60 protein-coding genes, 2 tRNA genes and 1 pseudogene (2 of these 63 only partly in view) are annotated in these 55313 nt (G+C 58.2%); 32 read left to right on the top strand and 31 right to left on the bottom strand.

From position 1 onward, the window contains the following. The 3 genes from AC0V6K_RS00865 to AC0V6K_RS00855 form a co-directional block, all read right to left on the bottom strand. Positions 1 to 402, bottom strand: the 5' portion of a protein-coding gene (locus tag AC0V6K_RS00865) for an NADP-dependent isocitrate dehydrogenase (RefSeq protein WP_472623852.1). Its footprint begins 819 nt before the window's first position; 402 of the gene's 1221 nt are visible here — the first part of the coding sequence; it begins with the start codon at positions 400 to 402; the stop codon falls past the left edge of the window. A 229-nt stretch (positions 403 to 631) separates the two neighbouring features. Beyond that, positions 632 to 706: transfer RNA gene (locus AC0V6K_RS00860), tRNA-Val, on the bottom strand. A 91-nt stretch (positions 707 to 797) separates the two neighbouring features. Continuing rightward, positions 798 to 1136: a response regulator gene (locus tag AC0V6K_RS00855; RefSeq protein WP_472623850.1), complete on the bottom strand. Its 339-nt coding sequence runs from the start codon at positions 1134 to 1136 to the stop codon at positions 798 to 800. Positions 1137 to 1435: 299 nt separating this feature from the next. Between AC0V6K_RS00855 and AC0V6K_RS00850 the strand changes: the two genes are divergently transcribed. Continuing rightward, entirely contained in the window at positions 1436 to 2347 is a 912-nt protein-coding gene (locus AC0V6K_RS00850; protein ID WP_472623848.1) for an N-formylglutamate amidohydrolase, read from the top strand. 89 nt (positions 2348 to 2436) lie between these two features. On the opposite strand, the gene AC0V6K_RS00845 is transcribed toward AC0V6K_RS00850, so the two are convergent. Both AC0V6K_RS00845 and AC0V6K_RS00840 read right to left on the bottom strand, forming a co-directional pair. Beyond that, positions 2437 to 3231 carry a SapC family protein gene (locus AC0V6K_RS00845; protein ID WP_472623846.1) on the bottom strand — a complete coding sequence of 265 codons (795 nt, stop codon included), beginning with the start codon at positions 3229 to 3231 and terminating at the stop codon, positions 2437 to 2439. Positions 3232 to 3365: 134 nt separating this feature from the next. After that, positions 3366 to 4805: an FAD-binding oxidoreductase gene (locus AC0V6K_RS00840; RefSeq protein ID WP_472623844.1), complete on the bottom strand. Its 1440-nt coding sequence runs from the start codon at positions 4803 to 4805 to the stop codon at positions 3366 to 3368. 174 nt (positions 4806 to 4979) lie between these two features. Here AC0V6K_RS00840 and AC0V6K_RS00835 point away from each other — a divergent pair, with 174 nt between their 5' ends. From AC0V6K_RS00835 to trhA, 3 genes are all read left to right on the top strand, one after another. Beyond that, the gene (locus tag AC0V6K_RS00835; protein ID WP_486172527.1) at positions 4980 to 5594 is read left to right on the top strand and encodes a hypothetical protein; all 615 of its coding nucleotides are present in this window, start codon (positions 4980 to 4982) and stop codon (positions 5592 to 5594) included. A 151-nt stretch (positions 5595 to 5745) separates the two neighbouring features. Next, a complete protein-coding gene (locus tag AC0V6K_RS00830) occupies positions 5746 to 7113 on the top strand; it encodes a DEAD/DEAH box helicase (protein ID WP_472623840.1) in 1368 nt (455 codons plus the stop codon). Positions 7114 to 7139: 26 nt separating this feature from the next. After that, positions 7140 to 7772 carry a PAQR family membrane homeostasis protein TrhA gene (trhA, locus tag AC0V6K_RS00825; protein WP_472623838.1) on the top strand — a complete coding sequence of 211 codons (633 nt, stop codon included), beginning with the start codon at positions 7140 to 7142 and terminating at the stop codon, positions 7770 to 7772. A gap of 3 nt (positions 7773 to 7775) precedes the next feature. Here the strand turns inward: trhA and AC0V6K_RS00820 are convergent, their stop codons facing one another. Then, the gene (locus AC0V6K_RS00820) at positions 7776 to 10091 is read right to left on the bottom strand and encodes an ATP-dependent helicase (RefSeq protein WP_472623836.1); all 2316 of its coding nucleotides are present in this window, start codon (positions 10089 to 10091) and stop codon (positions 7776 to 7778) included. A gap of 266 nt (positions 10092 to 10357) precedes the next feature. Between AC0V6K_RS00820 and AC0V6K_RS00815 the strand changes: the two genes are divergently transcribed. Next, the gene (locus tag AC0V6K_RS00815) at positions 10358 to 10720 is read left to right on the top strand and encodes a hypothetical protein (RefSeq protein ID WP_472623834.1); all 363 of its coding nucleotides are present in this window, start codon (positions 10358 to 10360) and stop codon (positions 10718 to 10720) included. Between the two features lie 22 nt (positions 10721 to 10742). Here the strand turns inward: AC0V6K_RS00815 and rsmD are convergent. The 3 genes and pseudogenes from rsmD to AC0V6K_RS00800 form a co-directional block, all read right to left on the bottom strand. Further along, positions 10743 to 11287 (bottom strand): annotated as a pseudogene (gene rsmD / locus AC0V6K_RS00810) (16S rRNA (guanine(966)-N(2))-methyltransferase RsmD). After that, positions 11284 to 12048, bottom strand: coding sequence for a pseudouridine synthase (locus AC0V6K_RS00805; protein WP_472623832.1), 765 nt, complete (start codon positions 12046 to 12048; stop codon positions 11284 to 11286). Before AC0V6K_RS00805 ends, rsmD begins: the two are co-directional and overlap by 4 nt. A gap of 17 nt (positions 12049 to 12065) precedes the next feature. Further along, on the bottom strand, positions 12066 to 13238 hold the full coding sequence (locus AC0V6K_RS00800) for an aromatic ring-hydroxylating oxygenase subunit alpha (RefSeq protein WP_472623830.1): 1173 nt from the start codon (positions 13236 to 13238) through the stop codon (positions 12066 to 12068). A 128-nt stretch (positions 13239 to 13366) separates the two neighbouring features. Between AC0V6K_RS00800 and AC0V6K_RS00795 the strand changes: the two genes are divergently transcribed. Beyond that, a complete protein-coding gene (locus AC0V6K_RS00795) occupies positions 13367 to 15043 on the top strand; it encodes an AmpG family muropeptide MFS transporter (protein WP_472626193.1) in 1677 nt (558 codons plus the stop codon). 3 nt (positions 15044 to 15046) lie between these two features. Here the strand turns inward: AC0V6K_RS00795 and AC0V6K_RS00790 are convergent, their stop codons facing one another. The 6 genes from AC0V6K_RS00790 to AC0V6K_RS00765 form a co-directional block, all read right to left on the bottom strand. Then, positions 15047 to 16366 carry a bifunctional folylpolyglutamate synthase/dihydrofolate synthase gene (locus tag AC0V6K_RS00790; RefSeq protein ID WP_472623828.1) on the bottom strand — a complete coding sequence of 440 codons (1320 nt, stop codon included), beginning with the start codon at positions 16364 to 16366 and terminating at the stop codon, positions 15047 to 15049. 5 nt (positions 16367 to 16371) lie between these two features. After that, a complete protein-coding gene (accD, locus tag AC0V6K_RS00785; protein WP_472623826.1) occupies positions 16372 to 17223 on the bottom strand; it encodes an acetyl-CoA carboxylase, carboxyltransferase subunit beta in 852 nt (283 codons plus the stop codon). Further along, on the bottom strand, positions 17220 to 18011 hold the full coding sequence (gene trpA, locus AC0V6K_RS00780; RefSeq protein WP_472623824.1) for a tryptophan synthase subunit alpha: 792 nt from the start codon (positions 18009 to 18011) through the stop codon (positions 17220 to 17222). The genes accD and trpA overlap by 4 nt, the downstream gene beginning before the upstream one ends. 133 nt (positions 18012 to 18144) lie before the next feature. Next, positions 18145 to 18603, bottom strand: a complete 459-nt coding sequence (locus AC0V6K_RS00775; RefSeq protein ID WP_472623822.1) for a hypothetical protein — start codon at positions 18601 to 18603, stop codon at positions 18145 to 18147. 64 nt (positions 18604 to 18667) lie between these two features. Beyond that, positions 18668 to 19882, bottom strand: coding sequence for a tryptophan synthase subunit beta (gene trpB / locus AC0V6K_RS00770; protein ID WP_472623820.1), 1215 nt, complete (start codon positions 19880 to 19882; stop codon positions 18668 to 18670). Then, positions 19882 to 20541 carry a phosphoribosylanthranilate isomerase gene (locus AC0V6K_RS00765; protein ID WP_472623818.1) on the bottom strand — a complete coding sequence of 220 codons (660 nt, stop codon included), beginning with the start codon at positions 20539 to 20541 and terminating at the stop codon, positions 19882 to 19884. The genes trpB and AC0V6K_RS00765 overlap by 1 nt, the downstream gene beginning before the upstream one ends. Before the next feature lie 75 nt (positions 20542 to 20616). On the opposite strand from AC0V6K_RS00765, the gene AC0V6K_RS00760 reads away from it, so the two are divergent. Then, complete coding sequence (locus AC0V6K_RS00760) at positions 20617 to 21105, top strand: hypothetical protein (RefSeq protein ID WP_472623816.1); 489 nt, start codon at positions 20617 to 20619, stop codon at positions 21103 to 21105. Position 21106: 1 nt separating this feature from the next. On the opposite strand, the gene pyrF is transcribed toward AC0V6K_RS00760, so the two are convergent. From pyrF to purB, 3 genes are all read right to left on the bottom strand, one after another. Then, positions 21107 to 21781 carry an orotidine-5'-phosphate decarboxylase gene (gene pyrF / locus AC0V6K_RS00755; RefSeq protein WP_472623814.1) on the bottom strand — a complete coding sequence of 225 codons (675 nt, stop codon included), beginning with the start codon at positions 21779 to 21781 and terminating at the stop codon, positions 21107 to 21109. Then, a complete protein-coding gene (locus AC0V6K_RS00750) occupies positions 21778 to 22161 on the bottom strand; it encodes a LapA family protein (protein WP_472623812.1) in 384 nt (127 codons plus the stop codon). The genes pyrF and AC0V6K_RS00750 overlap by 4 nt, the downstream gene beginning before the upstream one ends. A gap of 75 nt (positions 22162 to 22236) precedes the next feature. Continuing rightward, the gene (purB, locus tag AC0V6K_RS00745; RefSeq protein WP_472623810.1) at positions 22237 to 23547 is read right to left on the bottom strand and encodes an adenylosuccinate lyase; all 1311 of its coding nucleotides are present in this window, start codon (positions 23545 to 23547) and stop codon (positions 22237 to 22239) included. A gap of 159 nt (positions 23548 to 23706) precedes the next feature. Between purB and AC0V6K_RS00740 the strand changes: the two genes are divergently transcribed. After that, on the top strand, positions 23707 to 24309 hold the full coding sequence (locus AC0V6K_RS00740) for a DoxX family protein (RefSeq protein ID WP_472623808.1): 603 nt from the start codon (positions 23707 to 23709) through the stop codon (positions 24307 to 24309). 52 nt (positions 24310 to 24361) lie between these two features. Beyond that, positions 24362 to 24634 carry a hypothetical protein gene (locus tag AC0V6K_RS00735; protein ID WP_486172526.1) on the top strand — a complete coding sequence of 91 codons (273 nt, stop codon included), beginning with the start codon at positions 24362 to 24364 and terminating at the stop codon, positions 24632 to 24634. Here AC0V6K_RS00735 and radC read toward each other — a convergent pair. Next, complete coding sequence (radC, locus tag AC0V6K_RS00730; RefSeq protein WP_472623804.1) at positions 24611 to 25369, bottom strand: RadC family protein; 759 nt, start codon at positions 25367 to 25369, stop codon at positions 24611 to 24613. The two genes, AC0V6K_RS00735 and radC, sit on opposite strands and share 24 nt — an antisense overlap. Positions 25370 to 25636: 267 nt before the next feature. Here radC and AC0V6K_RS00725 point away from each other — a divergent pair, with 267 nt between their 5' ends. The 5 genes from AC0V6K_RS00725 (at position 25637) to AC0V6K_RS00705 (ending at position 28176) form a co-directional block, all read left to right on the top strand. Continuing rightward, positions 25637 to 25963, top strand: coding sequence for an AtpZ/AtpI family protein (locus AC0V6K_RS00725; RefSeq protein WP_472623802.1), 327 nt, complete (start codon positions 25637 to 25639; stop codon positions 25961 to 25963). 73 nt (positions 25964 to 26036) lie between these two features. Next, complete coding sequence (locus AC0V6K_RS00720) at positions 26037 to 26798, top strand: F0F1 ATP synthase subunit A (protein WP_472626191.1); 762 nt, start codon at positions 26037 to 26039, stop codon at positions 26796 to 26798. A 51-nt stretch (positions 26799 to 26849) separates the two neighbouring features. Next, positions 26850 to 27077 (top strand): F0F1 ATP synthase subunit C, encoded by a 228-nt coding sequence (locus tag AC0V6K_RS00715; RefSeq protein WP_027442220.1) that lies wholly within the window; start codon positions 26850 to 26852, stop codon positions 27075 to 27077. Between the two features lie 81 nt (positions 27078 to 27158). Continuing rightward, a complete protein-coding gene (locus tag AC0V6K_RS00710; protein ID WP_472623799.1) occupies positions 27159 to 27653 on the top strand; it encodes a F0F1 ATP synthase subunit B family protein in 495 nt (164 codons plus the stop codon). After that, positions 27646 to 28176 carry a F0F1 ATP synthase subunit B family protein gene (locus AC0V6K_RS00705; protein ID WP_472623797.1) on the top strand — a complete coding sequence of 177 codons (531 nt, stop codon included), beginning with the start codon at positions 27646 to 27648 and terminating at the stop codon, positions 28174 to 28176. Before AC0V6K_RS00710 ends, AC0V6K_RS00705 begins: the two co-directional genes overlap by 8 nt. Before the next feature lie 62 nt (positions 28177 to 28238). Here the strand turns inward: AC0V6K_RS00705 and AC0V6K_RS00700 are convergent, their stop codons facing one another. From AC0V6K_RS00700 to rpsA, 4 genes are all read right to left on the bottom strand, one after another. Beyond that, positions 28239 to 29219 (bottom strand): NADPH:quinone oxidoreductase family protein, encoded by a 981-nt coding sequence (locus AC0V6K_RS00700; RefSeq protein WP_472623795.1) that lies wholly within the window; start codon positions 29217 to 29219, stop codon positions 28239 to 28241. Between the two features lie 6 nt (positions 29220 to 29225). Beyond that, complete coding sequence (gene gloB, locus AC0V6K_RS00695) at positions 29226 to 29981, bottom strand: hydroxyacylglutathione hydrolase (protein ID WP_472623793.1); 756 nt, start codon at positions 29979 to 29981, stop codon at positions 29226 to 29228. Between the two features lie 25 nt (positions 29982 to 30006). After that, positions 30007 to 30576, bottom strand: a complete 570-nt coding sequence (locus AC0V6K_RS00690) for a hypothetical protein (protein WP_472623791.1) — start codon at positions 30574 to 30576, stop codon at positions 30007 to 30009. Between the two features lie 115 nt (positions 30577 to 30691). Next, positions 30692 to 32401 (bottom strand): 30S ribosomal protein S1, encoded by a 1710-nt coding sequence (gene rpsA / locus AC0V6K_RS00685; RefSeq protein WP_472623789.1) that lies wholly within the window; start codon positions 32399 to 32401, stop codon positions 30692 to 30694. Positions 32402 to 32734: 333 nt separating this feature from the next. On the opposite strand from rpsA, the gene AC0V6K_RS00680 reads away from it, so the two are divergent. Beyond that, positions 32735 to 33289 carry a hypothetical protein gene (locus AC0V6K_RS00680; protein WP_472623787.1) on the top strand — a complete coding sequence of 185 codons (555 nt, stop codon included), beginning with the start codon at positions 32735 to 32737 and terminating at the stop codon, positions 33287 to 33289. Positions 33290 to 33292: 3 nt separating this feature from the next. Here the strand turns inward: AC0V6K_RS00680 and AC0V6K_RS00675 are convergent, their stop codons facing one another. From AC0V6K_RS00675 to aroA, 4 genes are read right to left on the bottom strand one after another with little or no spacing between them, the layout of a single operon-like run. After that, on the bottom strand, positions 33293 to 33928 hold the full coding sequence (locus AC0V6K_RS00675; protein WP_472623785.1) for a (d)CMP kinase: 636 nt from the start codon (positions 33926 to 33928) through the stop codon (positions 33293 to 33295). After that, the gene (locus AC0V6K_RS00670) at positions 33925 to 34134 is read right to left on the bottom strand and encodes a hypothetical protein (protein ID WP_472623783.1); all 210 of its coding nucleotides are present in this window, start codon (positions 34132 to 34134) and stop codon (positions 33925 to 33927) included. Before AC0V6K_RS00670 ends, AC0V6K_RS00675 begins: the two co-directional genes overlap by 4 nt. Further along, the gene (locus tag AC0V6K_RS00665; RefSeq protein WP_472623781.1) at positions 34131 to 34406 is read right to left on the bottom strand and encodes a CBU_0592 family membrane protein; all 276 of its coding nucleotides are present in this window, start codon (positions 34404 to 34406) and stop codon (positions 34131 to 34133) included. Before AC0V6K_RS00665 ends, AC0V6K_RS00670 begins: the two co-directional genes overlap by 4 nt. Then, positions 34403 to 35719: a 3-phosphoshikimate 1-carboxyvinyltransferase gene (gene aroA / locus AC0V6K_RS00660; RefSeq protein ID WP_472623779.1), complete on the bottom strand. Its 1317-nt coding sequence runs from the start codon at positions 35717 to 35719 to the stop codon at positions 34403 to 34405. The genes AC0V6K_RS00665 and aroA overlap by 4 nt, the downstream gene beginning before the upstream one ends. Before the next feature lie 132 nt (positions 35720 to 35851). On the opposite strand from aroA, the gene AC0V6K_RS00655 reads away from it, so the two are divergent. The 17 genes from AC0V6K_RS00655 (at position 35852) to AC0V6K_RS00575 (ending at position 51094) form a co-directional block, all read left to right on the top strand. Continuing rightward, complete coding sequence (locus AC0V6K_RS00655; protein ID WP_472623777.1) at positions 35852 to 36196, top strand: TIGR02300 family protein; 345 nt, start codon at positions 35852 to 35854, stop codon at positions 36194 to 36196. A 95-nt stretch (positions 36197 to 36291) separates the two neighbouring features. Beyond that, a tRNA-Ala gene (locus AC0V6K_RS00650) sits at positions 36292 to 36367 on the top strand. A gap of 120 nt (positions 36368 to 36487) precedes the next feature. Beyond that, positions 36488 to 37981 (top strand): signal recognition particle protein, encoded by a 1494-nt coding sequence (gene ffh / locus AC0V6K_RS00645; protein ID WP_472623775.1) that lies wholly within the window; start codon positions 36488 to 36490, stop codon positions 37979 to 37981. A gap of 48 nt (positions 37982 to 38029) precedes the next feature. Further along, positions 38030 to 38563, top strand: a complete 534-nt coding sequence (gene rpsP / locus AC0V6K_RS00640) for a 30S ribosomal protein S16 (RefSeq protein ID WP_472623773.1) — start codon at positions 38030 to 38032, stop codon at positions 38561 to 38563. 6 nt (positions 38564 to 38569) lie between these two features. Next, positions 38570 to 39100, top strand: coding sequence for a ribosome maturation factor RimM (rimM, locus tag AC0V6K_RS00635; protein WP_472623771.1), 531 nt, complete (start codon positions 38570 to 38572; stop codon positions 39098 to 39100). 4 nt (positions 39101 to 39104) lie between these two features. Next, entirely contained in the window at positions 39105 to 40061 is a 957-nt protein-coding gene (locus tag AC0V6K_RS00630) for a carbon-nitrogen hydrolase family protein (protein ID WP_472623769.1), read from the top strand. 328 nt (positions 40062 to 40389) lie between these two features. After that, positions 40390 to 41130: a tRNA (guanosine(37)-N1)-methyltransferase TrmD gene (trmD, locus tag AC0V6K_RS00625; RefSeq protein ID WP_472623767.1), complete on the top strand. Its 741-nt coding sequence runs from the start codon at positions 40390 to 40392 to the stop codon at positions 41128 to 41130. Further along, a complete protein-coding gene (rplS, locus tag AC0V6K_RS00620; protein WP_472623765.1) occupies positions 41127 to 41495 on the top strand; it encodes a 50S ribosomal protein L19 in 369 nt (122 codons plus the stop codon). Before trmD ends, rplS begins: the two co-directional genes overlap by 4 nt. Positions 41496 to 41624: 129 nt before the next feature. Further along, entirely contained in the window at positions 41625 to 43847 is a 2223-nt protein-coding gene (locus AC0V6K_RS00615; RefSeq protein WP_472623763.1) for a S9 family peptidase, read from the top strand. Between the two features lie 89 nt (positions 43848 to 43936). Then, a complete protein-coding gene (locus tag AC0V6K_RS00610; RefSeq protein ID WP_472626189.1) occupies positions 43937 to 44962 on the top strand; it encodes an aspartate-semialdehyde dehydrogenase in 1026 nt (341 codons plus the stop codon). A 4-nt stretch (positions 44963 to 44966) separates the two neighbouring features. Continuing rightward, positions 44967 to 45575, top strand: a complete 609-nt coding sequence (locus AC0V6K_RS00605) for an aspartate-semialdehyde dehydrogenase (RefSeq protein ID WP_472623761.1) — start codon at positions 44967 to 44969, stop codon at positions 45573 to 45575. Positions 45576 to 45588: 13 nt separating this feature from the next. Next, on the top strand, positions 45589 to 46239 hold the full coding sequence (locus AC0V6K_RS00600) for a 2-hydroxychromene-2-carboxylate isomerase (RefSeq protein WP_472623759.1): 651 nt from the start codon (positions 45589 to 45591) through the stop codon (positions 46237 to 46239). Beyond that, a complete protein-coding gene (locus AC0V6K_RS00595; protein WP_472623757.1) occupies positions 46203 to 46994 on the top strand; it encodes an alpha/beta fold hydrolase in 792 nt (263 codons plus the stop codon). The genes AC0V6K_RS00600 and AC0V6K_RS00595 overlap by 37 nt, the downstream gene beginning before the upstream one ends. A 41-nt stretch (positions 46995 to 47035) precedes the next feature. Further along, a complete protein-coding gene (locus tag AC0V6K_RS00590) occupies positions 47036 to 47512 on the top strand; it encodes a hypothetical protein (protein ID WP_486172525.1) in 477 nt (158 codons plus the stop codon). Between the two features lie 70 nt (positions 47513 to 47582). Further along, positions 47583 to 49454 (top strand): M2 family metallopeptidase, encoded by a 1872-nt coding sequence (locus AC0V6K_RS00585; RefSeq protein WP_472623753.1) that lies wholly within the window; start codon positions 47583 to 47585, stop codon positions 49452 to 49454. A 155-nt stretch (positions 49455 to 49609) separates the two neighbouring features. Beyond that, the gene (locus tag AC0V6K_RS00580; RefSeq protein ID WP_472623751.1) at positions 49610 to 50500 is read left to right on the top strand and encodes a Vgb family protein; all 891 of its coding nucleotides are present in this window, start codon (positions 49610 to 49612) and stop codon (positions 50498 to 50500) included. Positions 50501 to 50575: 75 nt separating this feature from the next. Beyond that, positions 50576 to 51094, top strand: a complete 519-nt coding sequence (locus tag AC0V6K_RS00575) for a type III secretion system chaperone family protein (RefSeq protein WP_472623749.1) — start codon at positions 50576 to 50578, stop codon at positions 51092 to 51094. A 10-nt stretch (positions 51095 to 51104) separates the two neighbouring features. Here AC0V6K_RS00575 and AC0V6K_RS00570 read toward each other — a convergent pair whose 3' ends face one another. From AC0V6K_RS00570 to rpsR, 4 genes are all read right to left on the bottom strand, one after another. Continuing rightward, a complete protein-coding gene (locus AC0V6K_RS00570) occupies positions 51105 to 52568 on the bottom strand; it encodes a methyl-accepting chemotaxis protein (RefSeq protein WP_472623747.1) in 1464 nt (487 codons plus the stop codon). A gap of 274 nt (positions 52569 to 52842) precedes the next feature. Continuing rightward, entirely contained in the window at positions 52843 to 54327 is a 1485-nt protein-coding gene (locus AC0V6K_RS00565) for an AMP nucleosidase (RefSeq protein ID WP_486172683.1), read from the bottom strand. Between the two features lie 95 nt (positions 54328 to 54422). After that, positions 54423 to 55088 carry a 50S ribosomal protein L9 gene (rplI, locus tag AC0V6K_RS00560; RefSeq protein ID WP_472623743.1) on the bottom strand — a complete coding sequence of 222 codons (666 nt, stop codon included), beginning with the start codon at positions 55086 to 55088 and terminating at the stop codon, positions 54423 to 54425. Between the two features lie 12 nt (positions 55089 to 55100). After that, positions 55101 to 55313, bottom strand: partial view of a 30S ribosomal protein S18 gene (gene rpsR, locus AC0V6K_RS00555; protein ID WP_472623741.1) — the 3' portion only. Its footprint extends 12 nt past the window's final position; the window shows 213 of its 225 coding nt (coding positions 13–225); its start codon lies off the right edge, out of view — the gene reads right to left on this strand; it ends in the stop codon at positions 55101 to 55103.

Raw genomic sequence — 55313 nt, 5'->3', positions numbered from 1 at the left:
TGCGTGACGGCCAACCACGATGGGGTCCGTCCAGCCCGGAACCAGACGCGGCACGTTGTCGATCACGATTGGTTCGCGGAAAACAACGCCACCGAGGATGTTGCGGATCGTGCCGTTGGGCGAACGCCACATCTTCTTCAGGTCAAATTCTTCAACGCGCGCTTCATCAGGCGTGATGGTAGCGCATTTCACGCCAACACCATGCTCCTTGATCGCGTTGGCCGCATCGATAGTGATTTGGTCATCGGTTTCGTCACGCTTTTCGATCGAGAGATCGTAATATTTCAGGTCCACATCGAGATAAGGCAGGATCAGCCGCTCGCGGATCCATTGCCAGATGATCTTAGTCATCTCGTCGCCATCGAGCTCGACAACTGGGTTTTTGACCTGAATTTTTTGCATGAGAAGAGTCCCGCCTTCCTTGGTGCGTTCTTGCGCTCGGCTTCGGGGAGCCAAACGCGTCTTTGCTTTGTGATACAATCCCTGCCGCGCGCTTTAGCAGAGGCGGGGCTACGTGCAAGTCAACCGTTCCGAATGAGCGAGGCAATTGCAGCAATGCGGGTTGCGCGCCGCGCACAACAAAAAACCCGCCGGGGAGGCGGGTTTCTGATCCAGCAATGCCGGAGAACGATGGTGGGCGTACCAAGATTTGAACTTGGGACCCCTACGATGTCAACATAGTGCTCTACCCCTGAGCTATACGCCCGCACCATCGATTTACTCCGTGGACCGGAGTGGGAGCGGCCATCTAACGTGCGATCACTGATCGTGCAAGCGATTCGAGCCGACTTTTGAAGTTAGAGCGATGCTTCCTGCGCCTCTTCAAAAACGCGTTCAACTTCGAGGACAAGGTCGCGAAGGTGGAACGGCTTTGACAGCACTTTGGCATGTGGCTGTTCGCGGCTTGCCCGGAGTGAAACTGCAGCGAATCCGGTGATGAACATAACCTTTGTGCGCGGGCTAATCTCGGCGCAACGTTGTGCTAGCTCGATCCCGTCCATTTCAGGCATCACGATATCCGAGAGGAGGAGATCAAAATGCTCTTTCTCCAGCAGTGGAATCGCATCGGTGCCACGATCGACGGTGGCCACGTCATAACCCGCCTTGTTCAGCGCGCGCTCCAGATAGGTGCGCATAGCCTCTTCATCTTCGGCAAGAAGGATCTCGCGGAGCTTGAGAAGTTGTCATTCGGGCTATCTAGCACCATCGACTTAAGAAATCTTATCCATTGGCCATGTGCCCAGCTTTGAGACGCTGACTGGTCAAGCTGTGAATTTTGCGTCGCGCTGGGCACTTTTATCGCAATAATCTGTTTTGACTCAGAATGTGAAACGCGGCAGCAATTGGCTTAATGACTGGCAAGGATCCCAAATCAAACGAGAAACCGAGTTCCGGTCCGAAAAGCACGGCTAGTGTGCAAACGGAGTTGAAGCGCGTGTCCGGTGGCGCAATCCACGAAGCGACTGACGAACGGGCATTCCGTTGCATTTCACCGCATTCCTTGCCCATGCCGGTCCTGATTGCGGTTCCTCATGCAGGAAGAGCCTATCCAGACAGCGTTCTGACCCAGATGCGCGATGAAGAACTGTGCCGATTGCGATTAGAGGACCGATACGTCGACAAATTAGCGGTCGAAGTTGCTCGGCAGACGCGCACTGGATTGCTCGTGGCCAACGCCCCGCGCGCAATGCTCGATCTCAATCGCGCACATGATGACGTCGACTGGGAAATGGTAGCGAACGCACGCTTACGGTTGGCTAGAGGGGCGAAGCCGAGCAGGAGGGCCAAGAGCGGCCTTGGTCTCGTGCCGCGTAGACTGCCGGGTTTCGGTGAGATTTGGCGTCAACCACTCTCGGCGAGTGACTTGGACAGGCGGATTGAAGGAATACACCGCCCATACCACGAGTTTCTATCCGAAGAACTGCGCCGTATCCGTGACGAATGGGGCGTGGCGCTGCTGGTTGATTTACACTCTATGCCGCCGCTTCGAGCAACAGCAGGTGATGCGCGCGCGCCGGAGATAGTGCTGGGCGATCGGTTCGGAGCCTCTTGTCACGGTAGCCTGCTTTCACGCGCTTTCCGGTTTTTGGAAGAGCAAGGGTGCTCAAGCGCGCACAACCGGCCTTATGCGGGCGGATATGTCTTGGATCGGCATGCGGCGCCGTCGCGCGGCATTCATGCGATACAGGTTGAGGTTTGCCGCTCGTCCTACCTGGATGAAAAACTGGACCAGCCGTCTGAAGGGCTGCACACGCTATCTGGTGTCCTAGCCGGGTTGGTAAGAGAGCTTGGGGCACAAGCTGCACGCCTTGGCACAAGCACAGACTTTGCTCAGGCGGCTGAGTAGTTCGCAACAAGCCTCAGACTGTTAGAAAGAAAATGGCCGGAAGCGCTTGGTAGCGCCCCCGGCCATCACATTTTCTACGTGCCAAATCTTTAGCTCGCGGCAGGCGCATCGCCATCGGCAGGCTGCATTTGCGGAACCTTGCCTTGGATGGCCTGACGCTCAAAGATCTTACGCATCAGGTTGAGCGAGAACATGTGAGCGTGGATCAGCATCAGCATGCCGTTCTTGTTCAGCGCCTCAAGCTTGTCAGTCGGCAGTTCGCGCAGCTTGGCTTCATCAACCATCTGGAAGCCGCGATAGACGAACGGGGCATCAGGGGCTTCGCCACGGGTGATCGCAATCTCGCCGTCCATCAGGATGTCGAGCTTAGCCAGCTCTTCAACGAAAGCGCGGGTGCGCTGGCCAGACTCTTCGAATTTCTTACAGAATTCGAGGACGTTGTTGGTGTATTCGGTCGGCTGGCTATCAGCGAACAGCTCGTGGCCTTCTTTTTGCTTCTTCACAACGCCAGCGGTCGGATCGAAGCAGAGCGACATATCGTCTGAGTCCGGCTGAAGCTTGGCAAGGATGAAGGGGTAGCGGCGGATGTAGGCCGGAATATACACGTCCGGAACCATCTTGCCGTCTTCGCCGATGAAGGTGTTCACACCATCGTTCAGGCCAAACAGAGCAATCGGCAGCGGGTTTTCACCAGCGGTGAAAACGATCGGATAGTCGCGCTGTGCGTCGATGAATTCATCAACTGTCAGCGGAATGGCGTGGGTTTCTGCCAGGAAGGAGGCATCGTCAAAACCACCGACTTTCCAGTCGCCGTGATCACGGCTGTTGAGAGGAAGCAGGTCTTTGTAAAACAGCGGAAGTTGTGGCTGCGGCGCGGTGGCCATTGTTCGTCTCCGATAAAGAGGTCTGGAAATTGTTCTCGGTGTTGTGATGTGCCCGTCCAGAACCCATCCAAAAACCGAACGCGCTGCGCCTTAGGCGGTCGCGCCGTATGGTGCAAGTCGTGCGCGCTATTCGCTCACATTGGGACGAGCTTGCCGGGGTTGAGGATGTTATCGGGATCCAGAGCAGATTTGACCGATCGCATCATGGCAAGGGCCACAGGATCGCTTAGCCGTTCCAGCTCGCCGATCTTCATTTGTCCAATGCCATGTTCAGCGCTGATCGAGCCCCCCCATTGTGTGACCAGGTCATAAACATGCGCGCTGATGCGTTTCCCTTCGCCTTCTTCCCACTCTCCGGGCACCGTGCCTTTGGGAGCGATGATATGGAAATGCACATTGCCATCACCCAAATGGCCAAAGGCGACACCGCGAGTACCTTCATACGCTTCTTCGATCGCGGGGATTGCAGCGAGGATGAACTCGGGCATCTTCTCTACGGGGACGGAAATGTCATGCTGCATGGCAGGCCCAAGCGCACGCTCTGCCGCGGAAATGGAATCACGAAGCAGCCAGAAATCTTCCGCCTGGCGTTCATTCGAAGCGATAACAGCATCGTTGAGAAGGCCGCTTTCCATCGCTCCAGCCAATGCGGTTTCCAGTTCTTCACGAAGCGTTTCGTCCGACCCGGAGACGGAGGCACATTCGATCAACGCATTCCAACTTGGGGTGCTTGTCAGTGGAGCTCGCGCGTCGGGCAAGTGAGACAGGACATTCTCGAGGCAGTGATCGGGTATGACCTCGAAGCCTTCCAGGGTGTCACCCATAAGTCTCTGCATATGTTGTAGAAGTGCGCGTGCTTCAACGATGCTCGAAACGCCAGTCCACGCTGTTGCTCGCGCGGTTGGGTAGGGGAGCAATCGCAGATTGACTGCTGTCACAATGCCGAGAGTGCCTTCCGACCCAATTAGGAGCTGTTTCAGGTCAAAGCCGCGATTATCCTTCTTAAGCGCGGTCAGACCATTGAAGACGGTGCCATCGGCCAGAACCGCCTCGATCCCCAAGATCTGCGCGCGCATGGTTCCATGGCGCAGAACCTGCGTGCCCCCAGCATTGGTAGATACCAGCCCGCCCATCGTCGCAGAGCCCTTGCCGCCCAACGTCAAGGGGAATCGCATTTTTGCTGCTTCTGCCGCGTCATGAAAGGTCTGAAGGATGACACCGGCTTCGCAGACAGCTTGGCCAGCCGAAGCATCCAGCGAACGAATACCGTTCATGCGGCGCAGGGAAAGAAGAAGAGCGTCACCTTCGTCATCTGGCGTAGCACCGCCAACCATGCCGCTATTGCCCCCTTGGGGTACAATTTTGATCTTTTGCTCCGCACACAGCCTCACCAGTGCAGCAACCTCATCCGTTGATCCGGGGGAAGCGAGTGCAAAAGCCTTCCCGGTGTAACGGCCGCGCCAATCAGTCAGCCAAGGCTCCAAAACCTCGTCGTCGGTCTGCAGTCCCTTGGATCCAAGCAAATCGCTTGCCGCATCCATAAAGGCATCTTTGATGGTCGAAGTGATCGTCATTGTTGCGCCTATGCCACAGGATTTGGTGAAAGCACCATCCCTTGTGACCCACTTGCCACGAAGGTTAAGGCAGCGTTCAATCGATTAGGCTACGACGCCGACACCCGATGTCGCGGTGGAAGCAAACGGCAGCGGTAGGTTTCGAATTGGAGGAGGCTTCCGAGCTAAACAGCAATGGCAAGCTTGTACGCTCTTGCAGCGCCTGTAGCGCTTTTACTGCCTGTATTGGGTCAAAGCGCCTCGATGCCTTCGGCTGGTTTAGGGGCGGCGGCTGCGCTAAAAGTTTCTGCCAGCGAATCCGTTTCCGAAACTGCCGGGCCAGTTTGCAGCAAAGATCAGGACGTCACACAGCCGGTCAGCGATGGGCCGAACCCTCTCAACGCAATCCGTGAACGTCAGACCGTGAACCAAATCCGCGTGGAGCAACGCGTGATTATCCGCATCTCCCCTCGTCGGACTAACAACAGCAACAGTCTGTTTGCCACTCTCCCGCGCCGATCCCTCAACGCGCGATATGAAGAGAAGAAGATGGAAAAGTGCATCCCTGTTTCGGGAATTGCTGCTGTTCAGACAGGAAGCGGAAACCAGTTGCTTCTGTTCCTGCGCGACCGCCGGATCGTAAAGATCAACCTCGAAAAGGCCTGCCGTGCACGCGATTTCTATTCTGGCTTTTATGTCGAGCGCAGCAAAGACGGAAAGCTCTGCGTAGATCGAGACAAACTGCAATCGCGCACTGGCGCCAATTGCGAAGTTGATCGGATGCGTCAGCTGGTAGCCGTCAGCAAATAATTGACACCTAAAATCTGCGAGGGCGGCCCGCTTCCCCAAACATTGACTTTTCGGGCGTTTTTGCCCAGACGCGCAGCCTGTTTTCGGGGCTAATTGGCGCCGCATCCATCTCGGCGCTCGCGTCATCTAATATCCGGACATATTCAACCTTATGACTTTTGCCGATCTCGGCCTTTCTCCTGAATTGCTCAAAGCCGTCGATGATGCTGGCTACACCGAGCCCACTGCCATCCAGGCGGAGGCAATTCCTGCTGTCCTGATGATGAAGGATCTGATCGGGATCGCGCAGACCGGCACGGGCAAAACCGCAAGTTTTGTTTTGCCGATGATCGATGTGATGGCTGCAGGCCGCCGCCGAGCGCTGATGCCGCGTTCGCTGATCCTAGAGCCGACCCGCGAACTTGCGGCGCAGGTTGCCGAGAACTTTGAGAAGTACGGCAAGAACCATGATCTCAAAATGGCGCTGCTAATCGGCGGCGTGCAGATGGGAGACCAACTGAAGGCTCTCGACGAGGGTGTCGATGTCCTGATCGCAACCCCGGGTCGTCTGATGGACCTCTTTGAGCGGGGCAAGATCCTGCTTTCAGGCTGCGAATTGCTCGTGATCGATGAAGCGGACCGGATGCTCGACATGGGCTTCATCCCAGACATCGAGTTCATCTGCGACAAGCTGCCTGAAACGCGCCAAACCATGCTGTTTTCAGCGACAATGCCCGCTCCGATCGAGAAGCTGGCGAAAAAGTTCCTGAGCAATCCCAAGCGAATCGAAACGGCGCGTGCCGCCACCACAAACAAGGATATCACTGCGTTTAAGGTGCCTGTGCAATCGCGCCAGAAGCGCGAAACGCTGCGTTGGTTGCTTCAGAACGACCATGTCGAGACCGCGATTATCTTCGCTAACAAGAAGACTACGGTTCGAGAGCTCAACAAGAGCCTGCAGCGTCACGGTTTTGCCAGCGGCGAAATCCATGGCGATATGGATCAGAACTCGCGCCTTAAAGAGCTCGATCGGTTCAAGTCCGGCGATGTGAACATCCTTGTGGCTTCCGACGTTGCGGCTCGCGGGCTCGACATCAAGGGCGTCTCCCACGTCTTCAACTTTGATACGCCGTGGCATCCCGATGACTACGTCCACCGCATTGGCCGCACGGGCCGGGCAGGGGCCAAGGGGCGCGCTTTCACCTTTGTCGCCAAGGAAGATGCCGAAGCCATCGCCAACGTTGAGAAGCTGACCGGCAGTGCGATCAAGGTGTTTGGCAAGGAAGACGTTCGTGTCGAACTGGCCGCAGCGAGCGAAGAGGCCAAGGAAGAAAAGCCCAAGCGTACTCGCAGCCGAAACAAGCGCGAAGACGAAGGTGGCGAGACACCCAAGAAGCCCCGTCGTGAGAAGTCGTCTTCTGATGAAAAGCCTGCCCGCAAGGGGCGGAGCCGCAAGCGTGATGAAGACGATGAACCTGTGCCTGTAGGCGAATGGAATGGGCCAAAGCCTGGCTTTCTGGGCGTCGGCTTCAAGGACTGACGTTCACCACGCTGCCTTGAGAGACAATGTTTCCCAGCAAAACTGCACCTGAGAGATGGGCTGACGGACTGATCCATGCGGTCAGTCTGGTTGGTTTTGCGATCGTCAGCGCGTTCTTGCTTAACATGGCCGCGATGCGCGACGAACCTTGGGTCTTAAGCGCAACGATCATCTATGTGCTCGCCGCCTTTGCCTCGGTCGGCATTTCCTTCGCGTATCATTTGCTACCACGCCATGATCTGAGGCCAGTACTTCGCCGCTGGGACCATGCCGCGATTTACATCGTGATTGCCGGGACATTCAGTCCGCTGCTGGTCTTGTCAGACACGCGTAGTGCGTGGGTGCTGCTGACGATTATCTGGATTTGCGCACTGGTCGGCTTCGCCTTCAAAATCTTTGCGCCTCAGATCGACTCGCGCTGGTCGCTGGTGTCTTACCTTGGGCTGGGGTGGTTTGGCCTCGCTGCGCTGCCTGATTTCTGGACGCAACTCCCCAAGGGAACCAGCTACGCCTTGCTCGCGGGTGGAGTGCTCTATTCTATAGGAACGTGGTACTATCGCCAGAAAGAAAGACGGTATCGCTATCCCATCTGGCACGCATGGGGCACGCTGGGCGCGACGTCGTTCTTGACCGGAATTTGGGTTGCTTTGGCGGGGTAGGGACTAGCCCACCACGGTCACAAAGCTGTCAATCACGCGTTTTTCGCCCGCTTCTTCGAACTGGATGGTCAGCTTGTTGCCTTCCTGATCAATCACGCAGCCGGTGCCGAACTTGGCGTGGGTGACCATAGCGCCGATAGCGATGTCGCTGCGGGGCTTAGCGGCGAAGCTCGCGGCGCTGCGGCCCGGTTCTGCCAAGCGCGTCTGCTTGGTTTCGTACCCTGACGTCAGTGCGCGCCGCCATCCGGGACCACGCGCTTGCGAGCGATCGGGACGGCTCTTGGCGACATGGGCGAAGGGGTCTTCGCTCTCGCTCCAATTGGCCTGCCATAGGGATGCCCCGCCGGTAAGCGTTGTTTCCTGTTCGATATGTTCTTCTGGTAGCTCTTCGATAAAGCGCGATGGGATCGAGCTGGTCCACTGGCCATAGATGCGACGATTGGCGGCGTGGTAGATCATGCAGCGGCGGCGCGCTCGGGTGATGGCGACATAGGCGAGGCGGCGTTCTTCTTCGAGGCTCGCAAGTCCGCCTTCGTCCATCGCGCGCTGGCTGGGGAACACGCCTTCTTCCCACCCGACGCAGAAGACATGATCGAATTCGAGGCCTTTGGCCGCGTGGATCGTCATAATCGTGACGGTCTCTTCTTCGTCACCACGATCATTGTCCATGACGAGAGAAACATGTTCGAGGAAGTCGCCGAGTGTTTCATATTCCTCCATCGCGCGAGCCAGTTCGGAGAGGTTTTCCGCGCGGCCAGCGCTTTCGGGAGAGCGATCTGCCGAAAGCATGTCGTTGTAGCCGCTTTCATCAAGAACAAGGCGCAGCAGATCAGCAGGAGTGAGATTCTCCGCCGCTTCGCGCCATGCGAGGAACTGCCGCATCAAACCACCGATTGTGTTGGCGGCACGCTTGGGAAGTTCGTCGCTGTCGGCCAGTTCCAGCGATGCAGCGGCGAGGGGAAGCCCGACGCGCCGCGCATGCTGATGCATTTTCTCCAGTGTTTTCGCACCAAGCCCACGTTTGGGCTGATTGTAGATGCGCTCGAACGCCAGATCGTCTTGCGGCTGTGCAATCACTCTCAGATAGGCGAGGGCATCGCGGATTTCGGCGCGTTCGTAGAAGCGGAAACCGCCAATGATCCGATAGTTCACGCCGATCTGGATGAAGCGGTCTTCAAATTCGCGCGTCTGGTATTGAGCGCGCACGAGGATTGCGACCTGATCCAAAGGTGCGCCTTCGCCTTCGAGACGTTCGATTCCTTCGCCTACGCGGCGCGCTTCTTCTGGAGCGTCCCATACGCCGACAACTTTGACTTTGTCGCCGCCGTTGGCCTCGGTCCAAAGCGTCTTCTCGTGTCGCTGAGAATTGGCGCGGATCAGGCCCGACGCTGCGCCAAGGATATGCGGGGTGGAGCGGTAATTTTGTTCCAGCCTGATCACCGCCGCGCCGGGGAAATCCTTTTCAAACCGAAGGATATTGGCGACTTCTGCCCCTCGCCATGAATAGATCGACTGGTCATCATCGCCGACCACGCAGATGTTCTTGTGGGTCTGCGCAAGCAGGCGCAGCCAGAGATACTGCACAGCGTTTGTGTCCTGATACTCGTCGACCAGAACGTACTTCCAGCGTTGCTGATAGTCGGCAAGGACATCGTTATGCTTGCGAAAGATATTCAGGATGTGCAGCATCAGATCGCCGAAATCGCAGGCGTTTAGTGCTTTCAGGCGGTCCTGATAAAGCTGATAGAACTGCTTTCCTTTACCATTGGCGTAGGCTTCGTTCTCGGTCGCATCGAGGTCACCAGGGTTGAGGCCACGGTTTTTCCAACGATCAATTAGGCCGGCGAGCTGGCGAGGGGGCCATCGCTTCTCATCCTCGCCGCTTTCCACGATCAGTTGCTTGAGCAATCGAAGCTGGTCGTCCGTGTCGATAATGGTGTAATTGCTCTCTAGCCCCACCAGCTCGGCATGGCGGCGCAGCATCTTGGCGCAGATCGAGTGGAAAGTACCGAGCCATGGGATGCCTTCGCTGTCGACACCCAAATGCCCTGCGACTCTTTCGCGCATTTCGCGTGCGGCCTTGTTGGTGAAAGTGACGCAGAGGATCTGGCTCGGCCATGCGCGGCGGGTGGCCACCAGATGTGCGAGCCGAGCCGTCAGTGCTGCAGTCTTGCCTGTTCCAGCACCTGCCAGCATCAGCACCGGACCCTCAGTGGTCAGCACCGCCTCGCGCTGCGGCGGATTAAGTCGCGCAGCATAGGCTGGCACCTGGCCTTCCGGCGGGATGGCTGGAGTGTTGGGTCGGGCGGAATCGGTCATATCAAGAATGCGAACAAGTAGAGAACGTTCACGATGGCTGCAAGCCTGCAAGCGGTGCGGAGCAGACAGGTCTCATATCCAGAATTTCGGTTCGCCGCGCCTTTCTTTCGGCTTTCGCCAGTGTGTGTCTTTGGCGCGCTGCGCCGTCCGCAGGAGCCTATACGAGAGCGGCCTGCCTATCCATAAAGGGCGCGTCCAGATGAGGGGAAAACCATTTGGATGGGTCGCGTTCGTACACGCTTGGGAACCACACAAAGGAGAATCCCATGCGTTATAATTTCCCCATAAGAACATCAGCGATGATCGGCGCCTTTGGGCTCGCACTCGTACCAGTTTCTGGCATTGCCGCCCCTATGGTTCAGGAGGAGGCTGCGCCTTCGCCAGATGGATCGGAGCCGACGCCTGACCAGAAAGCGTCCATGGCTCAGTGGCCCGAAGACATGCGGCTGTCGTACTCTACGTGGCCTGAGGACACCAAAGCCTACTACTGGACTCTGAACGAAGCGCGGCAAAAGATGTTCTGGGGGCTCGCAGACCCTGACAAAGTTACCTTGAGCCGCATGACGCCTGAGGATCAGGAAAAGACCTGGACGCGGATTGAAGGCAGAACCGCACCGAAGGCCGAATAGCCCGAGTGACTCCGTAATCGGGCTAAGATGCCGGGCGGAGCAACGTGAGCTTTGCCTTGCCCACACGCCGCTCGGCATCGACTGCCAGTCCGTCGACTTTGACATCCTCTTTCGCGGAGGTTTCAACAGCCATCCACGTTGCGTCTCCAATCCAGCCCAGGCGCAGCAGGCGATCGAGCGCAACGGCGCCTGCTCCGGTCTGATAGGGGGATCCAGCAGCAGAAGATCGTACGGCTCTTGCGCAGCGCGCAGCTGCATAACTGAGCCGTTCTCAATCCTTGAGCGCTTTAGAGCGCCCAATGTCGACAGGTTCGTCTTGATTACATCAACCGCGCTTCGATCCTGCTCGACAAACAGGCAATGCGCGGCACCGCGGGAAAGCGCTTCAATCCCTAATGCACCCGATCCGGCGAACAGATCGGCGACGCGCAGGCCTTCAAACGTGCCCAGCCTGCTTGTGAGCATCGAGAACAGCGTTTCTCGCGTGCGATCGGCGGTGGGGCGGGTGGCATCGCCCTTGGGTGCAGTTAGCTTGCGACCACGCCACTCACCTGAGATGATCCTCATCGCTTGGCCTTTTTCAGACTGCTGACGAACCGGTCGAGATCGCCTTTCCGAATGCGTGCGGCCTGTCCACGCCCCAAATCGCCTAGTAGGAATGGCCCATAGGCTGTGCGGATTAGGCGGTTCACTTTGAGACCGAGATATTCAAGCACTCGGCGCACCTCACGGTTCTTGCCTTCTGTGATTGTCATCTCGATCCAGTTGTTCTTGCCCGAGCCGCCGTGCTCCAAATTGGCGTCAATGGAGCCATAGCGAATGCCGTCAATCTCAACTCCTTCGGCAAGCGCTTCAAGCTGCTCTTGGCGGACATCGCCGAATGCGCGCGCGCGGTAGGTGCGCGGAATGCCTGTGGCTGGCAGCTCCATCTGGCGTTTTAACCCGCCATCATTTGTAAGCAGCAATAGGCCTTCAGTGTTAAGGTCCAACCGACCGATTGGCATTAGGCGCGGAGTATCCTTGGGCAATGCGTTGGTGAGCGCAGCATAGATCGTGGCGCGGCCTGCTGGATCGCGTTCGGCAGTAATCAAGCCGGTGGGTTTGTGAAATGCGTAGAGCTGTGTGGGTTCTGGAGCCGCGACAGGCTTCCCGTCGACGCTGACACCCCTGAGGCTGGTTAGGAATGTTGCAGGCGTGGTGACCGGCTTGCCGTCGATGGTGATGCGGCCCGCTTCGATCATACGCTCGATCTCGCGGCGGCTGGCAACACCGGCGCGCGCGAGCAGCTTCGCGATCCGATCACCTTCAGGGCGGGGTTCTTGAGACATCCCGCGCGCCTAGGCGCTCAGTTCACTTCGCGCAATGCGTCTTGAACGATAGCGTCAAATCGCGCGATCCCGCCTTCGAGCGTGCCGAGCGTCAATTCCTTGATTGCACCGCTTTCCAGTCCTTGTTGGCCCAGTTCTGCGGCGCGGAAGTCCTCACTTGCAAAAACTCCGCCGTCGAGCAGGTCCCAACTGCGCTCCCAATGATCGCGGGCTTTTTCGGTTTTCGGTTCCTCGGGAATGAGCATGAAATCCTCGACCAGCGTGAGATTGTGAGCCTGTGGCATCAAAACCATAACATTCACATAGTCGGGGCTGGGCACAATCACGGTGCCGACGAGAAGCTGATAAGCAAAGGTCACCACGCGGCGCATTGCATCCATATCGGTCAGATCGATCCCGTCCATCTCTTCAAGCCGCCCAACGGCAGAACGCAGATGCGGCCCGATGTTATCACCGCTGGTGATGCCATCCTTGAAGAACGGTCCGATGGTTTGCGCATGCAGACGGGTGACATGGTAGCTTTCCAGGAACGCATCCATGATCAGCTTCCAATTCCCTTTGACCGTGTGAGTCTTGCGGCGGAAGAGATAGGACTGGTCCATACCGAAGGCGGTGAAATCTTCGCCCAGCCGTTTAGCATCGGAGAAGTCCGCACCTTGCTCGGGAGCAAACCAGATCAGGCCGCCTGCCTCACACGAAGGTAGCTCGATCAACCCGAACTCGCCCTTATCCATGCCAGGAAATGTCTCAGGGCGGGGCAAAGCGAGCAGCTTGCCATCAAGGCGATAAGTCCAGGCATGATACGGGCACACTAAGCGTTTGGCGCATTGCACATCGTCGCCTTCTACCAATCGGGTCCCGCGATGGCGGCACACGTTGAGGAACACATGCGCTTGGCCTTCGGCATCGCGGGTGATGAGCAGTGGGCGACCGGTCGCATCATGCGGAACCGCCATTCCCGCTTCTGGCAAAAGAGCGGATGGAGCAAGCACTTGCGGTAGCCGGTCAAACAAGGCGGCTTTCTCGCGCGCGAAGTGCTTCTGGTCGGTGTAGCGATTGGCCGGCACGCTGCCGATTACATCGGTTTCGCGCTTTTCTCCGCGCCGGATCGCCTCAGCCAACGCCAATTGGCTGTCGCTTGGCCGCAATCCGGTGCTTTGCCCCCGCTTTTGTGTTGAGCTTGCGTTCATGTGCTCTTCCCTTAACTCCCTTACGCGCTAATCTGGCACAAATTGGCGCGCGCGCAAATGCGCGAAGGCCCAAGGGAGAATTCATGACCGACGTCGCTCTGAACGAACAATCGCGGGTCTCGCGCTGGATGACTTTGTTCGGCTCGCTAACCCAGCCGAAGACGGGGTATATGTTCGTCTTCGGCTTTGCGTCGGGCCTGCCATACGCTCTGCTGCTGGGCACGCTTTATGCGTGGCTGAGCGATGCCGAGGTCGACGTGGAGACTATGGGTGTCTTCTCGCTAATCGGGCTGGCTTACGCATTCAAATTCTTGTGGTCGCCTGCGCTCGACCGGATCGATGTTCCGGTGCTCTCACGGCTGGGCAAGCGCAAGCAGTGGATCGTGACGGCGCAGCTCTTGCTCGGCGCGATCCTTGTCATCCTCTCGATGCTCAACCCGCTGACCTCGCTCGGCTGGTTTTCGTTGCTTGCCGGTATGGGAGCCTTCGCCAGCGCCACGCAGGACGTGGTGATCGACGCATGGCGCGTGGACGTCGCGGATGAAAAAGCGACGCTCGATATCCTCTCTGCAGTGTTCCAGATGGGATACCGCATCGCAGCGCTGGTAGGTGGCGCGGTTGCCTTGTTCATGGCGGAGAGGCTTGGCTGGCCTACTGTTTATGCCAGCATGGGCGGCATTCTCCTGGCCGTCGGTTTTCTTGGACTCTTCGCGCCCGATGCGCAGCGTAGCGAAGAAGTGATCGCCGCCGAGCGCACAAACCTTGGAGAATTGCGGCAGCCTGGTCAGCTCAATCCTAAGCTACGAGGTTGGGCATTGGGTGCCGTTGGTCTGCTGTGGGGCTGGGCGTTGATCACTGTTCTGGTGTTCATGGTCCGCTCGCTCAATTCGGACCCAGATGCGCGACCTGACTCGACCGCTTTCGTCAGCCAGATGGGGCCTTTGATTGTGATCGCGACCGTGGTGATCCCTGGCATAATCGCCGCATGGCTTGAGGCGATGCGGAAGAAAGGGCGCTATGTGCTGACCGAAGCGGCACAATCTCGGGGCGGCTTGGATAACTTTGTCGACCACGGTTACCGCGCTCTTATCCTGCCGCTGGCAGAGATCATCGGGCGACTGAAATGGGCAGCAATCCTCGTGATTGCTCTCGTTCTGATTTACCGCATCACAGACTCGATTTGGGGTAGTTTTGCCTATCCATTCTATCTGGGTGAGCTTGAATACACGAAGGATGAAGTGGCGATTGCATCCAAATTCTTCGGCGTAGGGGCCATCATTCTGGGCCTCGCACTTGGCGCTGCCTTGATGACGCTGATCGGCCGGATGATGACCCTGACCTTGGGCGCACTTCTCGCGGCTCTGACCAACCTGCTTTACGCTGACCTCGCCTTGGGCGGTTCACGCATGCAGGCGGTGAGCGATACGATTGGCTTCACTTGGTTGGCAGGATTGTTCGGTGCGGATGATCGCTTGTCCAAGCTCATGGTCACCATCGGCATGGAGAACCTTGCCGTCGGGATCGCAGGGGCAGCGTTTGTCGCCTACCTCTCAAGCATTGTGTCCAAGCAATACAGTGCAGTGCAATTCGCTTTGCTGTCGTCGCTTACGATGCTTGTCGGCACGCTTGGTCGTCCGGCGCTTGGGCAGTTGATTGAGGAGCGAGGCTATTACGACGTTTTCATCCTCACCACCTTGATCGGGATGATTGCGGTGGTCCTTTGCCTTGTCGAATGGGTGCGTCAGGCACGTCTGGGCGAGAAAGGTGCAGGCATCGTAACCGGTGAAGTGCAGCCGGCCGAATAGGCGCTAGTCTGGTATCTCGTCGTTGAGCTTGAGAACTTCGCCCGCGAGGTAGAGCGAGCCCCCGATCAGGATCGGGTAATCGTCGCTTGGGATGTTGAGCAGCGCGTCCTCAAGGTTGTCCGCCGCCCGTGCATTTGGGCCAAAAGCTTCAGCCGAGTGGCACGGATGGCCGGGCACCGGAACGACTGTAAGGCTGCGCACGCGGCCGCCCAATGGATTGAGCAGAGCGCGTGGGTCTTTGCCCTCTATCATGCCAAGAATGAGGTGGATATCGTGCTCGAAGAAGTCGGCGATGACTTTACCTGCGCTGGGATTGTGTCCGCCGTCTAGCCAGACCGTTTGATCGGAAACTAAGGAAGTCAGTGGGCCGTCAGAGAGGCGTTGCATCCGAGCGTGCCAACTGGCTGTTCTCAAGCCCTTCGCAATCGCTTCCTTGTCGACCTGAACCATGCGTTGCACACGCAGCATCGCGATCGCTAGGCCAGCGTTATGCGCCTGATGCTTGCCGGGCATAGTAGGACCAGGAAATGAGAGCTGTTCTTCCGGGCTGTCCCAGTAGAACCCCAACTCGCTGGGAGTATCTCTCTTCCACGAATTCCAATCAATCCCGAATGGCCAGCAGTCTGTTTCGACCTGATTGACGACGTCTCGGATCGCTGCCTGAGCGCTTTCTGGATACAGCCTGCCCAACGTCACCAACGGCACCCCCGGCTTCGCAATACCCGCTTTTTCGAACGCGATTCGTGCCATCGGGTCTTCAGGTACGCCTTCCTCTGGCGCCAAGAGGAACCTCTCGTGGTCCAGCCCCAGCGCTGCTATTCCGCAAGCGGCAAGCACGTCAGGCTCCAGCACATTGGTCGCATCGAGCCTGCCGCCAAGCCCCACTTCGACCACGCAAGCATCGGCGGGGACGCGGGCGAACTCGGTGAAGGCGGCGGCGATGGTGATCTCGAAGAAGCTGCATCCCAGCCCCTCGGCGGCGTCGAACACTTCCTCTAGCAGCGCCGCGAGGCGTTCGTCCTCGATCAGCTTGCCGGCCACTCGAATACGCTCGTTGTAGCGTACAAGATGCGGCGATGTGGTCACGTGGACGGTGTAGCCTTGCGCTTCCAGCATCGCGCGCAGGAAGGCGCAGGTGGAGCCTTTGCCGTTGGTGCCCGCGACATGGAACACAGGTGGCAGTCGCTTCTGCGGATCACCCAGCCGCCTCAGCAATTCTCGAATATTGTCGAGCCCAAGCGTCCCCTGGGGCAGGCTCAATGCGTTCAATCGGTCCAACTGCGCCTGAACGCGCGGGTCGTCTGACCGACCAACGTCATGCATGGGGTTTAAGCGGCCTTTTGTGGCTGGAGATAGGCCAGCACATTGGCGAGCGTCTCTTTCAGCTCGTGACGGGAAACGACCATATCAACCATGCCGTGCTTATGCAGATATTCGGCGCGCTGGAAGCCCTCGGGCAATTGCTCGCGGATCGTGTCCTGAATGACGCGCTGGCCCGCAAAGCCGATCAACGCGCCCGGTTCGGCGATATGGACATCACCCAGCATCGCATAGCTCGCCGTAACACCGCCCGTGGTCGGATCGGTGAGCACGACGATATAGGGCAAGCCGGCTTCTTTCAGGCGACGCGTCATCACGGTCGCCCGTGGCATCTGCATAAGGCTCAGGATGCCTTCCTGCATCCGCGCACCGCCAGCTGCGGTCACCACGACATAGGCAGCCTTGCGGGCGAGGGCGCGTTCGGCACCGGCGCAGAACGCCATACCCACGGCCATGCCCATCGAACCGCCCATAAAGGTGAAGTCCTGCACCCCGACAACGGCTGGCCGGCCATCAATGTGGCCGGAACCAACCACAAACGCGTCTTCATGCGGGCTCTTCGCTCGCGCAGCGCTCAGGCGGTCAGTGTATTTCTTGCTGTCTTTGAACTTGAGCGGGTCTTGCGTCACCTGCGGCTGGGGCAGCAGGTCAAAACCCTCATCCAGTAGCAGCTTCAGACGCGCATCGGCGCCGATGCGGCCATGATGGTTGCACTTGTGACAAACCGACTTGTTCTCTTCATACTCGGCAACGAACAGCATTTCCTGACAGTTCGGGCACTTGATCCAGAGATCCTTCTCGGTGCTCTTCTTCTCTTCGCCAAAGCCGAGCGAATTGCGGACGCGGTTGAACCAGCTCATGTGTTTGATCCCTTCATGGCGTTGACCATGCTTGATGTGAGCTCTTGTAGCTTGGCCGGAGCCTCTGCGCCATACTCGCCCACCAGATCGACGAAGGCAGAGCCAACGACGACGCCATCGGCGACCTTGGCAATATCGGCGGCCTGTTCCGGCGTGCGCACGCCAAAGCCGACCGCGACAGGCAGGTCGGTTGCGGCTTTGAGCCTACCGACAGCGTCTTCAATCGAGCCAGCGGCGGCCTGTTGCAAACCGGTGATCCCGGCGACTGAGACGTAGTAGAGGAACCCGTCCGACCCTTCGAGCACTTGCGGCAGGCGCGCGGCGTCTGTCGTCGGCGTGGCGAGGCGGATTGGTGCAATGCCAGCCTCGCGCAGTGCAGGGCCAAGCTCAGCATCTTCTTCGGGCGGAATGTCGACGCAGATCACGCCGTCAACGCCCGCGCCCTTTGCCGCATTGGCGAACCACTCAGCTCCGCGACGGATCATGGGATTGGCGTATCCCATCAACACCAAAGGCACATCAGGGTGGCGCTGACGGAAGTCGTAGGCGGTTTGGAGCACGTCTGCAGTGGTCGTGCCAGCACCCAGCGAACGCAGGTTAGCACTCTGGATCGCGGGACCGTCCGCCATCGGATCCGTGAACGGCATGCCCAACTCGATCACATCGGCGCCGCCCGCAACCAGCGCATCGAGGTTCACCGCGGTGTCCCCATCGCCAGCTGTGATGAAGGCGACAAACGCGGGGTTGGGCTTCGCAAAGGCGGCGGTAAGGCGATTAGAGGTGTTCATACTAAGGGAGCCGGAGCTGAATGCTGATACACTTGAAACACAGTCCTGAGGTTGGAATCGTTGGGGGTTATCGGCAGGGTTGTCATGCGGCGCTTTTTGCATTGAATGAGGGGTGTAGGACAGGGGTTGGTGATTACTGGCCCCGCCCCAATCGCGAAGAGAATGAGAATATGATCTTCAATACACTCAAAGCAATCAACCCAAGTAATGGGAGTATTAGCAGCGGGAATGTTCCGGTCGAGGGATCGGCATGGCATAGAGTGAAGAACTTGCTGCTCGGGTCATTTTCCGGACAATGCATGTAGTGCAAGATACCGGAAACGAGGATCGAGAGACCGGCGATCCCATAAAGAAGTATAGCCAGTATCATACCGTAACCGCTGAGAATCCTGATCACTGCATTTTTCGGTTCTCGAAGGTGCCAAAAGTCGGCGATGTGCCAAATGATCGCTGGCACCGCCATGATCATTAGAACGATGAAATGGCTCATCGTCGTCCAATAGGAATATAATTCTCGGTCGTCCCAGCCCATCGGGTAATCCTGATCTGCGTAAAACAGGTCGTGCGAAAGCAGGAGGACGAACTGCGCCATAAACAAGACACAGATTGTAACGAACACTCTCAGAAATCTAGTCTGATTGTCGTTGGTCACAGGCTCAAATCTCCACCCCGAGCTTTTCGGCCACGGTGAAGATGTCCTTATCCCCGCGTCCGCACAGGTTCATGAGGATGATCTGGTCCTCGCTCATTTCCTTGGCGCGTTCGGCGACAGCGGCGATGGCGTGGGAGGGCTCCAGCGCGGGGATGATCCCTTCGGTGCGGCAGAGCAGTTGGAATGCGTCCAAAGCCTCGTTGTCGGTGACGGCCGTGTATTCGACGCGGCCCGACTCTTTCAGCCATGCGTGCTCGGGACCGATACCGGGATAGTCGAGGCCGGCGCTGATCGAGTGGCCTTCGGTGATCTGGCCGTCCTCGTCCTGCAGCAGATAGGTCTTGTTGCCGTGGAGCACGCCGGGTGTTCCGCCAAGGAGACTGGCGGCGTGTTCATCGCCATCAAGGCCGTGGCCCGCCGCTTCGACACCGAGCAGCTTGACTTCGGGATCATCGAGGAACGGGTGGAACAGTCCCAGCGCGTTGGATCCGCCGCCGATACAGGCGACCGCGAGGTCGGGTAGGCGACCCACACGCGCCAGCATTTGCGCGCGCGCTTCCATGCCGATCACGCTTTGGAAATTGCGGACCAGCTCCGGGTAAGGGTGGGGGCCTGCCGCGGTGCCGATGATGTAGAAGGTGTCATGAACATTCGCGACCCAGTCGCGCAGCCCTTCGTTCATGGCGTCTTTAAGCGTAGCGCCGCCGCTGGTGACGGGGACGACTTCCGCGCCGAGCAGCTTCATGCGGAAGACGTTGGGCGATTGCCGCTTCACGTCCTCGGCGCCCATATAGATTACGCAAGGCAGGCCAAAGCGCGCGCACACAGTCGCAGTCGCAACACCGTGCTGGCCTGCGCCGGTTTCCGCGATGATGCGGGTCTTGCCCATGCGCTTCGCGAGCAGGATCTGGCCGATGCAATTGTTGATCTTGTGCGCGCCGGTGTGATTGAGCTCGTCGCGCTTGAACCACACCTGTGCGCCGCCCAGCGCCTCGGTCAGGCGTTCGGCGAAATAGAGCGGGGAAGGGCGGCCAACATAGTGCTCCATCAGATCGTCGAATTCGCGCTGGAATTCGGGATCGGCCTGTGCCGCGCGATATTCGCGCTCCAGATCAAGGATCAGCGGCATCAGTGTTTCGGCGACATAGCGTCCGCCGAACTGGCCGAAATGCCCGCGTTCATCGGGGCCGTTGCGGAAAGAATTGGGTTGTTTGTTCATCAGGGGGTCTCTGCTCTGAGCGCCGCTTCGCAGAAGGCAACGATCTTGTCCACGTCCTTAACGCCAGGGGCGCTTTCCAGACCAGACGATGCATCGACGAGTTTTGTTCCGGTGGTCCGGATCGCGTCGGCGACATTGTCTGCGGTCAGGCCACCTGCAAGGCCCCACGGGACCGGATGGTCATGGGACTTGAGCAGGCTCCAATCGAAGCCGACACCGTTGCCGCCCGGCAGTGCACCGTCGGCTTGCGGAGGAGGGGCATCGAACAACAGTCGATCCACCGCGCCTTCAAACCGGCGAGATTTCTCAAGGGTTTCGGTGCTGCGCACACCAATGGCACGCCATGTTTCAACTCCGGTCTTATCCCGCCACATCTTGAGCCATTCAGGCGTTTCCTTGCCATGAAACTGGATCACGTCCGGCTTCACCAGATCAATTGCCGTTCCGATGGTCGCGGGTTCGGCGTTGACCAGCAAGAGAACGGTTTTGACCCGCTTGGGAACTTGTGCGCGCAGCTCAGCTGCCTGCTCCAGCGACACGTGCCGCGGACTCTTGGCAAAGTGCACCAGCCCCACATGCGTCGCCCCCGCCGCAATGGCCGCATGGACCATCTCAGCGCTGGATAGTCCGCAAATCTTGATCTGGGTCTCGCTGCTCATCGTTTGTGCTTGATTCTCTTTCCTAAAAGCTCTGATCTATGGGTCGCGTGATAAGCGCAAGAAAGGGCTTTTGCCATGTTGGGTCGTATTCTGTTTTCTATGCTCGCTGTCATCGGTATCGCCGCGTGCAATCCGATTGAAGTGCTGGATGATGCCTCTGCCGAAATCGACGCGTTTCATCAATCGTGGAACGACACAAATCTCGATGCGATCTGGGACAGCACCGATCCCGAATTCAGGAATCTGGTTGGCCGCGAGCGGACCGACCTGATGGTAGGGGACTTCCGCGAGATATTGGGCGAGGTCAAATCATCAGAACAGGTGAAGTTTGACATCAACACAGACGGTGCGGGCACCATTGTAGTGGTGGTGATGCAGACCCAATTCACGAGCGGTGAGGCGGAGGAGACGTTCGCTTACCGCAAACGCGGTGAAGGGATGCGACTGCTGCACTACTTCGTGCGAAGCGATGCGCTGGCCGATTACGATTGGTCAAAACTGGAAGGCGAGGGCTTTGTAGTCGATTATAGCGACCAACCCGCAGAGGCGCAGGCGGCGGAGTAGTTTACAGCGTCGCCTCAATCGCCCTTGCTGCTACCTCTGGATCGTCTGCCCGGCTGATGGGGCGGCCAATCACCAGGACGCTGGCGCCGTTGTCGCGGGCGGCGCGGGGGGTGACGACGCGTTTCTGATCGCCGGTGCCGCTGCCATTGGGGCGCAGGCCAGGGACGACGAAATAGCCGTCTTTCCATTGCTGATGGACTTTGCCGACTTCGTGACCAGAACATACGATGCCGTCGAGTCCAGATGCGTGGGCCAGTTCGGCAAGGCGCATCACCTGCGTTTCCGCGCTGCCATAAACGCCGGTCGCAGTCAGATCGCTTGAGTCCATGCTGGTGAGGGTGGTGACGGCCACGACTTTGCAACCATCGGCTGCTGCGGCCTTGGCATCTTCCATCATTGCGCGTCCGCCGCTCGCGTGGACGGTCACAATCTTGGGCTCGTAGACATGGATCGCCATCATCGCGCTGGCGACCGTGTTGGGAATGTCGTGAAACTTGAGATCGAGAAAGATCGGCAGGCCCAGATGCGCGATCTCGTGGACGCCGTGCCCGCCATGCGCGCAGAAGAACTCGAGACCCAGCTTTACCCCGCCGATATGCGCTTTGACTTTTTCAAGCAGTGCTTTCGCCGGCTCGATCTGTGGCACATCGAGGGCGAGGAAAACCGGGTTGCTCACTGCGCGTCCTTTTCGGTCAGTTTCGTCGCGGTGCTGAGAAGATCGTCGTTCTGTGGTTCTTCGGCTGATTGCGGCTCGATTGGTGCCGGTGTTGCCTCTTCTTTGCGCTGTGCCGCCAAAGCGCTCGATTTGATCGAGTTCTCGAGGCTGCGGATGCGGCGCCCGAGGCTCCATTTCACGCTTCGGTTGTATGCCCACATCGGCAGCACACCCAGAAGCCAGAAGACCAGTGCAATGACGCCCACTGGCCAGTTGAACACCATAGCGTCGCTTGAGGTTGGCCAGATGATCACATCATGCTTCTCGCCATAATTGATCATGACGAAGGCCACGACGAACGCGGTCAGAAGCACCCAACCCAGAGTTTTTAGAATTTGCATGAGCTAAGCTCACCTCCCTCGCGACCCGATGGACTTGTAACCTAGGCGGTTTGACCCGTGAGTCTAGCTTGCAGATCAGCCGAATACGCGGTCGAACACAGTATCCACATGCTTGAAGTGGTAAGCGAGGTCGAATTTCTCTTCGAGTTCGTTCTCGCTGAGCGCGGCCGTGACGTCGCTGTCGGCTTTGAGCAGGTCGAGCAGCGAGAGCGTGCCATTCGATTCCCAGACCTTCATCGCGTTGCGCTGGACAAGGCGATAGGCATCATCGCGGGTAATGCCGGCTTGGGTGAGGGCAAGCAGGACGCGCTGCGAATGGACAAGACCGCCCATTGCATCGAGGTTCGCCTGCATGCGCTCCGGATAAACGAGGAGCTTGTCGACCACACCGGTCAGACGTGCGAGGGCGAAATCAAGGGTAACGGTGGCATCGGGGCCGATGAAACGCTCGACCGACGAGTGCGAGATATCCCGCTCGTGCCACAGCGCCACGTTTTCCAGTGCGGGAAGGGCATAAGCGCGGATCATGCGGGCCTGACCGGTCAGGTTTTCGGTCAGGATCGGGTTGCGCTTATGCGGCATTGCGCTCGAACCCTTTTGCCCCGGCGCGAAATATTCTTCCGCTTCCAAAACCTCGGTGCGCTGCAAGTGGCGGATCTCCACAGCGAGCCGTTCAATCGAAGATGCGATCACTGCGAGCGTCGAGAAGAACATGGCGTGGCGGTCGCGCGGGATCACCTGGGTCGAAACTGGCTCGATCGTGAGTCCAAGTTGTTCGGCAACATAGGCTTCGACCGAAGGGTCAATATTGGCGAAGGTCCCCACCGCACCGGATATTGCACAAGTGGCGATTTCCTTGCGGGCGGCCTTGAGTCGCTCAAGATTACGTTCGAACTCCACATAGGCCTGCGCCAGCTTCAATCCGAAAGTTGTCGGCTCGGCATGAATGCCGTGGCTGCGACCAATGGTCGGTGTGAACTTATGTTCTTCAGCTCGGCGTTTGAGCGCGGCGAGAAGCGCCTCGAGATCTTCGATCAGAATTGCAGAAGCGCGGTCCAACTGCACCGCAAGCGTGGTGTCGAGCACATCCGAGCTCGTCATACCCTGATGCATAAATCGCGCTTCGGGGCCCACTTGCTCAGCTACCCAGTCGAGAAAGGCGATGACATCGTGCTTGAGCACCGCTTCCTTTGCGTCAATCGCCGCAACGTCGATCCCCGGATCGGTCTTCCACCAATCCCACAGCGCTTTTGCCCCGCTCTCGGGCACCACACCCAGATCGGCGAGCTTTTGCGTCGCGTGGGCCTCGATCAGGAACCAGATTTCGTACTTGCACTCTGGTTCCCAGATGGCGGACATATCGGGGCGGGCATAGCGCGGGACCATTGCAGGTGATTCCTTAGACGGTGGGACAATTTGTCTTGGGCGGCTATTGCCCGCAGGGCAGATTGGCAAGGGCGGGGTGGTGACTCTCCACTATGCGTTCTGCTGTTTGTAACTCTTGGGGCAAGTCTGCGAACCAGCGGGCAGGAGGACATCGCGACAATGACAGGCACAACCGCAGAATCGGTGCGCAGCGGACGCACGCGAGCTGCGCGTGTGGGAGGGCTGCTTGGACGCGCAACCAAATGGTACCTGGGAAGCGGTGAGTTCTTCTGGGGCTTTACCGACGTTGTTATCCGCTTTTACGTCGCGGTGTATTTCCTCAGCTCCGGCATCGTGAAGGCGCTGGATTGGCAAACGGCGGTGCTGCTGGCGAGTGAGGAATATCCGGTTTCATGGTTGGCGCCCGTGCCTGCGGCGGCATTGGGTCTCTCGGTTGAACTGATTGCTGCTTCGCTGTTTCTCGTCGGACTTGTGACCCGTCCGGCAGCCGCCGCGATGGCTGCGCTGACGATCATCAGCCAGATCGTCTACATCCCGACCACGAGCAACCTGTTGGTCGCCGCAATTCTGGTTTGGTATGTCTTGGGCGGTGCAGGCCGCTATTCGATCGATCACATAGTCGCCAACCGCGCAAATGTGACCGGCGGTTCACTCTCGCGGCGCGTTGTCCTTGTCGGGGCATGGCTGCGCGAGAACGCGGCACCCGTGTTAATGGCACTGACGCGAGATCTGGTTGGGCCTAACACTGCTCGTCTATGCTGAGGTTTTCGAGCCATCCATTGCGGTACGCACATGGTTGCCGACCACGATCTTTATGGGCTTTCCCGTTTGGCTAGCGGTCATTTGCGCCGCACTGGTGTTTGCCGGTTTCGCCGCCAGTCCGGTTTCTTATCTGCTCACCATCCTGATCGGCGCTTTGATGATCGCAGGCGCTCATCCTAATGTAACGCTTTTCCCGTTTCTCTATCTCTCGATCTACGAGGCGAAGGGGGCGGGGGTCTTTGCCGTCGATGGCGCGGTACAGCGATGGCTAAAACGTCGGAAGTCGAAGATGAAGCCTGTGTCAGATCAACCCCTTAGCGCGTAGGCTGACATGCCCTTCGCGTCCAACGATAACGTGATCGTGGACGGTGATGCCCAGCAAACGCCCGGCCTCGGCGATTCGCTTGGTGATCTGGATATCGGCCCGCGAAGGCTCGGGGCTGCCACTTGGGTGGTTATGGACAAGGATCAGCGCGGTAGCGCCTAGGTCCATGGCGCGTCGGATGACCTCGCGCGGATGGATCGTTGCCTCATCAATGGAGCCGTCGCCAACATGATGATCGTCAATCAAGCAATTCTTAGTGTCGAGATACAGAACTCTAACCCGCTCAACGGTCAGGTGCGCCATATCGATGGCCAGATAGTCGATAAGTGACTGCCACGAGCTAAGCACCGGTTTCTGTGACACTTCGCTGCGCGCCATTCTTCGTGCCGCAATCGAGACACTTTTGAGCGCTGCGGCGCTGATCTTTCCTACGCCTTTGACTTGCTGAAGCGCCGCTGGATCGGCGTTAAGAACACCGGCCAGCGAGCCAAATTGCTTGATCAGCGCCTTGGCCGTGGGCTTCGTGTCCCCCTGCTTGATCGAGGCAAACAGCAGGTATTCGAGCACTTCATAGTCGGCGAGCGCCTCTGCCCCACCTTTTAGCAACCGCTCACGCAGCCTCTCGCGATGGCCTTTGCCCGCCGCCTTTGACGATTCCGATGATGAATCCTGCGCAGGATTTCTTGCGGTTTCGGCAACTGAGCCAAAATCGAAGCTGTCATTGTCTTGCGGCAAAGTCGCCCCCGATTTGCACCATTCGGAACATTCTTTGCCTCTTCAATGTGATAGACGCAAGAAAACCCGCTCTCGTGGTGCTATTTCGGGCGAATATGACCCCAGCTACTCGCTTGGCCCATCCCCTGTATGCTATGGCGGCGCCGGGTTAGTCGCGGCAAAGTCCATCCATCGTGTTGACTTGGGTTTTGCCCCCTTCTAAGGGGGCGGCGCCCTTGGCGGGCACTTCTTTGCGCGTGCCTTGCAGCCCATTCACAGGAGGCAGGTATGAGCGACGAAAAACCCGCACGGGAACCCATCGCCGAGGATGCGCGGATCGATGCGCTCGAGGAGCGGCTAAAAGCTGCACGCGAGCGTGAAGATGAGCGTAACAGGCCAAAGGTAAAGGGAGCCGACGCGAATTACCGCGCAGGCAACCGTGTACTGGCGGATTTGCTCGGTGGGATTCTCGGAGGATGTGTGATCGGCTTTGCGTTTGACGCGATCGTCGGGACCACGCCCTGGGGTCTGTTGGTTGGTCTGTTCTTCGGGATAGGCGTTGCCTTCAGGAACATTTTTCGTGCGGCGAACACGGGCTCACAAAACCCTGAATAGGGTTGGGCGCGTTTCATAACTAGGTATCAAGGACCGACAGATCGTGGCAGCCGAAGAAGGCAAAGTCGATCCGATGAAGCAATTCCAGATCGAGCCATTGTTTGGCTCGGAAACCTGGGCGATTGCTGACGGCTTCAACATCGCATTCACCAATTCCGCCCTCTGGATGGCGATCACTACAGTATTGCTGTGGGTGTTTGTCGCTGGCGGCATGAAGCGCGAGCTTGTGCCCGGACGCTGGCAGATGGCGGTAGAGAGCTTCACTGGCTTCATCGACGATATGCTGGAAGCAAACGTGGGCAAAGAAGGGCGCAAATATGTGCCTTACATCTTCAGCCTGTTCATGTTCATCCTGTTCGCCAACCTCCTCGGCCTGCTGCCGATCGGCGTGCTGGGCCTCCACCCGTTCACGTTTACCAGCCACTTCACCGTCACCGGCGTGCTGGCTGTGATCAGCTTCTCGATTGTCCTAGTAGTCGGCTTCTGGAAGCACGGCATCAAGTTCTTCACGCTGTTCGTACCGCATGGCACCCCGGCGCCGATGGTCCTGCCGATCGCGTTGATCGAGTTCTTCTCGTTCCTGATCCGCCCGTTTAGCCTCGCGCTGCGTCTGTTCGTTGCCATGATGGCGGGACACGTTCTGCTTAAGGTTCTTTCGAGCTTTGTCATCGACGGCATCAACGCAGGCGCTGGCATTGGTGTTCTCGTCAGCCTGCCGAGTTTCGCCCTGATGGTCGCCATCAGCGCGCTCGAAATTCTGGTGGCCGGCATTCAGGCTTACGTTTTCGCACTGCTCACGTCGCTCTACATCAACGACGCCGAGCATCTTCACTAAGTTTCACAACTACCCTTTCCAACTTATTCGATTTTCCAAGGAGTTTTTAAAATGGAAGCAGAAGCAGCAAAGCTCGTCGGCGCAGGCCTCGCAGCAATCGGTGCCGGCATGGCCGCCATCGGCGTGGGTAACGTCTTTGGTTCGTTCCTTGAAAGCGCACTGCGCAACCCAGGTGCCGCAGACGGCCAGCAGGGTCGCCTGTTCATCGGCTTCGCCGCTGCCGAACTTCTCGGCCTGCTGGCGTTCGTCGTCGCGATGATCCTGATCTTCGTCGCCTAATCATTTGTGATGCGGGCCGTTCGGCAATTGCGCCGGGTGGCCCGTATTCATTCTTACCAACGCTAACCTCGGGCCCGTTTCATGCCTCAGATAGCCCAGCTCCAAGAGTTCTGGTCCAGCCAGGTTTTCTGGACACTCGTATTCTTCGCGATTGCGTTTTTCGTGATCGGCCGCGGGATGGTGCCCAAAGTTATGGGAACCGTTGACCTGCGCGACAAACAGATCGCTGACGATCTCGCCGCGGCTCAGGCTGCGCGCGATGCGGCGGACGATCAGGAAGAAGCATGGCGCGAGCGTGAGAACGAGAACCGTGCCAAGGCACAGGGTCTAATCGCTGATGCCAAAGCCAAAGCGGCGGCGACGTCCGAGAAGAAGCTGACTGCGGCGCAAAAGCGGCTCGATACCAAACTCGCTAAGGCGGAAGAGGAAATCGCAGCAGCTCGCGCCAGCGCGATGACCGAAGTTGAAGGTGTTGCTGCCGAGGCGACACAAGACATCGTCTCGCGCCTTGCCGGTGCCAAGATTGACAAGCGGACCGCCCGCGCGGCCGTGAAGAAAGCGCTCGCCAATGGGTAACATTCTCACCCTTCTCGCATCGGATGCGGACGGCAAGGCTGCGCCAGCGGCTTTCGGTATTCAGGATTATCAGTGGGTGTCGATAGCGATGCTCGTACTGATTGCGGTGTTCATCTGGAAGAAGGTGCCCGGCCTGATCACCGGCGGCCTCGACAAGAAAATCGCCGAGATCAAGCAGCAGCTTGATGAAGCCAAGTCGCTGCGCGCAGAAGCTGAACAGCTTCGCGACGAGTATGCGGCAAAGATCGCTGGCGCCGAAAAGGACGCCGAAAAGATGATGGAAGGCGCAAAGCGTGAAGCTGACGCTATCCTCGAAAAAGCCGCAGCAGACAGCGAGGCCATGGTCGCGCGTCGTAAGCGTATGGCTGAAGACAAGATCGCCGCTGCAGAACGCGATGCTGTCGCCGAAGTGCGCGCCAATGCGGTCGAGGCAGCAGCGGTTGCCTCGCGCAAGTTGATCGCAGAGAAGCACTCTGATGAGGCCGACAAGGCCCTTGCCGACGAAGTGATCGCGTCGCTCTAAAGACAGTTTTCCGTTTGGACAGGGGGAAGGGCGGTCCATCGGGCCGCCTTTCTTTTGCGCGCCTATTTCCCGGGCTCGAACAGGACTTTGCCGACCAGCTCGCGGTCTGCCATCGCCTCAAATCCCTCACGCCAGCGCGAAAGGGGAATGGTGCGGTCGATGGCGGGGGATATACGCCCGGCCTCGGCAAGCTTGGCGATTTCCGCGCTGATCGCGCGGCCTCGCTCCGGAAAGCGCCGGGCATACTCGCCTGCGCGCAGGCCGACGATCGAGAAGCCCTTGATGAGAGGGATATTGGTTGCGACCTCGGCGATCCGACCGCTGGTAAAACCGACCACGATCAGCTTGCCAGCAAAACTCACGCATCGGGTCGATTCGTCGAACACATCCCCGCCGACTGGATCGAACACTATGTCACACAGAGCTCCGTTGGTGATCTCGCTGACCTGCTCACGAAAACGGCCTTCGGAGACGACCACGACATCTGGCTGATAAAGCGCAGCAATCCGCTTACGCTTTGCCTCGACACCTGTAGCTGCGATCACCTTGGCACCCAAAGCCTTGGCGATATCCACCGCGGCAAGCCCAACGCCGCCGCTTGCGCCATGAACAAGCACCCATTGGCCAGCCTTTAGTCCACCAAGCTCAACGAGGCCGGTGTAGGCAGTCGAGTAGGCCGCGCCCATCGCGGCACCCTGAGCATACGAGAAGCCTTCAGGAACAGGCGACAGTGCTCGCGCAGGGAGGCTGGCGTATTCGGCAAAGGCTCCGGTCTTGTTGCCACCCATAACGCGATCACCCGCCGCGAAACTGCTATCGGGGTCGGCCTCTAGCACCTCGCCTGCGCATTCAAGGCCGCTGGTGAAGGGCGCTTCCGGTTTGAACTGATATTCCCCGCGCGTCATCAGCAAGTCGGGAAAGTTTAACGAAGCGGCGCGCACATGCACCAAAACCTCACCGCTCGCGCGCTCTGGTAGGGGCATATCGACCAGTGCGACGCCGCTCAGGTCGTCTGACAGCCTCTCAACACGAAGGGCCTGCATGATCGCTTAGAAATTGTCCTTGGCAGCACGCAGCGCAGCGAAGGTCTCGTGCGGGGCGGTGCCGCCCCATTTTGCCATCATCGCCGGATCGTCTGCCCGCAGGAACGGGTTGGTCTCCAACTCACGCTTGAGCACAGTCGGGACCGTCGGTTCGCCGCGTTCACGCTTTGCATCGATCTCGGCCGCGTAGGCCTGCAATGCGGTGTTTTCTGGATCAGCATGCAAGGCAAAGGCTGCGTTCGCTTGGGTGTATTCATGCGCACAATAAAGAGTGGTCTCGGTGGGCATCCGCTTGATGCGGTCCAGACTATCCCAAAACTGCTTTGGCTCGCCTTCAAACATCCGGCCACAGCCCAATGCAAACACTGCATCACCAACGAAAGCGATGCCTTCTTCAACGACGTGAAACGCAATGTGGCCATTTGTATGGCCCGACACATCGATCACTTGCGCCTGATGCTCGCCCAAACTGACAGTGTCGCCATGGGCCACTACGTGGTCGATGGGGAACTTACCTTCGACCTCGGCAGGACCGGTGATCGAGCAGCCTGTTGCATCCTTGATCGCCTCGTTCCCTCCGGCGTGATCGGGATGCCAATGCGTGTTCCAGATATGCGTGATCGTCCAGCCCTTGGCCTCGGCCTGACGCAGATATTCCTTCGCATCCGGCGTATCGATGGCCGCAGTTTCTCTGGTCACAGAATTATGGAGGAGAAAGCCGTAATTGTCTGAAAGGCAGGGGAATTGATGGACGGTGAGCATGGTTCTACCTTTCAGATACAGTCATTTAGCGAACGAACACGTCAACGCGCTGGTTCCCTGCACTGTCTTGCAGAATATCCACGCGAACGCGAACGTCTCCATTCATTAGCCGTTGCGATGCGCTGGCGTCGATCTTGCCCCGGGCGACCATTCGCTCCATCGCAGCACGGTTCTTGGCAGAGCCGAAGAACTGGTCTTTCTGATCACCGGGCTGGGATATGCTGTAGCGGTGAACATTTGCGCGATCCTGGCGAAGCACTTGCCATGGCGCGGTAAGACGGTTGCCGTTGCTGTTCAACAGATCAGCCTGACCGATATAGGCGGTGTACGAACCAATCGGCTTCATTTGCCCTGATGACGTGTTCTTGATCGAACTATCGGATTTCGCCGCCGAAGCAGGCTCTGCTTCGATGGCTTTGGTTTCGGTCGCCGTGGCGTCTGGCTTGGCTTCCTCACTGGCCTTTTCGGCCTCCAGCTGAGCGACCCGTTCTTCGAGCATCTTGTTGCGTTCGTCCGCGCGGATTTCTTCTTCCGACGGGCCACTGTTGCAAGCCGTCAATGCGCCAAAGGCCAAAGCTCCGACAAGTTTCTTCACGATAAAGTCTCCCCCATAAGTCGCCTCGGAAGGTCTAAGTTGTATTGCTGAATTAGAAAAGGCCCGCCTGCATCGCTGCAAGCGGGCCTTTCTGATTGCCGTATTGGCGTTTGGCTTATTCGTCGCCCTTCTTGAGCGCTTCGCCAAGGATGTCGCCGAGCGATGCGCCGCTGTCGGACGAACCGAACTGTGCAACCGCTTCCTTCTCTTCGGCGATCTGACGCGCCTTGATTGAGAAGTTTGGCTTCTTCGAGCGATCGAAACCGGTGACCATCGCGTCGACTTTCGCGCCAACCTGGAAGCGGTCAGGACGCTGTTCGTCACGGTCGCGGCCAAGGTCGCTGCGCTTAATGAAGCCGGTCGCGCCATCGTCGCCAACCTGAACTTCGAGGCCGCCATCCCGAACTTCGAGAACGGTGACAGTGACGGTCTGGTTTTTCTTGAGCGAGCCAGCTGCTGCTGCGCCTGCTTCGGTCGGAGCGCCTTTTTCAAGCTGCTTCATGCCGAGGCTGATGCGTTCTTTCTCAACATCGACGTCGAGAACGACAGCTTTGACCTGCTCACCCTTGCGGTGCAGAGCCAGCGCGTCTTCGCCCGAGATGCCCCATGCGATGTCCGACATGTGGACCATGCCGTCGACATCGCCGTCGAGACCAATGAACAGACCGAATTCGGTGGCGTTCTTGACTTCGCCTTCGACTTCGGCGCCTACTGGGAATTTCTCGGCAAACTCGTCCCACGGATTGCGCTGAGCCTGCTTGAGACCGAGCGAGATACGACGCTTGTCGCTGTCGACTTCGAGAACCAAGACTTCGACTTCCTGCGAGGTCGAAACGATCTTGCCCGGGTGGACGTTCTTCTTGGTCCAGCTCATTTCGCTGACGTGGACCAGACCTTCGATGCCGGCTTCCAGTTCGACGAACGCACCGTATTCGGTGATGTTCGTGACGTGACCCGAAAGCTTGGCGCCAACCGGGTACTTGGCTGCAACACCATCCCATGGGTCGCTTTCAAGCTGCTTCATGCCGAGGCTGATGCGCTGCGTATCCTGATTGATGCGAACGATCTGCACGGTCACGGTCTGGCCGATTTCGATGATCTCGCTTGGGTGGTTAACGCGCTTGTAGCTCATGTCGGTGACGTGGAGCAGGCCGTCGATACCGCCGAGGTCAACGAAAGCACCGTAATCGGTGATGTTCTTGACGACACCGTCGATAACCTGGCCTTCGGCCAGCTTGTCGATCAGTTCGCTGCGCTGTTCGGCGCGGGTTTCTTCAAGAACGGCACGGCGCGAAACAACGATGTTGCCGCGACGACGGTCCATTTTGAGGATCTGAAACGGCTGCGGCACTTCCATCAGAGGAGTGACGTCGCGAACCGGACGGATATCGACCTGCGAACCGGGCAGGAACGCCACGGCGCCGTCGAGGTCGACCGTGAAGCCACCTTTGACGCGGCCGAAGATGCGGCCTTCGACGCGCTTGCCTTCGCCAAACTCGTTTTCGAGCTTGTCCCATGCGGCTTCGCGGCGCGCACGGTCACGGCTGAGCATCGCTTCGCCATCGGCGTTTTCGACGCGGTCAACGTAGACTTCGACTTCACCACCAACGGTGAGGCCGTGATCGTCTTCGTTTCGGCTGAATTCTTTGAGATTGACGCGGCCTTCGGATTTGAGGCCTACGTCGATGACAGCGTAACCGTTTTCGATTGCGGTCACGGTGCCTTTGACAACGCGGCCTTCGAAGCCGCCATCGGCTGCACCGCCGAGTTGTTCGTTAAGAAGCGCTTCGAAATCGTCGCGCGTAGGGTTGGGCGAAGTCGCCATAGGTGAGGGTTTCCTCGATTTGTTAGCTACCGGCCACCGGTTGTCCGGGGTCTTTACCGCCGCCTGACGCACCATTGCGCTGGCCTTGCGGGCAAGAGGCCGACATCTGCATGGGGCCGAATGCCACCGCACAGGTCCTGTCCATCCATCAGAATGTCCGAGAACGGGCGCGCGCCTAGTCCAAAGGCGGCGCAATAGCAAGCGAAATGGCGATGAGGCGGAGATGCATCCGATGGAATCGGAAATCAAACCAGGGGTTTAAGCATTTCTAAGGCTTATCATTCTAAGGCTCAAGTCGAAGTTTCTATGATCAAACACGATTCTAGGGGTGATATGATGAAGACCGTTAAGCTTGCTGTGACGCTCGGTTGCGCGACGATGTTGAGTGCATGTCTAGCCGGAGATCCGCACACTTTTACTGCAACGCCAGAGCAGATGGCAGATGCGATGATTGGCAAATCATCGACTTACATGCGCAAGCAATACAAGCACACGATGCGCGTGACAGGCGGTTCAGCCAAAGGCGTAAACGTTGCGCTTTCGGCTGATGGCGGACGCGTGACCAACTGTCGCATTCGTTTTGAAGCGGTTGATGAAAGCACCACCCGCATTGTTCCCGATTGCGGAAAGGCCAAATCGGCCATCGCCAAAAGCCGCGTTGATTTCACGAGAGTGAAAGTCCTTGAACAGGCGAAGCATATTCTCACTGGAGAGCCTGTTGACGTCGCGTTTCTTGAAAGCGCTCTGATGACCCACTCCATGAAGAATTTGCCTCAGATGCAAGGCGAAGCGCTCGCGATGGACCGTCAAATGCGTGAGATGCAGAAGGAATACTCGCAGAGCAAAAAGGAAACCGCACGTGCGGCAGAAGGCTGGGGTTCTGAGTAAGACCTAGTTTTTCGTCCGGGGCGCGAAAACCTCGGCGATCGCTTCGATCACGACCTCAAATGCCTGATCTTTGTCGAAGCTGGTGGTGTCGATAACCAGCGAGTCCGGCGCTGCGATCAGCGGTGCGTCTTTCCGATTGATGTCGCGGGCGTCGCGCTCAACCACATCCTTTTCGGTTTCGATAAGCGTCATGTTCACGCCGCGTCCTGTCATTTCCATCCACCGCCGGCGGGCGCGTTCGGCCACGCTGGCGGTGATGAACAGCTTTACGTCAGCATCTGGCGCGATGATGGTGCCAATATCGCGCCCATCGAGCACGGCGCCGCCTTCTTGAGTAGCGAAGGCACGTTGGCGATCGAACAAGGCCTTACGCACAGCGGGATGGACTGAAACACGGCTCGCGAGGCTTCCTACGCCTTCGCTACGCAGCACAGGATCATCCAGAAGCTCCGCCGGAAATTCACAGGCAGCGAGAGCATCTGCCTCGCTATCTGGATCGCTATTATTTAGCGAAACCTGATGGCCCACCGCGCGGTAGAGCAGCCCGGTGTCCAGATGCGGAATCCCGAAATGCTCGGCGATCTGCTTAGCAATTGTTCCTTTGCCCGAAGCCGTGGGGCCATCGACGGCGATGATCATGAGAAGATATCCTTGGCCTTCTTGGGCGTTATCATCCGTGCCTCTTTCGCCTTCCAGCGGTGGTGCAGCCAGAGAAAACCAAGGCTGGCGGCAATAATATTGGCGCTCATTGTAGTGAGATCGAATGCGCCGTCATTCCAATACAGAGCCGAGCCTATAGCGGCGCCACCCAGAACCAAAGCGGCCAATATCCTGCGGATGATCATGGAGTTGCTGTTTCCGCCTTATCAGCGCGAGCCCGCATGGCCTTTGCGAGGCCGACAATAGCAATCGCGGCCCAAAATCCTTCGAGCACGAGGCTGGGCAAGTTGGTGTGAACAATCAAGCTGATCGTCAGCAGCGCTGCACCGGCCAGATTGGAGCCATGGAGAATGAACGGATTGGGCTCATCCTTAAGCGTTAGATAGGCGTATGCTCCAATGATGCATGCGGTGCCGAAGAAGCCAATAAGGCTGTAGATATCGAGCTCGGCGGTCATCGCGCCGCATCCTCCAGCATACTCATGAACGTCGGAAAGCTTGTCGCGATCGGCGCAGTATCGTCTACTGTTACGCCATCAGTGCTGGCGAGGCCCGCGACGGCCATGCTCATAGCGATGCGATGGTCCAACTTGGTCGCGACGCTGGCATTGGCGGTGCCTCGCAGGGGATTCCCACCTAAACCGTGGATGGTCAGGCCGTCTTCCTGCTCTTCAACCTCGACACCAGCCGCGATCAGTGCATCAGCCATCGTTGAAAGACGGTCGCTTTCCTTGACCCGTAATTCCTCGAGGCCGGTGGTACGGGTGGTCCCTTGCGCCATGGCCGCTGCCACAAATAGGACGGGAAACTCGTCGATCATGCTGGGGGAGAGGGCGGGGTCTACGTCTATGCCGGTAAGCTGTGCGTGCCTGACACGCAGATCCGCCACAGGCTCGCCGCCGACTTCGCGTGGGTTAAGTTCTTCGATATCAGCGCCCATCTGCCGCAACACAGTGACGATGCCCGAGCGTGTTGGGTTGAGACCGACATTCTCGACAGTAAGATCGCTGCCTGGAACAATGCTGGCGGCGACAAGGAAAAATGCCGCCGATGACGGGTCACCGGGTACCACAACATGCTGGGGCTGTAGATCGGCCTCACCGGTCACAGAGATAACGCGCTCGCCATTCTCTTCGGAAACCTCGACAGGAACGCCGAACCCGCGCAGCATTCTTTCGGTATGGTCTCGAGTGGGCACCGGCTCGATCACGGTCGTCGTGCCGGGCGTGTTGAGCCCAGCGAGCAACACCGCACTCTTTACCTGAGCGCTTGCGACCGGAAGGCGATATGTGATTGGCGCCGCGGGCAATGATCCGCGCAGCATCAGGGGAAGGGTGCCTCCGCTCGAAGCCTCGAAGCTCGCCCCCATTCTTGAAAGTGGCTCGATCACGCGGTTCATGGGACGGCCGGACAAACTCGCATCGCCTATAAAGGTGGCGCTAAACCCATGGCTTGCGAGCAGTCCCATGAGAAGCCGCGTCGAAGTGCCCGAATTGCCCATATCGAGCGCCCGCTGGGGTTCCAGAAGGCTACCAACGCCTGCTCCGCTGACGCGCCACACGCCGTCTGCACCGCGTTCAACCTTTGCGCCCATCTGACGCATGGCCTCCGCGGTCGACAATACATCTTCGCCCTCGAGCAACCCTTCAATGGTGCTTTCGCCCACTGCCAATCCGGCAAACATGATCGCGCGGTGGCTGATCGACTTGTCGCCGGGAACGCGGATATTGCCCTTCAGCGGGCCCGATGCGGTGAAAAGATGACTGCTCATTTCGCGCCGGTCTTTGACAGCGCCCCACGCTTCTGGCAAGGCGCGCCCGCTCTTGATTCCGGTCAAAACCGGTCCCAATACAATGCGCATACATATGCTTGCCGAGAAGCAAGCGAATTCAAGGATTTTCAAATGGCGAAGCCAGAATGGGGCACCAAGCGTTCCTGCCCCAAATGCGGGGAACGCTTCTACGATCTGGGTAATGACGAGCCGGTGACCTGCATCGAATGCGGTGAAGAATGGTACCCTGAGCCCGTGCTGAAATCGAAGCAGCCGATCCCGCTGGATGAAGCGGACAAGAAGAAAGACGGCGAAGCAGACAGCGATCTGGGCGGCGATGATGATGATGAATTGAAGGACATCGAAAACATCGACGACGATGATGACTCGCCAGACAACGATGTTGACCTTGGTGGCGACGATGACCTTGGCGTGTCCAAGGGCAAAGGCGACGACGACGGCGACGACGACAATTAATTCTTGCGTTTCGCGGGGAGCGGCCATAAACGGCGCGCTCCTTGCGAGAGCAGGGGTTTGGCTCTATATTTATAGGGTCGCAAAATCGATGGAACGGGGCCTTAGCTCAGCTGGGAGAGCGCAACACTGGCAGTGTTGAGGTCAGCGGTTCGATCCCGCTAGGCTCCACCATCGAACACATACAAGTCGAGATTTCTATCGAGGGATTTCGCACGCTGGCCGACGAGGTTTCGTCCGCCGGCGTTTTTCGTGTGTATCAGGTGCTACGGCATTTGAGAGGAGTAGTTGAAGATGTTTGACAATCTGTCTGATCGCTTAGGCGGCGTCTTTGACAAGCTCAAAGGCCGCGGTTCTCTAGGTGAACAGGATGTTCGTGATGCGATGCGCGAAGTGCGTATTGCATTGCTCGAAGCCGACGTGGCCCTGCCGGTCGCGCGCCGCTTTATCGATGCGGTCACTGAAAAGGCCATCGGCGCTGAAGTTCTGAAATCGGTCAAGCCGGGCCAAATGGTCGTCAAGATCGTGCACGACGAGCTCGTGCGCACGCTTGGCGGTGATCCGGAGAATCCCGAAAGCGCGATCACGGGTGAGGGGCTGAACCTCGAAGCCAAACCGCCGGTCGTCGTGATGATGGTCGGTCTACAGGGTTCGGGTAAGACGACCACGACCGCTAAACTCGGCAAGATGCTGCGCGAGAAGCACGGCAAGAAGGCGATGATGGCCTCGCTGGACGTAAACCGTCCGGCGGCGCAGGAGCAGCTCGCAGTGCTTGGCGAGCAGGTCGATGTCTCGACCCTGCCAATTGTCGCGGGCCAGCAGCCAGTCGATATCGCGCGTCGTGCAATGGAGAGCGCGAAGCTCCAGAACTTCGACGTACTCCTGCTAGACACTGCGGGCCGTCTGCATGTTGACGAAGCGCTGATGGCCGAGATGAAGGCTGTCAGCCAGGTTTCGGCGCCTACCGAAGTGTTGCTGGTGGTCGACAGCCTTACCGGTCAGGACGCGGTCAACGTCGCGCAGAGCTTCACCAACGAAGTCCCACTCACCGGCGTCGTGCTCACCCGTATGGATGGCGATGCGCGCGGTGGTGCGGCGCTGTCGATGCGCGCGGTCACAGGCAAACCGATCAAGTTCGCCGGTACTGGCGAGAAGCTCGATGCAATCGAAGCATTCCGCCCCAATTCCGTCGCCGACCGCATTCTCGGCATGGGCGATGTCGTCAGCCTGGTCGAAAAGGCAGCGGCGACAATCAAGGAAGAAGAGGCCGAGCAGCTCGCCAAGAACTTCGAGAAAGGCAAGTTCGACCTCAACGATCTGCGTATGCAGTTGAAGCAGATGCAGAATATGGGCGGCCTGGGCATGCTCGCGGGCATGATGCCGGGCATGAAGAAGGCGAAAGCGGCAATGGCCGCCGCCGACATGGACGACAAGGTTCTGGTCCATATGGACGCGATCCTCGGTTCGATGACCGAGAAAGAGCGCAAAAACCCCGCGCTGATGAACGCGAAGCGCAAGAAGCGCGTTGCGGCGGGCAGTGGCACAGATGTTCAGCGCGTCAACAAAGTCCTGAAGATGCATCAGGAAATGAGCCGCGCAATGAAACAGATCAAGAAGATGGGTGGGCTCAAAGGCCTCGCATCGATGTTTGGTGGTGGCGGAATGCCCGGGATGGGTGGCCCCGGCGGCGCTGGCGGCGAATTGCCGCCCGGTCTCCCAGGTCTAGGTGGACCCGGCGGCGGCCTTCCACCGGGCCTTCCAGGCCTTGGCGGCAAACCAAAAAAGTAATTCAAAATTCAATCAAATTAGCAAGTTCAACTCGAAAGGTAATCTATCATGGCAATTGCACTCCGGCTTTCGCGTGGCGGCGCCAAAAAGCGTCCGTACTACCGCATCGTTGCAGCCGACAGCCGCGCACCGCGTGACGGCAAATATCTGGAGCAGATCGGCGTCTACAACCCGCTGCTCGCCAAGGATGACGCAAACCGCGTGAAGCTCAACGAAGACCGCGCCAAGTACTGGCTCGGCGTAGGCGCACAGCCTTCGGACCGCGTTCTGCGCTTCCTCGACGCTGCTGGCATCATGGAGCGTGAAGCACGCAACAACCCGAACAAGGGCAAGCCCGGTGAAAAAGCTGTCGAGCGCGCTGAAGAGAAGGCTGAGAAGCTGAAAGACGCCGAAGAAGCAGCGAAGGCCGCTGAAGAAGAAGCAAAGGCAGCAGCCGAAGCGCCTGCCGAAGAACCTGCAGCTGAAGAAGCACCTGCGGAAGCTCCGGCCGAAGAAGCGGCTGCAGAAGAAGCGCCCGCTGAAGAAGCCGCTGTCGAAGAGGCTCCGGCTGAAGAAGCAACCGAAGAAAAGTCGGAAGACTAAGCCTTTATGGCTGACACGCCCAATGCGCCGGGAATGGTGGAACTTGCTGCCATCACCGGCGCGCATGGCGTGCACGGAGAGGTTCGCCTCAAATTGTTCGGGGAGGGCGTCGATACGCTCTCCGCGCACAAAACTCTCAGCGCCAAAGAATCCGGTGCTGCGCTGACCCTCAAGAAGATCCGCCCCGACAACAAGGGCGGCGCTGTGGCGCGCTTTGCCGAGGCGACCAATCGGACACAGGCTGAAAAGCTGCGCGGGACCGTTCTCACGGTGTCGCGCGAAGCTTTGCCGGCGCTCGAAGAGGGCGAATACTACCACGCCGATCTGGTTGGCTTGCGGGCCGAGACAGATGCTGGCGACGTGCTTGGCAAGGTCACCGCTGTCCAGAATTTCGGCGCGACCGACATCATCGAAATCGCGAAAGACCCTGCTCCCGCCAAGGGCATGAAGTCGTTTATGGTCCCAATGACCAAGGACGCGGTGATCGAATGGGACGCGGAAAGACTTGTGATCGCAGCGGAATTCGCCGACGATTAAGCGCATGACCAAACTCAACGTTGCCATATGCCAAGCGGCACCCATTCCCCTGGATTTTGCAGGGGGAATCGAGAAGGCGGCGGGCCTTGCTCGCAAAGCTATCGATGACGGCGCGCGGTTTGTTGCTTTTGGCGAGACGTTTTTGGGTGGCTATCCGCTGTGGCTCGATGAGGCTCCCGGCGCGGCTTTGTGGGACCATCCGGGCACAAAGGCGGTCCATGCCATCATGCTCGAGCAGGCGATTGTGCCCAATGACGAGCGGCTGCTGCCTTTGCAGGAGCTGTGCGATGAAAGCGGTGCGTGCATCTCCATCGGCGCGCATGAGCGGGTGCGCTCTAGCCTCTACAACAACCAACTTCTCTTCCGCACCGGCCTACCGCCGCTCGACCACCGTAAGCTGGTGCCCACCCATGGCGAGCGCCTGATCTGGATGCGCGGCGATGGTTCAACGCTGGGCGTGCATCAGGCGGACTGGGGCCGGGCAGGGAACCTGATCTGCTGGGAACACTGGATGCCCTTGGCCCGCGCAGCGATGCACAATCTGGGCGAAACCGTCCACGTCGCGGCGTGGCCGACTGTGCGCGAGGAATATGCGCTGGCATCGCGGCACTACGCGATGGAAGGGCGCTGCTTTGTGCTCGCCGCAGGACTGGTGCAGCACCGCGATGACCTGTTCGACGGGCTGGAGCGGGTTGGGGGCAACGCGGAGGCTAAAGCGCTGTTTGAAGCCATCGAAGGCGAGCAGCTCAACCGAGGCGGATCATTGATTATCGCACCCGATGCGCGGGTGCTGGCGCAGGCTGGTGAGGGAGAAGAAATTCTCCACGCCGAATTGGACCTGAGCGAGATCGGGCAGGGGCTAGCGAGCCTCGACACCGACGGTCATTATTCGCGGCCTGATGTGTTTGAGCTCAATGTCGACACGCGGGCGAAGGACGGGGTGAATTGGCAGAACTCATAGTCGCTTTCGTGGTGTTTGGCCTCATTGGATTTGCGTTGGTGATTGCCTTGGCAGTCCCGACAGCCCTTTTGGTCGCCTCGATATTCCGGCGACTGAGCTCGATTGTCGTTGCGTCGGTGGTGCCGCTTTTGATTGTGACGCCCGCACTATACCTCGCATTCCTTCTTTCTTTTGTCAGGCCGGGGCCGTGTCCGACGGTTAGTTATTCGCTTTATTGTGGTGACGATCCGGTTCCGTGGGGTAGTGTCGTCGCTTTGGTCCTGTTTGCAGCCTGCAGTTGGTTTGCGTCGTCGCACCTAAGTCGTAAAGCAATTGAGCGCTGGCGTTCATGACCTTCGCCTCCACCATCCTCACCCTCTACCCCGAGATGTTCCCCGGCCCTCTAAGCACCTCGCTCGCTGGCAAGGCGCTGGAGCGGGGCGATTGGTCTTGTGTGACCGTGAACCCGCGCGAATTCACGACTGACAAGCACCGCACTGTTGATGACACGCCCGCTGGCGGCGGGGCGGGAATGGTCCTCAAATGCGACGTGATGGCTGCGGCGCTCGATAGCGTTGCCGATGATCGCCCTATTCTCGCCATGACGCCGCGCGGAAAGCCGATTACGCAGGCGCGCATTCGCGAGATTGCGAGTGGTCCGGGCGTCACCATTATTTGCGGCCGGTTCGAAGGTTTTGACGAGCGCCTTTTCGAAGCCCGGCCCGACATAGAAGAGGTCTCGCTCGGAGACATCGTTCTATCGGGCGGAGAGACGGCTGCGATCACCATACTTGATGCTTGCATTCGGCTGCTTCCCGGCGTAATGGGCGCGGCTTCTAGCGGGACCGAAGAGTCGTTCGAAAACGGCCTCCTCGAATATCCGCAATATACCCGACCTCAAGAATGGGAAGGGCGCACGATCCCCGAAGTGCTGCGATCGGGGGATCATGCGAAGATTGCGGCATGGCGTGAAGCCAAGTCGCAAGAGATCACTCGGTTACGCAGGCCGGACCTTTGGCAGCGTCATACGGACGCTGGGGACCAGTCTGCCTCTGGCGCGCGGCGAAAAGATGAAGGAACGGACCAGTGAACCTGATCCAGCAAATCGAAGCCGAAGAAATCGGCAAGGTTGAAAAAGAGATTCCAGAATTCCGCGCGGGCGACACCGTTCGCGTCGGCGTGAAGGTGAAGGAAGGCAACCGCGAGCGTGTCCAGAACTTCGAAGGCGTGGTCATCGCGCGTTCGAACCGTGGCATGGGCTCCAACTTCACCGTGCGCAAAATCAGCTTTGGCGAAGGTGTGGAGCGTGTGTTCCCGCTGTACTCGCCGATCGTCGACAGCATCACCGTGGTGCGTCGCGGTGTCGTGCGTCGTGCGAAGCTGTATTATCTGCGTGGCCGCACCGGTAAGCGTGCGCGTATCGCCGAACGTCGGGACAACGCGCCTAAGGCGTAAGTCTCGCACCAGCGAATTCGAAAGGGCGGTCCTTAATGGGCCGCCCTTTTTCGTTGTGGGCCTTGCGTTTGAGACGTGCGATTGCGAGGGAGAATGCCAACCGTTTCGAGTTGAGAGGCCTCCTTTGACATGCGCTTACCGATTTTGGCCGTTGCCGCCGCACTGCTTGCCACACCAGCTATCGCTGACGATCACGCAATGAGTGAAGAACAGAAGCTCACATTCGAGCGCGTCTTTGCCTCGCCTTCGCTAAATGGCTCAAGCCCGCGTCAGGCGAAGCTATCGCCCGATGGCAAATACCTAACCCTTCTGCGCAACCGCGATGATGATGCCAATCGGTACGATCTCTGGGGGTTCGAGATCGAGAGCGGCGAGTGGTCGATGTTGGTCGATAGCGAAAAGGTCGGGACGGGCCGCGAGCTGTCTGAAGACGAAAAGATGCAGCGCGAACGAGCACGTGTCGGCGGGCTCTCCGGCATCGTGTCCTATCAATGGGCGAGCGATGGTTCCGGCGTGCTGGTGCCGCTCGACGGCGATCTGTACTTCGCGAGGCTTGATGGCGAGGTCACGCAGTTGACCGACACCGAGGAAAGCGAGCTCAATCCCAAATTGTCCCCGCGCGTTGGTGCGGTGTCGTTCGTGCGTGACCGCCGGCTTTGGGTGGGCGGTTTGGGCGAAGAGCCTGAAGCGATCACGCCCGAGGAAGGCGAGAACATCCGCTGGGGCGAGGCTGAATTCGTCGCTCAGGAGGAGATGGGACGGCTGACCGGATATTGGTGGGCCCCTGATGAAGAGAGCCTTGTTGTTCAGCGCACCGACGAAAACCCGGTCGGCATCGTCACCCGCGCAGCCATCGGCGCGACGGGGACCAAGGTTTATGACCAACGCTATCCGGTTGCGGGCTCCGACAACGCGATTGTCGAGCTCTACATCATCACTGACGGTGGCAAGCGCACCAAGATTGATCTTGGTGAAGAGACGGACATCTACGTGGCCCGTGTCGATTGGGCACCGGATGGCAGTGCGATCTATGTTCAGCGTCAGAACCGCGAGCAGACCGTGCTCGATATGCTTAAGGTCGATCCCGATACGGGCGCGAGTGAAGTGTGGTTCACCGAAAAAGCCGCGCGCGAAGACTACTGGATCAACCTCGGCAACGACTATCGTTTTCTGCGCGATGGATCATTGCTGTGGTGGTCAGAGCGCGATGGATTTGGGCAGTTCTATCGCTTCAAAGGTGGCGAATGGACGCAACTCACGTCGCTTCCAAGGCAGCACACGAGCTTGGTTGGTGTAGACGAGGAGGCAGGAGAGTTCTTCTATCAGGCCACCGATGGCGTTCTAACGCAGCAAATCTATCGTGGGAGCTTGGAGCGACTGAGCCGCCCAGCTTTGCTGACTGACCCCGAATACACCCATTCCGCCAGCATGGATGGCAAGGGCCAATCACTCTACATCACCCGTTCGGCGACAAATCAGCCACCACAAAGCTATCTCGCGGATAGTGGCGGCAATCGCATCACTTGGGTCGAGGAGAATAAGCTCGACGCGGATCACCCTTACACCCCGTATATTGCGAGCCATGTGACCCCCGAATTCGGGATAGTGAAGGCCGAGGATGGGACCGATCTGCACTGGATGATGCTCAAACCGGAAATGGAGCCGGGCAAGCAATATCCTGTGTTCTACTATCACTATTCTGGCCCTGGTCCGCAGATTGTGACCAAGGCCTTTACCGGCGCTCTGGCGCAGGCCGTGGTCGATAAAGGCTACATCTGGTTCGAGCTCGACAATCGCGGCACCGCCAACCGCGGAGTCGATTTTGAACAGCCGCTCTACCGCGCAATGGGCGGCGTGGAAGTGCGCGACCAGAAAGTCGGAGCGGAATATCTCAAGTCTCTCGATTTCGTCGATCCTGATAAGATCGCGATCTATGGCTGGTCCTATGGCGGCTATATGACGCTCAAGCAGCTGGAAGCCGATCCGGGCCTTTATGCTGCAGGCATTTCAGGCGCTCCGGTGACCAGATGGGAGCTATACGACACCCATTACACAGAGCGGTATATGGGCGACCCAAACAAGGTGCCTGAAGCTTATGAGAAAGCCAGCGCCATCCCCGATGCGACCAAAATCAGCGACCCGCTGCTAATCGTGCACGGCATGGCGGATGACAACGTGGTGTTCGAAAACGCCACCGAGATCATCAGCGTCATGCAGGAAAACAACGTGCCGTTCGAGATGATGCTCTATCCTGGCTACACCCACCGTGTGGGCGGCGAGCAGATCAGCCCGCATCTCTGGAACACCTATTTCCGGTTCCTCGAAGCGCACGGGGTGACACCGCCGGAGTAAGGCAGCACTGCAGCCGCATAGGAATACTTTGTTGCCAAGCGCGGATGGCTCGCTATCCCGCGCTGCAACAGACATCAGGAGTAAGTGAAGTGGGTTATCGGGTGGCCGTTGTCGGCGCGACCGGAAATGTCGGGCGCGAAGTAATGCAGATCCTTGCTGAACGCGAGTTCCCCATTGAGGAAGTCGCCGCCGTAGCGAGCAGCCGGTCGCATGGCACCGAAGTCGAATTCGGCGACACGGGCAAAATGCTCAAATGCAAGAATATCGAACACTTCGACTGGGCCGGCTGGGACATCGCTTTGTTCGCGGCAGGCAGCGGACCGGCAAAGGAATACGCACCCAAGGCGGCGGCAGCGGGCTGCGTCGTGATCGACAACTCCTCGCTTTACCGGATGGACCCGGATGTGCCGCTGATCGTGCCGGAAGTGAATCCGGATGCGATCGATGGCTACAAAGAGCGTAACATCATCGCCAACCCCAACTGCTCGACCGCGCAGCTGGTGGTCGCGCTCAAGCCGCTGCACGATGCCGCGACGATCAAGCGTGTTGTCGTCTCAACCTATCAGTCGGTCTCTGGCGCGGGCAAAGCAGGGATGGACGAGCTGTTTGAGCAAAGCCGCGCCATCTTTGTCGGCGATCCAGTCGAGCCTGCGACCTTCACCAAGCAGATCGCCTTCAACGTCATTCCCCACATCGACGTCTTCCTCGACGATGGTTCGACCAAGGAAGAATGGAAGATGGTGGTTGAGACGAAGAAAATTCTCGACCCCAAGATCAAGCTGAACGCCACGTGCGTCCGCGTGCCGGTGTTTGTCGGCCACTCCGAAGCGGTGAATATCGAATTCGAGAAGGAAATCAGTGCCGAGCAGGCTCAGGAGATCCTGCGCGAGGCGCCGGGCATTATGCTGATCGATAAGCGCGAGGACGAAGGATACGTCACACCTGTCGAGAGCGCCGGTGACGGAGCAACCTATATCAGCCGCGTGCGCGAGGACCCGACTGTCGAGAACGGGCTGACATTGTGGTGCGTTTCTGACAATCTGCGGAAAGGAGCCGCGCTTAACGCGGTTCAGATCGCCGAACTGCTTGGAAGGCGGCATTTGAAAAAGGGGTGAGGGAATGCGTCAATTTATTGCAGCGGTAAGTTTGGTGGCTCTAGCCGCCTGTGGCGGGACCAAGGAAGAGGAAGCGCCGGTACCGGTTGAAACTGTCCCTGCAACATCGACGCCGACACCCAGCCCAAGCCCGACCGAGAGTGAAGATCCCGAGCCTGCTCAGAAAAGCGCGCTGAAGCTGATGCAAAGCGGGTTCACCGTAGGTGACAAGGTCTTCGCATACGAAACAAGCCGCAGTCAGGTGGAGGCATCACTTGAGGCCCTTTTGGGGGCGCCTTCGGGCCGCAACGCAATGAATGAATGCGGGGCGGGACCAATGGACTTCACCGATTATCCCGGCGGCGTGACCGTGAATTTTCAAGAGGACAAGCTCGTCGGCTGGAACTGGCGCAGCCCGCAGGATGGCGATGCGGCGGCACCAGTGGAGATTACAACCAACAGCGCGGCGCAGATTGGAACGGCCAAAGCTACCGTCGAGGCAGCGAGCGGTTTTGAATTGATTGAAGACAGCACGTTGGGCGAGGAATTCCAGCTGGGTGAGACGCTGTTCGGCTTCTTCGAGGCTGGGAAAGTCTCGATGCTGTATTCAGGCACTCAGTGCTTCTTCCGTTGATTGGAGGCCTAGCATGACACTTCAGGCTGACCTATTTTTCAGCTTCCGTTCGCCTTATTCCTACCTTGCGGTGGGACGGTATCGGGCGATGGCGGCGGAATATGACCTAGACATCACTCTGCGCACCGTTTGGCCGATTGCCATTCGTGACCCCGATATCCTGTTTACCGGCAATCCGGCCGCACCACGTTACATCCTAATGGACTCGATGCGTACGGCTGCATTTCTTGACTTGCCGATCGCGTGGCCTCGCCCGGACCCAGTGGTCCAGAACCTGATGACCCGCGAGATTGCGGCAGATCAGCCGCATATCTACCGAATTGGGCGGTTGGGTCAGGCGGCAACCCGCCGTGGCAGGGGCCTCGCCTTTGCGCACGAGGCCTCACAAATCATCTGGGATGGCACGGTCGATGGCTGGAACGAGGGCCATCACCTTGCGGGTGCAGCCGAGAGAGCGGGGCTAGACCTCGCCGATATGGAAGCCGAAGTCACCAGCGATGCCGAAGCGCTCGATGCTGAAATCGCCGCTAATCAAGAGGCTCTGGAAGCGGCAGGCCACTGGGGTGTGCCCACGCTGGTGTTCGATGGCGAACCGTTCTTCGGCCAAGACCGCGTCGATATGGCAAAATGGCGCATGGAGCAGAAAGGCCTGACGAAGCGGTGAGGTCCGAGCAGTTTGCTTCGTTCGATGGCACCAGCTTAGCCGTCCACCGTGTCGGCGAGGGCCCTCCGGTCATCCTTCTCCACGGTCTGTTCTCCAGTGCGGAGATGAACTGGATTAAGTGGGGCCATGCCGACCGGCTAGCAGCAGCAGGGTTCGAGGCGATCATGCTCGATTTCCGCGTGCACGGGGAAAGCGAGGCTCCTCGCGATCCGGCGTCCTATCCCGAAGGTGTCTTGGTCCGCGATTTGATGGCATTGCTCGATGATCTGGGGCTTGAGGATGGCGAGTTTGACCTTGTGGGTTTCTCGCTCGGTGCACGCACTTCGCTTCATGCCGTGGCGAGCCAAGTTGTCGCGCCGCGCAAACTTGTTGTCGCCGGGATGGGCGTATCCGGGCTGTCCGAGTGGCAGAAACGATCGACATTCTTCAAGCGAGTGATTGACGAGTTCGACACGATCACACGCAACGATCCGGCGTATTACTCGCGCCAGTTTCTTAAGTCCCAAGGCGTGGACCGAGTGGCGGCCCGTCTGCTTCTGGATGGAATGGGTGACCTCGATGTCGCCAAACTCGCAAATGTCACCATGCCCACTGCCGTGGTGTGCGGCGAGCGCGATCAAGACAATGGCTCTGCCACCGAACTCGCCGACCTTCTGCCCAATGCGCGATACATCAAGGTGCCGGGTGGCCATCTCGACAGCGCGACTAAGCCCGAGATTGGCGAGGCTATTGTGGAGTTTCTTGGTGCCGTATGATGTTCTCTAGACGAGTGGCTTTGCGATGGTTCTGGTTGGGCGTGGCCTCATTTGCGGTCACTTTGCTTATCCATTTCCCGCTTATAATCGATGCGGTCCCGGGCGGCATACTAGACCATCAAGCTGCGCCAGACGCTGCAGCTGTCAATCGTATCCAAGACGCATGGGCGGGTGAAGGACTGATCGGTCTCGCAGCAGCCGCGATGATAAGTGATTTGATCTTCATTCTGATCTACGGGTCAGGATGCATTGTTGCTGGCCTGCATTTCCGTTCTGCAGTGAAGTACTGGCCTAGCCTGCTTGGGTGGGTTGCCATTTTCTGTGGCGCCATTTTTCTGGTCAGCGACATCGTCGAAACATCACTGCAATTGGTTCAAGTGGTCCAGTTCTCAGGTGAGGACCGATTGGCCGGGATTGCGTCTCAGATGGGTCCGTTGAAGGTGAATACCTTCATCGCGGCCTTTATCTGTGTGATTGCCGCGCAGTTCATGACGCGCAAAGCGGCTTCACAGGCTTGATTAAGCCCGCTTGCAGGTTCACCCTGCCAGGCAGTTTCAAATGCAACTTTATCCAACGAGGATCATGTCCATGAAATCCGCTGCTTATGCGCTCAAGTCATCACTTGGTGCGATTGCCCTAACTCTTGCTGCTTCGCCTGTTCTGGCGGATGATCATGCCACTGAGACGGTTGTTGGCGAAGCGGAAGAGTTAGTATTCCCTTTGACGCCTGAGGGTGCGGAGCAATTTGTTGCAGCGGCCGAGAAGGAGATGCTGGAATTCTCGAACCTGTCTTCGCACGTCTATTGGTTGCAGGCGACCAACATCAATTATGACAGCAACAAGCTGGTGGCTGAATACGGCGCGCGGGCAACGTTGATGAGTGTGAAATACGCCAAAGAGGCGGCGCAATACGCAGGAATAGAGGGGTTAAGCCAAGAGGTCCGTCGCAAGCTTGATAAGATGCGCAACGGGATATCCATGCCTGCACCCTCGCGCGATGGCGCAGCAACGGAATTGTCGGCAATCGCAACCAGCCTCGGTGCGCAGTATGGCAGTGGCAAAGGCACACTGAACGGTGAGCCGATCAACGGGTCCGATATCGAAGCGGAGATGGGGAACCTCGAGCGCACACCCGATGAGCTCAAGGAAATGTGGACCAGCTGGCACAACAATGTCGGCGCGCCGATGCGCGAGGACTACATCAAAATGCTCGGCATAGCGAATGAAGGGGCCAGCGAGCTCGGCTTTGCCAATGTCGGCACAATGTGGCGCTCCGGCTATGACATGACACCGGAGCAATTCGCCGCCGAAACAGAGCGGATGTGGCAAGAAGTGAAGCCGCTCTATGTCGCGCTTCACACCTATGTCCGTCGCAAGTTGAACGAGAAATACGGCGACGAAGTGCAGCCCGCCACTGGTCCCATTCGTGCAGATTTGCTCGGCAATATGTGGGCGCAGGAGTGGGGTAATATCTACCCGCTCGTGGCTCCGGAGGGAGCTGGCGATATTGGATATGACCTGACCGATCTCATCGTTGGCAAAGAGCTCGATGCCGTCGAGATGACAAAGGTTGGTGAACAGTTCTTCTCATCGCTGGGCTTTGACCCGCTACCGGAGACTTTCTGGGAGCGCAGCCAGTTTACCAAGCCGCGCGACCGAGAAGTTGTCTGTCACGCTTCCGCCTGGAACCTGGACAATATAGACGACATCCGGATCAAGATGTGCATCAAGCAAAACGCGGATGACTTCATCACCATCCACCACGAGCTTGGCCATAACTACTACCAGCGCGCATACAATCATCAGGATTACCTGCATCTCGACGGTGCCAATGACGGTTTCCACGAAGCGATTGGCGACATGATCGCGCTTTCGATCACGCCGGAATACCTGGTGCAGATCGACATGCTCGAACCGGAGCAAGTGCCTAGCGCCGACAAGGATATCGGGCTGCTGCTTCGACAGGCGATGGACAAGGTTGCATTCCTGCCGTTTGGCCTGCTTGTCGACCGCTATCGCTGGGGCCTTTTCGATGGCAGCATTGCATCAGAAAACCTCAACAGCGGGTGGACTGACCTTCGCACCGAATATCAGGGCATCGTCCCACCGGTTGAACGCAACGAAGAGCAGTTTGATGCTGGTGCAAAGTACCACATTCCCGGCAACGTCAGTTACACCCGCTACTTCCTCGCACGCTTGTTGCAGTTCCAGTTCTACAAAGCCGCATGCGACACCGCCGGGTGGGAAGGGCCGCTTCATCGCTGCTCTTTCTATGGCAATGAAGCAGTCGGCAAAAACCTGAATGCAATGCTCGAAATGGGCGCATCGAAGCCATGGCCTGACGCTCTTGAGGCATTCACAGGCGAGCGACAGATGTCTGGCAAGGCGATGGTTGAGTATTTCGCTCCGCTGATGGAGTGGCTCGAAGAGCAGAACAAAGGCCAGGAAGCTGGATGGTGAGGAAGCACCTCTCTTTACTGGCATTCGCTGCACTTCTCGGAGCATGTGCTCCAGCGCCTAGCCCAAACGGAGAGGGCCAAAGTGCGACCGTTTACGCGCCTCTGAAGGAGGACCTGAAGCCGTCGCTGTTCGTCGCGAACAAGCGCGGAAACACCTTGTCCAAGATTGATCTTGAGACAGGGAAAGAGGTGCTGCGTCTCGACAGCTGTACCAATCCGCACGAGCTCGCGACTTCGCCCGATGGTCAAAATGTTGCGCTAGCCTGTTACGGCGGAACGACGGTTGAGGTGTTTTCCACCCGCGATCTTGAGAAGCAGTATACTTTTGATCTGGGCGAGAATGCGCGACCGCATGGTATCGTATGGCACCAAAGCGGCACGATCTACGTGACGGCAGAGGGCCGGCAGTCGATCTTCAGGATCACTGACCCCGTTGACGGCTTTTTCGAGGCGAAAGAGCTGCAGCTGCAGGAGTTTCCAACCGACAAACAGGGCAGCCATATGGTTGCCGTTTCTCCCGATGAAACCGCAGCTTGGACGACGGACCTTAGTTCTAAAACGGTCACGCGGATTGATCTGACCGGCAAGGCCAAGCCACTTTCGGTGACTGTTGGTGAGGAGCCGGAAGGCATTGATCTGTCGCCCGATGGCAAAACGCTATGGGTCTCGGCGCGTGGCTCCAATCAGGCATTTGCGCTTGATCCCCTCACGATGAAAGTCCGCGAGACTGTTGACACCGGACGTTTCCCGCTGCGCTTGGCAATTCGGCCGCAAGGCGACGTAGCGGTTACCTCTGACCTTGCCGATGGCGGTTTGACGGTGATCGATCTTGCTGCGGCAAAAGTCGTGCGCTCCATCGCCGTATCCAGCCCTGAAGAAGTGCAGCAACGTTTTCAGGTTACGATCCTCTGGTCGGACGACGGCAAGCGCATCTATGTCGCCGAAACCGCGTCAGACACCATCGCAGAGGTGGATTACGAGAACGGCAAAGTCTTGCGGCGTATCAAGGTCGGCAAAGGCGGTGACGGCTTGGCTATCCTGCCCTGATTGGTTAGTCCGTCTAGTCTGCGGAATGCGGCAATGAACGGACAAAGAAGTTTAGAAGAAAGAGGTGTTTGACCTATGAAGGCCACGCTCAAGATATTTCTGACCAGCCTGATGGCGGCCGTATTGCTTGCATCGCCTGCGCGGGCTCAAGCTCCGCAGCAGCAGGCCGTGACGCAGTTTAATGACGCGACGATTTCGCGATTGCTCTTGGATGTGCAGACAAACTTCAACATCGAGGCGGGACCAGGCGGCCAGAAAGTTTTCCGCGCAAGCGCTGATGGCGGTCTCGCTTTTACCGTTTCACCGCGCGCTTGCTCGGAAGAGCAGGGATGCACCGGATTGATGCTTATTGCTGTCTTCACACGCAACGACAGCCGCAATCTGGGCGAATTGGATGCGCTTCTGCATCGCTACAACGACCTCAATCCGTCTGCGAAAGTGTATCGGATGGAGAACGGCACCGTGGTTCTGCAAAGCTATATCAACGCGGCATTCGGTATCAGCTATGCCAATGCCCGGGCGCAGCTCCTGGTGTTTGGCCAGGAAATCGTAAAGGCGCGAAAGACGCTGACAGACTTCGGCGCAGAACGCTGAGGCGCATTGGTCAATTTGCAGCCCGCAATTGGCCGATGAATTGATCAGTTGAGGTTTCCAGCGACGTAACGTTGGCCAAAAGCTGTGTTGTGGTGACGCCCAGTTCCTTCGAAAGCTCTTTCGCATCATGCGCAATGCCGGCCAGCGACTTGCTCCGCTCTGCCATATCTTGCACGTCACCAACGGCGCGCCTTGCGTAGTCTTCGATCGTATCGGCAGAGCGGCGTTGGTTTTCGACATCGTGCCGTATTGCCGTGGCGGCGTGTTCAAGCTGTTGCACGACAGTTTCGATGGCGCTGAAGCTGAGCTCCGCCTCTTCTGTGCCTGAACGCACTCCGCTAAGTAGATCCTCAATCTCGGTAGCGGCGATGGCGGCCTGTTGTGCAAGCGTTTTCACCTCTTGAGCTACGATGGTGAAGCCACGGCCTGACGCGCCAGCTCGTGCAGCCTCGATGGCGGCATTGAGCGATAACAGGTTTGTTTTCTCAGCTATCTGAACGATCGCTTTGGTCGCTTCCCCAATCGTGTCCGAACGATCAGCGAGGTTACCCATAGCCTTGCCGCCCAGATTCGAGCGTTCGGTGGCGCGCGCGGTTACGTCTGATTGCTGGCCAACATTGACCGCGATGTTCGCGATCGATCCAGAGAGCTCAGCAACACCGCGCGCGACCGTCTCAGCGGCGCGGGTTGCGGTGTCAGCTGTTTCTGCAACCTCGTTGGCGCGAAGGTGGGCATCGTTGGCCACGTGGTCGAGGTTCTTGGTGGCCTTCTCGAGAAGGCGGGCCGTGGCTGCGACAGAACGAGCGACGGCGGAGACTGTTTGCTCAAAGTCTTGTGCGAACTTCTCAAACTCGGCCTTACGCTCTCCAGAGCCCTCGACTTTGGTCTCTTCTTGCTGGGCAAGTTCGCGTTCCCAGCGAAGCTGTACGGCTTGAAGCTCTGCATCCTGTTGATCGAGATCTTCGCGTGCCTTTATCAGGAGGGCTGAAGTTTTGTGGAAGGTTGAGGTGACAATGCAAAGAGTCCCCCCGATCAAGCTGAGGCCAACAGCCTGAACCAGAATGTCCAAAATCGATTCTGAAGCGAAAAAAGCCGTAATAGCATGCAGCAAGATGGCCGTGACGCACCCCATGATGATTGAACGCACGTCACAGAGGAGCCCGAGCGAGGCGAGGGCGATGTAAAGGCAAATGTGCATATCAACCTGCCAGCCCGTGTTATGCAGGACGAAGAAGAGCAATGCGGCTTGGGATACCGCCATCAAGCTGAGCCCCATTCGTGCTTGGCTATCGACACGCTTTTGTTTGGCGTGGACTGTCGAACCAATGTTTAGCGCAGCGCTACCCAGAGCTGCGAGAAACGCAGGCTGACCTATAAAGAATCCCAGAACCGCGAGAAGTGCTGTGACGCTCCATCCGCCAATTGTGATCAGGCCATGACCGCGTTGCCTTAGGGCTGTAATCTTTTCGATCATGCGTCGCTCTCCCATTGGGTTGAGCGGTCCACAGAATCGGCTAACTCGTCGATGTGAACATCTGGCAGCAGCAACGATGAAGGGGCGTCGTTGAACTGAAGATGATCGGGTAGAAGCCCATGTGAAATCGAACCCACTTGGGCCCAAGACTTGGCTCCACCGGTTGACGAAATGATTGATTGCAGACCGCTCATGCGGCCCTTGTCACCGATCTTGGTTATCACATGAGTGGCGTGGTGATCCGTAGAACTACTCGGTCTCTATCGGCCTGGCCTTACCTGAAGGGCGGTTCATTAAAGGCGCGCAGTTTGCGACTGTGGAGGCGGTCTCCTTCGTCTCTCAAGTGGGCACACGCTTCAAGACCGATCTGGAGGTGTGCAGCAATCGCCTCTTCGTAGAACTTGTTGGCCTGACCCGGCAGCTTGATTTCGCCGTGGAGAGGCTTGTCCGAGACACAGAGAAGAGTGCCGTACGGAACCCGGAAACGGTATCCCTGAGCAGCGATCGTCGCGCTTTCCATTTCGACCGCAATGGCGCGGCTTTGGGAGAAACGCTTGGCTGAGCTGGAGTAGAGCAATTCCCAGTTGCGATCATCTGTCGTCACGACCGTGCCGGTGCGCATGCGTTGCTTAATGTTCGCGCCTTGTACGCCCGACACAGCTTCAGCCGCCTCGGCGAGAGCCAACTGCACTTCCGCGATGGGAGGGATGGGCACTTCCGGTGGCAGGATCGCGTCCAGCACATGGTCATCACGCAAATAAGCGTGGGCTAGTACGAAATCGCCAATCTTCTGACTGGAACGGACGCCGCCGCAGTGACCGATCATCATCCAGGCATGGGGACGCAGCACGGCCAAGTGGTCACAAATTGTCTTGGCGTTGGACGGACCCACGCCGATATTGACCAGAGTGATGCCTTTGCCGTCTTCGCGTTTGAGGTGATACGCAGGCATCTGGTGCTTTCGCCAGGCAGTGTCGCTCAGTTCTTCCTGTGCGTTCTCGGTCGGATCGCTGATGCTGAGGCCACCAGCACCGGAAAGGCCGGTATACCCGCCTGTCCCGATCTGCTGCGCACCCCAGTTCACGAACTCGTCAACATAGCGATGATAGTTGGTGAACAGGATAAAGTCCTGAAAATCGTCGACGCTTGTGCCGGTGTAGTGAGCGAGGCGGGCGAGTGAGTAATCGGTCCGCAAACCATCGAACAGCGAGAGCGGCATGTCCTGATCGACATCGAATTCGATCCCATCAGCTAGCTCATCTCCGATGAGGGCGAGGTCTGTTGAGGGGAAGTGCTGCGCGATATCCGTCGGGGCAATGCCCACCATCGCAGCACCCGCATCGCCATCAAGCACATATGGGAACGGGATCTCTTGTCGTGAGCGCTCAACAGTCACGTCAATGTCGTACTCCGCTGCGATCAGCTCCAGCTGCTCCTTAAGGTAAGGCGCGAATAGATCGGGGCGGGTTACGGTTGTGGTGTATGTCCCCGGCATCTCCAACCGGCCAAAGGCACGGCTCCGATCCTGCGGTTCTCCAACTCCCGAATAATGCAAAGTCAGCTGCGGATAGGCGTAGCTGCCGTCTTCACGCTTTCGCTGAGGGGGCACGGTGCCAGTGCGGCCAAAGGCCATGACATCGTTGCGAAGCGTTGTGACTGCTTCCTTATAGTGGCGTTGCAATTGTTCGATAATGTCAGAGATTGGGGTCATGCAGTAATCCTTATTGTTTTTGTTTTTGGCGACAAGGCAGTGCCAGATTTGGCAAAAATGCTCTTGTTACAAAAAGGGCGCGGCAGTCTCTCGACGCCGCGCCCTTTTGATTGTTATGCGCTAAAAAGCGCGAAAAATCAACCTTAGGCTTCTTCTTCGCCAGCAGCTTCTTCTGTTGCTGCTTCTTCCGAAGCTTCCTCAGCAGGTGCAGCGCCTTCTTCAAGAAGCTCGGCGGGGATCTCACCCGGCTCGAGGCCTTCATTGTCGATACGCGTGTCAGCAGCCGCCTCCTCAATTTCCTTCTGCTCTTCTTCGAACAGCTGGGCGAGGACGTCGACACCCTGCGACTGAAGCTCGGCTTCGTCGTCGCTGCGTGCCACGTTGGCTTTGACAGTCACGTGCACCTCAGGGTGCAGAGCTACGGTCACATCGTGCATACCGATCATCTTGATAGGCGCGCCCATGATAACCTGCTTCTTGTCAACATCGTGACCTTGCTCAACCAAGCCAGCGACCATGTCGCGGACATTGACCGAACCATAAAGCTGGCCAGCGTTGGACGAAGCACGGATCAGAATGACTTCTGCACCGGCAACCTTTTCGCCCTGCTTTTCAGCAACACCACGCTTTTCGGCGTTCTCTTTTTCGAGACGCTCACGGTTGGCTTCAAACACGGCCTTGTTGGCGTCGTTCGCGCGCAGGGCTTTCTTCTGCGGAAGAAGGAAGTTGCGAGCATAGCCGTCTTTAACGGTGACGATGTCGCCAATGGTGCCGAGCTTTTCGATACGTTCGAGGAGAATGATATCCATGTTCTTTCTCCCTTATTTCACGATGTACGGCAGCAGGCCGATGTGGCGAGCGCGCTTGATAGCCTTCGCCAGCTCGCGCTGCTTCTTGGCCGATACGGCGGTGATACGCGACGGCACGATCTTGCCACGCTCGGACATAAAGCCCTGCAGCAAACGCACGTCTTTGTAATCGATCTTTGGAGCATCATTGCCCGAGAAAGGGCAGCTCTTGCGGCGGCGGAAAAA

Source organism: Erythrobacter sp. S43 (genome assembly GCF_057364955.1).
This window is presented reverse-complemented; position numbering and strand designations above follow the sequence as displayed.

Coding starts and splice junctions, on each gene's coding strand:
- rimM (WP_472623771.1), top strand. CDS start 38,570: ATGGCTGACACGCCCAATGCGCCGGGAATGGTGGAACTTGCTGCCATC.
- AC0V6K_RS00735 (WP_486172526.1), top strand. CDS start 24,362: ATGGGCTTTCCCGTTTGGCTAGCGGTCATTTGCGCCGCACTGGTGTTT.
- AC0V6K_RS00670 (WP_472623783.1), bottom strand. CDS start 34,134: ATGATCATCCGCAGGATATTGGCCGCTTTGGTTCTGGGTGGCGCCGCT.
- AC0V6K_RS00750 (WP_472623812.1), bottom strand. CDS start 22,161: ATGCAAATTCTAAAAACTCTGGGTTGGGTGCTTCTGACCGCGTTCGTC.
- ffh (WP_472623775.1), top strand. CDS start 36,488: ATGTTTGACAATCTGTCTGATCGCTTAGGCGGCGTCTTTGACAAGCTC.
- AC0V6K_RS00805 (WP_472623832.1), bottom strand. CDS start 12,048: ATGTCTCAAGAACCCCGCCCTGAAGGTGATCGGATCGCGAAGCTGCTC.
- AC0V6K_RS00630 (WP_472623769.1), top strand. CDS start 39,105: ATGACCAAACTCAACGTTGCCATATGCCAAGCGGCACCCATTCCCCTG.
- gloB (WP_472623793.1), bottom strand. CDS start 29,981: ATGCTCACCGTCCATCAATTCCCCTGCCTTTCAGACAATTACGGCTTT.
- trpA (WP_472623824.1), bottom strand. CDS start 18,011: ATGAACACCTCTAATCGCCTTACCGCCGCCTTTGCGAAGCCCAACCCC.
- AC0V6K_RS00705 (WP_472623797.1), top strand. CDS start 27,646: ATGGGTAACATTCTCACCCTTCTCGCATCGGATGCGGACGGCAAGGCT.
- AC0V6K_RS00845 (WP_472623846.1), bottom strand. CDS start 3,231: ATGGCCACCGCGCCGCAGCCACAACTTCCGCTGTTTTACAAAGACCTG.
- rpsA (WP_472623789.1), bottom strand. CDS start 32,401: ATGGCGACTTCGCCCAACCCTACGCGCGACGATTTCGAAGCGCTTCTT.
- AC0V6K_RS00680 (WP_472623787.1), top strand. CDS start 32,735: ATGATGAAGACCGTTAAGCTTGCTGTGACGCTCGGTTGCGCGACGATG.
- AC0V6K_RS00710 (WP_472623799.1), top strand. CDS start 27,159: ATGCCTCAGATAGCCCAGCTCCAAGAGTTCTGGTCCAGCCAGGTTTTC.
- trmD (WP_472623767.1), top strand. CDS start 40,390: ATGACCTTCGCCTCCACCATCCTCACCCTCTACCCCGAGATGTTCCCC.
- AC0V6K_RS00585 (WP_472623753.1), top strand. CDS start 47,583: ATGAAATCCGCTGCTTATGCGCTCAAGTCATCACTTGGTGCGATTGCC.
- AC0V6K_RS00830 (WP_472623840.1), top strand. CDS start 5,746: ATGACTTTTGCCGATCTCGGCCTTTCTCCTGAATTGCTCAAAGCCGTC.
- AC0V6K_RS00675 (WP_472623785.1), bottom strand. CDS start 33,928: ATGATCATCGCCGTCGATGGCCCCACGGCTTCGGGCAAAGGAACAATT.
- AC0V6K_RS00815 (WP_472623834.1), top strand. CDS start 10,358: ATGCGTTATAATTTCCCCATAAGAACATCAGCGATGATCGGCGCCTTT.
- AC0V6K_RS00665 (WP_472623781.1), bottom strand. CDS start 34,406: ATGACCGCCGAGCTCGATATCTACAGCCTTATTGGCTTCTTCGGCACC.
- AC0V6K_RS00605 (WP_472623761.1), top strand. CDS start 44,967: ATGCGTCAATTTATTGCAGCGGTAAGTTTGGTGGCTCTAGCCGCCTGT.
- AC0V6K_RS00715 (WP_027442220.1), top strand. CDS start 26,850: ATGGAAGCAGAAGCAGCAAAGCTCGTCGGCGCAGGCCTCGCAGCAATC.
- AC0V6K_RS00800 (WP_472623830.1), bottom strand. CDS start 13,238: ATGAACGCAAGCTCAACACAAAAGCGGGGGCAAAGCACCGGATTGCGG.
- AC0V6K_RS00740 (WP_472623808.1), top strand. CDS start 23,707: ATGACAGGCACAACCGCAGAATCGGTGCGCAGCGGACGCACGCGAGCT.
- trhA (WP_472623838.1), top strand. CDS start 7,140: ATGTTTCCCAGCAAAACTGCACCTGAGAGATGGGCTGACGGACTGATC.
- purB (WP_472623810.1), bottom strand. CDS start 23,547: ATGGTCCCGCGCTATGCCCGCCCCGATATGTCCGCCATCTGGGAACCA.
- AC0V6K_RS00570 (WP_472623747.1), bottom strand. CDS start 52,568: ATGATCGAAAAGATTACAGCCCTAAGGCAACGCGGTCATGGCCTGATC.
- AC0V6K_RS00655 (WP_472623777.1), top strand. CDS start 35,852: ATGGCGAAGCCAGAATGGGGCACCAAGCGTTCCTGCCCCAAATGCGGG.
- AC0V6K_RS00765 (WP_472623818.1), bottom strand. CDS start 20,541: ATGAGCAGCGAGACCCAGATCAAGATTTGCGGACTATCCAGCGCTGAG.
- AC0V6K_RS00775 (WP_472623822.1), bottom strand. CDS start 18,603: ATGGCGCAGTTCGTCCTCCTGCTTTCGCACGACCTGTTTTACGCAGAT.
- AC0V6K_RS00835 (WP_486172527.1), top strand. CDS start 4,980: ATGGCAAGCTTGTACGCTCTTGCAGCGCCTGTAGCGCTTTTACTGCCT.
- AC0V6K_RS00595 (WP_472623757.1), top strand. CDS start 46,203: ATGGCGCATGGAGCAGAAAGGCCTGACGAAGCGGTGAGGTCCGAGCAG.
- AC0V6K_RS00855 (WP_472623850.1), bottom strand. CDS start 1,136: ATGCGCACCTATCTGGAGCGCGCGCTGAACAAGGCGGGTTATGACGTG.
- AC0V6K_RS00820 (WP_472623836.1), bottom strand. CDS start 10,091: ATGACCGATTCCGCCCGACCCAACACTCCAGCCATCCCGCCGGAAGGC.
- AC0V6K_RS00600 (WP_472623759.1), top strand. CDS start 45,589: ATGACACTTCAGGCTGACCTATTTTTCAGCTTCCGTTCGCCTTATTCC.
- accD (WP_472623826.1), bottom strand. CDS start 17,223: ATGAGCTGGTTCAACCGCGTCCGCAATTCGCTCGGCTTTGGCGAAGAG.
- AC0V6K_RS00575 (WP_472623749.1), top strand. CDS start 50,576: ATGAAGGCCACGCTCAAGATATTTCTGACCAGCCTGATGGCGGCCGTA.
- AC0V6K_RS00795 (WP_472626193.1), top strand. CDS start 13,367: ATGACTTTGTTCGGCTCGCTAACCCAGCCGAAGACGGGGTATATGTTC.
- AC0V6K_RS00615 (WP_472623763.1), top strand. CDS start 41,625: ATGCGCTTACCGATTTTGGCCGTTGCCGCCGCACTGCTTGCCACACCA.
- trpB (WP_472623820.1), bottom strand. CDS start 19,882: ATGAACAAACAACCCAATTCTTTCCGCAACGGCCCCGATGAACGCGGG.
- rpsP (WP_472623773.1), top strand. CDS start 38,030: ATGGCAATTGCACTCCGGCTTTCGCGTGGCGGCGCCAAAAAGCGTCCG.
- AC0V6K_RS00840 (WP_472623844.1), bottom strand. CDS start 4,805: ATGACGATCACTTCGACCATCAAAGATGCCTTTATGGATGCGGCAAGC.
- AC0V6K_RS00725 (WP_472623802.1), top strand. CDS start 25,637: ATGAGCGACGAAAAACCCGCACGGGAACCCATCGCCGAGGATGCGCGG.
- AC0V6K_RS00700 (WP_472623795.1), bottom strand. CDS start 29,219: ATGCAGGCCCTTCGTGTTGAGAGGCTGTCAGACGACCTGAGCGGCGTC.
- AC0V6K_RS00790 (WP_472623828.1), bottom strand. CDS start 16,366: ATGCATGACGTTGGTCGGTCAGACGACCCGCGCGTTCAGGCGCAGTTG.
- AC0V6K_RS00760 (WP_472623816.1), top strand. CDS start 20,617: ATGTTGGGTCGTATTCTGTTTTCTATGCTCGCTGTCATCGGTATCGCC.
- rplI (WP_472623743.1), bottom strand. CDS start 55,088: ATGGATATCATTCTCCTCGAACGTATCGAAAAGCTCGGCACCATTGGC.
- aroA (WP_472623779.1), bottom strand. CDS start 35,719: ATGAGCAGTCATCTTTTCACCGCATCGGGCCCGCTGAAGGGCAATATC.
- AC0V6K_RS00720 (WP_472626191.1), top strand. CDS start 26,037: ATGAAGCAATTCCAGATCGAGCCATTGTTTGGCTCGGAAACCTGGGCG.